We start from the raw sequence: 57,671 nt of genomic DNA on the forward strand, positions 1-57,671 counted from the left end.
CGATGTCAGCGCGTCGAACGGCCAGCAGGTCGACAGCACCAGCTCATGGCGGTCGGTCAGCGGATCGATGCCGGATTGATCGAAGCGGACGATCGAGCTGCCGTCGGCCCGGTAACGGAACGTCTTGCCGTCGCTTCTGGTGACGTCGATCTCGTCGCCGATTGCGACATCCTTCAAGAAGCGAAAGTGGGTGTCGCGATGCGCGGAGTAGACCGCGACGCCGCGCTCGCCGGCATCGACGGTCTGCTCGACATGACCGGGGCCGAATGCCAGCGCCTGGCCGCTGCTGCCGGCGAGCACGATGGTCGACGCATGCAGCCGCTCCACCTCGATCTTCGCCACCGGCCAGGTATCAGCCCAGCTCCACGGCTTGACGGGGTGACCGGTCGCGATGGTGCGGGCAAAGGCGCGCTCCAGCAGCACTTGCGCGAGCAGCGCCTTGGCGTGGATGTAGGTGCCCTGGCCGAACAGGATCAGGCCGAGGAGGGCGAGGACGAGCGGAGTGATCAGGCGGGGCATGTTGTTCGCTTTCGTCATTCCGGGTCGCGAAGCGAACCCGGAAGCTCGAGATTCCCCGATGCGCAATTGCGCATCTGTGGTCTGGTCCTTCGGACCATCCCGGAATGACACTGCGAGAAAAAAGTGGCGCGCGCGGCCCCTGGGGGACGGGTGAGAAAGCCGCGCGCGCTTTTGAAGGAGGAGGTCGGGGGGCACCTTCTCCTTTCATCCGACATCAGTTGGGCATCTGACGTCGGTTGAACACCAGGAGCAGCAGGCTGATCGCGAGCAGGATCATGCCCGCGATCATCTTCAGCTCCGCATCGGTCGCCGTCTTCGGCAGCTGCACCGTGCCGGGCGAAGGCGTCGCCACCGGCACCGGTCGCTTCAGGGCCGCGACCTGCAGCTTGCCGTCGCCGGCCTCGGCGCGGCGCTCGGTCGGCGCAGCCGGCTGCTGCGGACGCTCGCCGAACACTTTCGCAAAGTCCCAGCCGGCGGGCAGGTTGATCGGCAGCTCGGCGAGCTTCAGCGGCTCGCCCGCGGGCCGGCTCGGCGTCTTGTCGACCGCGACGAGGCTGGTCAGCCGCGTCACCAGCTGATGCTCCAGCGCCAGCGCCAGGATGGTCTTGTCGGCATCCTCCGGGCTTGCCTGCCGCGTGGTGCGGGCGACCTCGGCATCGGCGATCTTGCGGCGCGCCCACAGTTTCGACAGGCCCTTGCCTTCGGCGGCGTTCGCCAGCGGCAGCGTCACGCTCCACGGACGGTCGCCGATGCGGCCCTTGATCTCGACCGAGCCGGCGAGCTTGTCGAGCTTGGCGGCCAGCACCAGCGGCTCGTCGCGATAGACGTCGGGCAGCGCCGACGGCGTCAGATCGGCAGTGGCCTCGGAGAATTTCGCCGAGAGGCCGGTCACCGCGGGGTTCTCCAGCTTGGCGAACAGGTCGCGCATCCGCTCGTCGACCTGCTCGACCGAGCCGATATGGGTGAAGGTGCCGCGGCCGAGCTCGGCGGCGCGCGTCATCAGATAGGTGTTCGGCGCCGAGCCGATGCCGACCATGAACACCCGCGAGCGGCCGCGCAGCGCGCTGATGGTCTCGAACAGCTGCTGCTCGTTGCCGATCGCGCCGTCGGTCAGGAACACGACCTGGCGGACGTAGCTCGCATCGTCGCGATTGGTGTCGGAGAGCGCAGCACGCATCGCCGGCACCATCTCGGTGCCGCCGCGGGCTTGCAGCGCGCCGACGAACGAGGTCGCGGTGCCGATATTGCCGCTGTTGGCTGCGACCGGCGCCGGGAACAGCACGTCCATGGTGTCGTCGAAGCGGATCACGTTGAAGCGATCCGCCGGCTGCAGGCGGCCGAGCGCATACATGAGGCTCGCTTTGGCCTGGATGATCGAGGTGCCGCCCATCGAGCCGGAGTTGTCGATCACGAAGATCACTTCGCGCGGCAACGGCTTCTGCTGCGCCTGCTCGACTGAGGGCGGGGTGACGAAGGCAAGCAGATAGTCGGAATTGCCGACATGCTCGCGGAACAGCCCGACCGACGGCGCCTTCTCTGCGGCCGGCTTCCAGCTCAGTTCGAAATCGCTGTCGGCCGGCACCGGGCCTTCGGCCAGCTTGATGACGCGCGTGGCGCTGTCGGGGCTTTCGATCTTGACCTGGTGATGATGGCTCTTCACCTCGCCGAGCGGGAAGCCGGCGTTCAGCCGTACCGTGATGTTGGTCGGATTGATCGGCGCATTCGTGGCAGGATCGAGCACCTCAGGCGTGATGCGGTCGCGATCCGGCACCGGATCGGTATTCGCAGCGCCCCAGCCGTTGCCGTCGGCGCGCAGGTCGACGCTCTGCACCACCGGCTTCGGATTGTAGCGCGGGCCGACCACCATCGGCACCCGCAGCGAGAACTCGTTGCCGTTCTGCTGCACCGGCTCCTGATATTCGATCTGCACCAGCACGGTCTCGCCGGGGCCGATATTGGCCACCGAGTTGGTGAAGATGTTCGGCCGCTCCTGCTCGGTGAGCGCGGCCTTCTGGCCGTTCTGCCTGGCCTGCTCATAGATGGCGCGGGCCTGCTGCTTCTCCTTGATGTCGCCGACCACGACGCGGTTGCCGACCACCATCTTCAGCGTGTCGACCGCGCCGCCGGCGGGCAGCGGGTAGACATAGGTCGCCTCCATCCACTCCTTGGTCGGATTGCGGAAGATCTGGGTGACGCGGGCGCGGACCGTCGGGCCCGACACCGTGAGGTCGACGTCGATGCCGAGCCGCGTCGCATCGGCATAGCCGTCGTCGGTCTTCAGCCGCAGCGAGCCGGAGCGCGCCTCGCTCGGCCGCAACACCGCGTGCTGCGGCTGCTCCGCCGACCACGCCGAATCGAAACTCAGGAACAGCGCGGCAAAGCCGATCACCAGCGCCAGCACGCCTTCCACCAGGAAGAACACCGCGATCCGCATCCGGCGCGACAGGCGGATCCGTGGGCTGCTCTCACATGCATCGTAGATCGTCATCTCATTCACTCCCGAGCGAGGTTTTCGCTGCCTTGCAATCATGGAGAACGGCTCTTTTCGCGCGAGCAGAATGATCGGCAATGATTGGCCGCCGTCAGGCGCGGCCCGCCGGGCCTCGCGGCGGGTTTGTGCGGTTTTGTGATGGATTGTCCGGTCTGCTAGACTGCGCAAATCACAGGGGGAATCGCCCAAGGGAGCCCGATGCCGACGCCGGACAAGCAGCTTTCCGCCGAGCTGAGCCGACAGGTGGCCGAGACCATTCGCGAGGAGATCGCGCGCCGCCGCATCTCGCGGCAGACACTGGCCGAGCAGGCCAAGCTCAGCCTCTCCACGCTGGAGAAGGTGCTCGGTGGCCGCCGCCCGTTCACGCTGGCGACCACCGTGCGGCTGGAGCAGGCGCTTGGCGTCCCCCTGCGCAAGCTGCCTGACACCGTGACGATCGCGCCACCGTCCAATGGCGACGTCGCGCCCGACAGTCTCGGTTCCTATGTGCGTCGCGCGGTGGCGCGGATCGAGGGCACCTACGTCACGGTGCGGCCGTCTTTCGGCGATCGCGACGCGATCTATGCCTATTGCACCGTGATCGCCTGGGACGAGACCGCCTCGGCGCTCGGGTTTCGCGAGAGTGAGCGGCAGGATGCCGATTACACCCAGTTCGGCGAGGTCGCGGTGCCCAACGAATCAGGCTTCGTCTATCTCGTCACCAACCGGCACGGCCAGCACCGCGTCATCACGGTGTCGCGGCCGCGCAATTCCGGCGAGATGTACGGCATCATCACCACCCTGCTGGCCGGACGCGGTGCGGTGTTGACGCCGATCGCGGCTCCGATCGCGTTGCTGCCGATCAGGAACATTTCCAATCCCACCTTCGGGCGGATCACGTCCGACGATACGAACCACAAGGCCTATCGCGAGCACCTGCGGCGCACGATCGACGAGCCGTTTGCGATTTTGCTGCAAGCGTGATCCGGCAGTCGAGCTAGTACGCCGGCCGCGGCTTGGCCGGAGCGGCGATGCCGGCGATCAGCACCGCGAGAATGCCGGTGAGAAACACGCCGTCGAACGTGCCGGCCCCGCCGATCGAGGCGATCGGCGCGCCGAGGCTGCCGATCTTGTCGAGGTTGAGCAGGTCGGCGCCGAGCAGCGTGCCCATCGAGCCGCCGATATAGGCCAGCGGCGCGGCATATTCGCGGGACAGCAGCAGCGCGAGGATGGCTGTCGCCATCACGGGTACGAACACGGGAACGGCGATCCCCATGCCCGCCACCGGCGTCGCGCTGGCATGCACGATGGCGGCGATGACGATGGTCGCGATGGCTGCCCGCAGCCAGAGCTGATAGCGCAGGACGAGGTAGGCGGACATCAGCGCGGGGATCACCGCGCCGCCGATATTCACCGCGAGGATCGTGCTCGGCGAATCCAGGAACGGCACCACATAGCGCATGCCGAAGAAGTCGACGATTTCTCCGGCTTGCGCCGGCGGTCCCTGCAGCACCGTCAGGGGAATGTTGAAATAGCTGCCGATCAGCGAGCCGAACAACAGCAGCATCGCAGCGCCCGGACTGACGCCGAGCCGCAGATACGCATATCTGAAGATGCCCAGCTGGATCAGGATCAGCAGCATCACAGCCGCGAGCACGAGGATCGAGAAGAACCCCGGCGTCAGCGGCAGATAGTGAATGTGGGAATGCATGGGTTTGGCAGTCCGGCTTCGGCTCGGCCCCACCTTGTTAGGTGGGAGTTTCCGGGCAGGACCACAAGCACATTGCCAATTCGTCACCTTCCGAGTCCCGTCATCCTGATGAGGAGCCGCACAGCGGCGTCTCGAAGGATGCACGGCCCGACTGGTGGCCGTCGACCCTTCGAGACGCCGCTGCGCGGCTCCCCAGGGTGACGGGTTGGAGAGCGGCGCAGCACATCCAGTGTCGTCCCGGCGAAAGCCAGGACCCATAACCACCTGATCTGGTTGTGAACGGGACCGCGGCCCCAGCCTCATGCGACGATTGATATCTGGGGTAATGGGTCCTGGCTTTCGCCAGGACGACGCGTGGGAAATGCTCCCGCGCGGTTGCGACTCTGCGATGCCAGTCCCGTCATCCTGAGGAGCGCGGAACGCGCGTCTCGAAGGATGCACGGGCCCCGATGCGTCGACGCGGCAAGAGCCGGGCCGTCGACCCTTCGAGACGCCGCTTCGCGGCTCCTCAGGGTGACGGATTGAACAGCGGTGCAACATATCCGGTGTCGTCCTGGCGAAAGCCAGGACCCATAACCACCGAACGTTATTGTTGTGCAGCGTTGGGCCACAGCTCGCTTCAACAATCTGACCCTGTGGTTATGGGTCCCGGCCTGCGCCGGGACGACACTGGATGTTTGGGCCGCTCGTGAGCCACACTCAAACAACGAAGCCGCCCGAATGGGCGGCTTCGCGGTATCGTGAAGTTCGGCTGCAGCCCTAACCGCCGGTCTCCGCGCTGATGATGTCCCCAAACAGCTCCCACTGGCCGTTCTTGAAGCGCATCATCTTGAGTTGCTCGATCGGGGCGAAGTCGGTTGAGCTGGTGTTGACGCGGATGCCGGGGATCAGCGTGTCGGGCGTGAAGTCCTTCAGGCTGGCGGCCTGCTTCATCACGTTTTCGCGGGTGAGGTTGTCGCCGGACTGCTTCAGCACCTGCACCATGGTCTGCGCCGCGGCGTAGCCATAGACCAGGTTGGCGTCGGAGATATTGGCGCCCGGCATGTACTTGTCGATGAAGGCCATGAACTTCTTCATGCCCGCGTCGTCCTTCCACTGCGGATCGGACGCGTCCTTCAGATAGCCGGCGGACAGCACGCCTTCGCTCGCCTCGAGGCCGGCGGGCTTCATCACGGCACCGATCGAGATCGAGACGTCGGTCATCACCTGCATCGGCTTCCAGCCGAGCTCGGCGATCTTCTTGATCGCCTGCGCCGCGAATTTCGGCGTCGCGATGTTGACGAACACGTCGGCGCCGGTGTCCTTCAGCTTGACGATGTGGGAATCGATCGACGGCTCGGTGGTCTCGTAGCTCTCCTCGGCGACGATCTTGGCGCCGGACTTGTCGAGGACCTCCTTGAGGCCGACCAGGTAGTCCTTGCCGAAATCGTCATTGGCATAGAAGATCGCGACCTTGGCATCCGGCTTGGCTTTCAGGATGTACTTGCCGAAGATCCGCGCCTCGACGCGGTAGCTCGGCTGGAAGCCCATCGTCCACGGGAAATCCTTCGGATCGTTCCACTTGCTGGCGCCGGTGGCGAGGAACAGCTGCGGCACCTTCTTGGCGTTGTGATACTTCTGCACCGCGGTCTGGGTCGGCGTGCCCAGCGCGTTGAACACCAGGAACACCTCGTCGCTCTCGATCAGCTTGCGGATCTGCTCGACGGTCTTCGGCGGCGAGTAGCCGTCGTCATAGGAGATCCAGTTGATCTTGCGGCCGTTGATGCCGCCCTGGTCGTTGATCATCTTGAAATAGGCTTCCTCGGTCTTGCCGATGATGCCGTAGGCGGAGGCGGGGCCGCTATAGGCCTCGACATTGCCGATCTTGATCTCGGTGTCGGAGGCGCCGGTGTCGTATTTCTTTTGCGCAAAGGCCGCCTGGGTGGAGAGCAGGCAGAGTGCCGTGGCGGCGGCCAGCAGCGATATTTTTTTCGTTTTCATAAAGGCAATTTCCTCGATTTGATTTTGGTTGGGGACTTACGCAACGAACCCGCAGCCGGTCCCGGCAGACGGACACGGGGCAGCTCATTTATCCCGGCGAGATCAGGCAAACGCGAGACACGTTTGCGCCATCACGCCGCGGTATCGGTCGGCTTCGGCTGGCTGAATTGCTGCCGCAGGGTCGGCTTATGAATTTTGCCCGTTGCGTTGCGCGGCAGGGCGTCGACAAATTCGATCATGCGCGGGCATTTGAACCGCGCCAGATTGGCCTGGCAGTGGGCGTGGATCTCCGCCGCGGCCAGCGCATGGCCCGGCTTGACCGCGACGATCGCCATGCCGACCTCGCCCCATTGCTCGCTCGGGATGCCGATCACAGCCGCCTCGGCGACCGCCGCCAGCTGATGCAGCACGCTCTCGACCTCGGCCGGATAGACGTTCTCGCCGCCGGAGATGTACATGTCCTTCCAGCGGTCGACGATGTAGTAGAAGCCGTCCTCGTCCATCCGCGTGGCATCGCCGGTGTGCAGCCAGCCGTCGGTGAAGGAGGCGGCGTTGGCATCTGGCCGGTTCCAGTAGCCCGGCGTGATGTTCGGCCCCTTGACCCAGAGTTCGCCAAGCTCGCCGACCGCAGCATCCGTGCCGTCCGGCCGCACGATGCGAACCTCGGTGTGCAGCACCGGCTTGCCGGAGGAGCCGGCCTTGCGCGCGGCATCCTCGCGGTCGAGCACCATCACCGCCGGAGAGGTCTCGGTCATGCCGTAGCCCTGCTGCAGCGCGACGCCGCGCGCCTCCCAGGTTTTGAGCAGCGGCACCGGCATCGGCGCGCCACCGACGCCGCCGACGATCAGGCGGCTGAAATCCGCGGTGGCAAATGCCGGATGCTGCGACAGGAACTGGTAGATCGAGGGCACGCCGAAGAACACGTTGATGCCCTGCGCGGGATTGCTGATCAGCTTCAGCGCCTCGGCGGGTTCGAACACGCGCATGATCAGCACCGTGCCGCCGGCATGCAGCACCGGGTTGGTGTAGCAATTCAGCCCGCCGGTGTGGAACAGCGGCAGCACCGTGAGCAGCACCGACGACGGCGAGATGCAGGCCGGGCCGCCGAGATTGACGCAGTTCCAGAACGTCATCCCATGCGTGATGATCGCGCCCTTGGGCTGGCCCGTGGTGCCCGAGGTGTACATGATGGTCGAGATGTCATCGAGGGTGACCTGCTCGAACCGCTCCAGCGGTGTGGCTGCAGCAATGCCGGCCTCGTAGGTCCCGCCGGGGCCGAACCGCATTGTGGAAGCGACATTGCAGAGCTTGGCCACCGCCAGCGCCGTCTCGGCGAGATCATCGTCATGGATCATCACCTTCGGCGAGGCGTCGCCGACGATGTAGTGCAGTTCGGGCACGGTGAGGCGGGTGTTGAGCGGCAGGAACACCGCGCCGATCCGGAAGCAGGCGAATTGCGCCTCCAGTGTATCCGTGGTGTTCAGCGCCAGCACCGCGACGCGGTCGCCGCCGGCGACCTTGAGTTGGTCGCGCAGATGGGCCGCAAGCCGCGAGACGCGGTCGTCCAGTTGCGCATAGGTGAAGCTGCGCCCGCTGGCGAGATCGACCAGCGCGACCTTGTCGGATGCACGGCGGCGATGATGCGCGATCCAGTCGTAGTAACGAACCGGCAAGTGTCCCTCCTCCGGGAGCGGCAGTCTTGGCGCCGCCTGCTCCTGGTTCGATTGGTGCTATGAACTGGCAGTGGAGGCGCCGCGGCAGGATACTGTCTTGCGTTTAGTGGCTGGCGCATGCGCCGGACCGGGTGGCCGCCCTGAGGGCAGCCACTCGACGCAAGTGAGCGGGGTGAAATCCGGACATCGTCCGGGGCAGGAATCAACGGAGCAAGGCGAATGGCAAACCCGTTCTACACCAGCGAGCACGAGGCGTTTCGCGAGGTGATGCGCCGCTTCGTTGCGAAGGAAATCGAGCCCTTCGCCCACCAGTGGGACGAGGCCGGTGAGTTTCCGCGCGAGCTCTATGCCAAGGCGTCGGAGATCGGGCTGCTGGGGCTGGGTTTCCCGGATGAATATGGCGGGATCGCCGCCGACCAGTTCATGAAGATCGTGGCCTCGCAGGAACTGGCGCGGGCCGGCGCCGGCGGCGTCTCGTCCAGCCTGATGAGCCACACCATCGGCTCGCCGCCGATCGCGCGCGCGGCGCGGCCGGAGGTGAAGGCGCGGGTGCTGCCGGAGGTGCTGGCGGGCCGGAAGATCTCGGCGCTCGCGATCACCGAGCCGAGCGGCGGCTCCGATGTCGCCAATCTGCGCACCAAGGCGCGGCGCGAGGGGGACCATTATATCGTCAGCGGCGAGAAGACGTTCATCACCTCGGGTATGCGCGCCGACTATCTGACGGTCGCGGTGCGCACCGGCGGCGAGGGGCCGAGTGGCGTCAGCCTGCTCCTGATCGAGGGCGACACGCCCGGCCTCTCCCGCACCAAGCTGAAGAAGATGGGCTGGTGGGCCTCCGATACCGCGACCTTGCATTTCGACGAGTGCCGCGTGCCCGTCGAAAACCTGATCGGCGAGGAGGGGCAGGGCTTCAAGATCATCATGCAGAACTTCAACAGCGAGCGGATGGGCATGGCGGCGAGCTGCACCGCCTATGCCCGCGTCTGCCTCGACGAGGCGATCGCCTATGCCAAGGAGCGCAAGACCTTCGGCAAGCCGATCGCGCAACACCAGGTGATCAGGCACAAGATCGTCGACATGGCGCAGAAGGTCGCGGCCTCGCAGGCGATGCTGGAAATGCTGGCGTGGCGGCTCGGGCAGGGTGAGAGCCCGGTTGCCGAGATCTGCATGATGAAGAACCAGGCCACCCAGACCATGGCGCACTGTGCCTCCGAGGCGGTGCAGATCTTCGGCGGCGCCGGCTTCATGCGCGGCGTCAAGGTCGAGCGCATCTACCGCGAGGTCAAGGTCAACGCCATCGGCGGCGGCACCGAGGAGATCATGAAGGATCTGGCGTCACGGCAGATGGGATTGTGACGCCTTACCCTGAGGTGGGCGAGGGGGCTTTCACGATTTCGGAATATTGGAAGAATATTGCTGAGTTGCCCGACGTGTCAAGTGGCCGTGCGGACCGCCGACAGCCCCGCCAGCTACTTTGCATGGGGTTGTTTTCGGTGTTTTGGCAGTATCATGCCGCGCTGCTGCGACGGCGGGGTTCGAAGAAGAGGGAAACGGCCTGATGATCACGCTCTATCACTGCGACGCCGCGCGCTCGTTCCGTCCGCTGTGGATGCTGGAGGAGCTCGGGCTGCCCTATGAGCTGAAGATGCTGCCGTTCCCGCCGCGCGTCTTCGCCAAGGAGTATCTCGGCCTCAATCCGCTCGGCACCATCCCGTTCATGATCGACGGCGAGACGAAGATGACCGAATCGTCCGGCATCTGCCATTACCTCGGTACCAAGTATGGGCCGACGCCGTTGATCGTCGGCCTCGACGAACCGGCCTATGGCGCGTTTCTGAACTGGATGTATTTCTCCGACGCGACGCTGACCTTCCCGCAGACGCTGGTGCTCCGCTACAGCCAGCTCGAGCCGGAGGAGCGGCGCAACCCGCAGGTCGCCGGCGACTACGCAAAATGGTTCCTCGGGCGCCTGCGCGCGGTCGAGGCGGCGATCGCGAATTCGGAATTCCTCTGCGCCGGCCGCTTCACCGCCGCCGATATCGCCAACGGCTATGCGCTGCGCCTCGCCGACAATATCGGGCTCGCCAAGGATTTCGGGCCGAATGCCGCGGCCTATTGGGCCCGCCTGCAGCAGCGCGACGGTTTTCGCCGCGCGGTCGCGGCGGAGCAAAAAGCCGGGGTAGAACAGAACGTTGCGCCGCGGGCGCGGCCGTAGTCGGCCGTCATTCCGGGGAACCGCGAGACGGACGTCTTGCGTCGGTGACAGCCTCCGAATTTGCGCTATGGTAGCCGCCGCAGCGGCCAAAAGAGCCGCGCGAGGAGGATACGCCATGGATGCACAGAGCCAGGATTCCGGGCACCGGATGCTGATCACGCCGGAGCGGGTGTTCTATGCCGGCCTGCTCGGCCGCCCGCGCGAGCGTTGTCCGGGCGCCTTCCACGTCTATGTCGCGATCCGCGACGGGCTGCATCTCTCCACCAGCGACGGCCAGCAGGCGCGTGGCGAGCTCGCCGTCACCATGCCGAACCTGCGCCACACCATCACCAGCGAATATCGCGCGGCGATCTGCGTCGCGATCGAGCCGGAGAGCGTGCCCGACGGCACGCTGGAGGCGGTCGCGCGTCGCCTGCAGGGGCCGGACTGCGGCCTGTTCGCCAACCGCATCCGCGCCGCCTATGCGACGCTCGCCGAGATGCAGTATCGCGACGCGATCTCGAATGCCGAGTTCGACACCATGTGCTTCGGCGATGCGCTGCCACAGCGCGTGCTCGATCCGCGCGTGGTGCGTGCGATTCTCCGCATCGGCCAGTTTTCCGGCGAGCCGGTGACGGCGGCCGGCTGCGCGGCCGAGGCCGGATTGTCGCCATCGCGTTTCCTGCATCTGTTCAAGGAGGAGACCGGGATCTCGTTCCGCTCCTTCCGCGCCTGGAAGCGCGCGCGGCACCTGCTGCACTTCGCCAACCAGGACATCAACCTCGCGCATCTCGCGCAGGACATCGGCTATCCCGATAGCACGCATTTCAGCCACTCGATCCGCCGCTTCTACGGCCTGAAGCCGCGCGCGATCTTCTCGGGCTCGCGCGACCTTGCGATCTATCGGGCCGGGCAGGTGGTGAGCGAGCCGGTGCTGACCTAGCAACCGTCGTCGTCCCGGCGAAGGCCGGACGACGTTAAAGATTCGGGCCCTGGATCACCTCGCCGAAGCGCAGCCAACCGTTGCCCTCGATCCGCTGCAACTGAAGCTGCTGCAGCGGGTGATGGTTGGTCGGACTGGTGTTGACGCGAATGCCGGGCAGCAGCGTAGGGGACTCGACGTCCCTGAGATTGTTCGCCTGCGCCATGATGTTGTCGCGGGTGAAATTGCCCTTGCACTGATCGAGCACGATCTTGAGCACGCCCGCCACCATGTAGGCGTAGACGTTGTACCCTTCCTTCGGATTGCCGTCGGGGAAGTACTTTTCCATGAAGGCAAGATAATCCTTTACGCCGGGGTCATTGGCCCAGGCCGGGTCGGCGACGTCCTTGACATAGGCCGATGAGATTGTGCCTTGCGCCTTGTCGAGGCCGACAGGCACGATGGTCGATGACAGCGAGGCGGCGCCGCTGGCGATGAAATGCATCGGCTTCCAGCCGAGCTCGTAGATCTTGCGGATCGACTGCGCGCAGAATTTTGCCGTCGTGCCCGAGATCAGCACGTCCGGATTGCTGCCGCGCAGGGTGACGATCTGCGAATCGATCGTCGGATCGGTGACTTCGTGCGAGGCCACCACCACTGCGGTTGCGAACTTCTCGCCCAGCACGTCCTTGGCGCCGGCGACGAAATCCTTGCCGAGGTCATCGTTCTGATAGAGCACCGCGAACTTCGCGTTCGGATTCTGGTTTAGTGCATGTTTGACGAACACCTGCGCCTCGGTGCGCGCGCTCGGTGCAAAGCCCATGGTCCAGGGATAGGTCTTGTAGTCGCCCCATTTGTCGCCGTTCACCGACAGGAACAGATGCGGGACCTTCGCGGCGTTGATGTATTTCACCACGGCCGAGTTCGGCGCAGTGCCGAGCATGTTGAACAGGAAGGCGACATTGTCGCTCTCGATCAGGCGGCGCACCTGCTCGACCGTCTTCGCCGGATTGAACGCGTCGTCGTAATAGATGTACTTGATCTGCCGCCCGGCGATGCCGCCCCGCTCGTTGAGCATCTTGAAATAGGCTTCCTGGCAGCGCGCCTGAACGCCGAGCGCCGACACCGGGCCGCTCAGCGAGGTCGTGCTGCCGATCCTGATTTCGGTCGCGGTAACGCCCGGTGTCTCTTCGGCGAGCGAAGGACGGATGCCGGCGAGTGCGGTGAGGCCGGCGCCTGCAGCGCCCGTGAGCCACGTGCGGCGGTTGATCGAGACCATGACGTCCTCCCCCGATGCCGGCTTGTTTGTGCGGCCTTTGCTTGCGGCAGAGGTTACGCGCCGGTGCCGCTCTGCGTCTTGTGTTAACCGGCTGATGCTCCGCGCGGCCTGAGCGCGGGCGGGTAGCCAGTCAACGCAAGATGACGACAAGACAAATTTCCCATCATGGGAAATCGGCAGCGCTTTCGCGCTGCAACCGGGACAAGCGAACATGAACGACAAGGCCGTCATCACCTGCGCGCTGAACGGCGTGCTCACCGATCCGAAGCAGCACAACGTCCCGGTGACGCCGGAACAGATGGCGCGCGAGGCCAAGGCCGCGTTCAACGCCGGCGCCAGCATCATGCATATCCATCTGCGCCAGCAGGAGCCGAACAAGGGCCACCTGCCGTCCTGGGAGGTCGGCGTCAGCAAGGAGATCCAGCAGGCGATCCGCGAGGCCTGCCCCGGCGTGATCATCAATCACACTACCGGCACGTCTGGGCCGAACTATCAGGGCGCGCTCGATTGCGTGCGCGAGACGAAGCCCGAGATCGCGGCCTGCAACGCCGGCTCGCTGAACTATCTCAAGGTGAAGGCCGACAACACCTGGGCGTGGCCGCCGATGATGTTCGACAACGCGGTCGAGAAGGTGCAGGACTATCTCGACGTGATGAAAGAGGCCGGCACGATCCCCGAGTTCGAATGCTTCGACGTCGGTATCGTGCGCTGCGTCGGCATGTACCGGCAGACCGGCATGTATTCCGGTCCGCTCGAGTATAATTTCGTGATGGGCGTCGCGTCGGGCATGCCGGCCGATCCGGAGCTGCTGCCGATCCTCTTGAAGCTGAAAGCGCCGGACGCGCATTGGCAGGTCACCGCAATTGGCCGCGCCGAGATCTGGCCGCTGCACCAGCGTGCCGCCGATCTCGGCGGCCATCTGCGCAGCGGGCTGGAGGACACGTTCTATCTCGGCGACGGCACCAAGGTGACGTCGAACGGGCAACTGGTCGAGGCGCTGGCCGCGTGTGCGCGTAGAGCTGGGCGGGAGATTGCGAGTCCGGCGGAGGCGCGGACGATTTTTGGAGTGAGACACTAGTCGTCGTTCCGGGGCGATGCGAAGCATCGAACCCGGAACCTCGAGATTCCGGGTTCACGCTTCGCGTGCACCGGAATGACGCGGAAAGATCGAATGCCCATCATCGAAAACACCATTGCCACCGGCAGTGCCGCCTACCTCGCCAATCGCGACGGCATGCTGGCCCTGATTGCGCGGATGCGCGCGCTGGAGGAACGCACGCGCGCGGCCTCGGCTGCGGCAAAGGACCGCTTTCACAAACGCGGCCAATTGCTGCCGCGCGAGCGCGTTGCGCTGGTGCTCGATCCCGGTTCGCCGTTCCTCGAACTGTCGACGCTCGCCGGCTACATGTTCGACGTCGCGGATGCCGACAAGAGCGTGCCCGGCGGCGGCCTCGTCGCGGGCATCGGCTTCGTCTCCGGCATCCGCTGCATGGTCAGTGCCAACGACGCCGGCATCGATGCCGGCGCGCTGCAGCCATACGGCCTCGACAAGACGCTGCGGGTGCAGGAGCTTGCGCTGGAGAACAAGCTGCCTTACGTGCAGCTGGTCGAGAGCGCCGGCGCCAATCTGCTGCGCTACCGCGTCGAGGATTTCGTCCGCGGCGGCAACATCTTTCGCAATCTGGCGCGGCTGTCGGCGGCGGGCCTCCCGGTCGTCACCGTGACCCACGGCTCGTCGACCGCGGGCGGCGCCTATCAAACGGGCCTCTCCGATTACATCGTGATGGTGCGCGGCCGCACCCGTGCGTTCCTGGCGGGACCGCCGCTGCTCAAGGCCGCGACCGGCGAGATCGCGACCGAAGAGGAGCTCGGCGGCGCCGAGATGCACACCTCGATCTCCGGCCTCGGCGACTATCTCGCCGAGGACGACCGCGACGCGCTCCGCATCGCGCGCGACATCATGGCCAAGCTGCCCTGGGACCGGCCGGGCCATGCGCAGGATTCATTCAAGCCGCCGCGCTATGACGCGGAGGAGTTGCTCGGCATCATGCCGATGGACCACAAGCGTCCGGTCGACATGCGCCAGGCGATCGCACGTTTCATCGACGATTCCGACTTCACCGAGTTCGGCGCCAATTACGGCCCGGCGACGGTGTGCGGCCATGCCCGCATCGAGGGCCACGCCATCGGCATCATCACCAACAACGGTCCGCTCGATGTGCCCGGCGCCAACAAGGCGACGCATTTCATCCAGGCCTGCTGCCAGTCGCGCACGCCGATCCTCTACATGAACAACACCACCGGCTACATGGTCGGCAAGGCCTATGAAGAGGCCGGCATGATCAAGCACGGCTCAAAGATGATCCAGGCCGTGACCTCGGCGACGGTGCCGCAGATCACGCTGTATTGCGGCGCCTCGTTTGGCGCCGGCAATTACGGCATGTGCGGCCGCGGTTTCCATCCGCGGTTCTGCTTCTCCTGGCCGAATGCCAAGACCGCGGTGATGGGCGGCGAGCAGGCCGCCGAGACTATGGCGATCGTCACCGAGGCGGCGGCCGCGCGGCGCGGCAAGTCGGTCGAGAAGGAGAAACTGGAGGCGATGAAGGCGCAGATCGTCGGCGTGTTCGACGGGCAGATGGACGTTTTCTCGACCAGCGCCCGCGTGCTCGACGACGGCGTGATCGATCCGCGCGATACCCGCACAGTGCTCGCCGAGGTGCTGTCGATCTGCCGTGAGGCGGAGGCACGCAACCCGCAGCGCATGCAGTTCTCGGTGACGCGGCCATGAGCGGGGCGGAAGTGAAGCGGACGCCGTTCTTCAAGATCCTGATCGCCAACCGCGGCGAGATTGCGCTGCGCATCATGCGATCAGCGCGGCGGCTCGGCTATGGTGTGGTCGCGGTGTATTCCGATGCCGACCGCGATGCGCTGCATGTCCGTGAGGCCGATTCTGCGGTGCGGATCGGCGAGGCGCTGCCGGCACAATCCTATTTGAACATCGACACGATCATCGCCGCGGCCAAGACCAGCGGCGCCGGCGCGGTGCATCCCGGCTACGGCTTCCTCGCCGAGAACGAGGATTTCGCGCAAGCCTGCCGCGATGCCGGGCTGGTCTTCATCGGCCCGTCGCCAGAGGCGATCCGCGCGATGGGCAACAAGGCCGGCGCCAAGGATATCATGCAGAAGGTGGGCGTGCCCTGCGTGCCCGGCTATCAGGGCGCCGACCAGAGCGATGCCGCGATGCTGACGGAAGCCAAAGCGATCGGCTTTCCCGTGATGATCAAGGCGGTCGCCGGCGGCGGCGGACGCGGCATGCGGCTGGTGGCGGACGCGGCGGCGTTTCCGGATGCGCTGCGCAGCGCACGTTCAGAGGCGCAGGGTGCGTTCGGCGATCCTACCGTGATCCTCGAGCGCGCCATCGTCGATCCCCGTCACATCGAGATCCAGGTGTTCGGCGATCGCCATGGCAACGCGATCCATCTCGGCGAGCGGGATTGCTCGGTGCAGCGGCGGCACCAGAAGCTGATCGAGGAAGCGCCGTCGCCGGCCGTGACGCCGGAGCTGCGGGCGCGGATGGGCGCGGTCGCGGTGCAGGCCGTCAACGCGATCGGCTACGAGGGCGCCGGCACGCTGGAATTTCTGCTCGATCGCGACGGGCATTTCTACTTCATGGAGATGAACACGCGGCTGCAGGTCGAGCATCCCGTCACCGAGGCGATCACCGGGCTCGATCTCGTTGAACTGCAGCTTCGCGTCGCGCGCGGCGAGCCGCTCGGTTTGACGCAGGAGGACATCAGCTTCTCCGGCCATGCCATAGAGGTGCGGCTGTGCTCCGAAGATGCCTGCCATGACTTCATGCCGCAATCGGGACGGATGGCGCGCTGGCAGATGCCTGATGGCATCCGCGTCGAGCACGCGCTGCAATCCGGCTCGGAGATTCCGCCGTTCTATGATTCGATGATCGCCAAGGTCATCAGCCATGGCGCGACCCGTGACGAGGCGCGCGGCAGACTGATCTGCGCGCTGGAGCAGGTGATGGCCTTCGGCGTTACCACCAATCAGGGGTTCCTGATCGATTGTCTGCGCCATCCGGTGTTCGCCAGGGGTGAGGCGACCACCGCCTTCATCGGTACCAATCGCGATGCGTTGCTGGCACCGAGCGCCGATCGCGGCAGCGACATCGCGCTGGCGGCGCTGCTGCTCTACGTCACCCATCCGGATGCGCCGCTATGGCGGCGCGGCCGGTCACTGTCGGCCACGTTCCCGCTCGGCCTGCGGATCGACCTTGGCCATGGCGTGCAGGAGATCGAGATTTGTCGCGAGCGCGACGGCAGCTATGTCGCGGCCCGTAACGGTGACCGGTTCGGCTTCGAGATCGACGAGCTCGGTGAGGATCACATCCGCTTCCGCCATGACGGCCTGATGGATTCGGCAAAGTTCCTGCGCGACGGTGATCGGCTCTTCGTCCTGCATCGCGGCGTGACGCTGACGGTGCGCGATCTCACCCTCGCCCCGCCGGAGAGCGCCGCGGCCGCCGGCGGTGACGGCAAGGTCCGCGCCGCCATGAACGGCCGCGTCGTCGCGGTGCTGGTCAAGGCCGGCGACCAGGTCGCGGCCGGCCAGCCGGTGATGACGCTGGAGGCGATGAAGATGGAGCACGTCCACACCGCCGGCGTCGCCGGCACGGTGTCGGCGATCGATGTCGCCGAGGGCGAGCAGGTGACGACGGGGAAGATCGTGGTGGAGATTGAGGCCGCGGCATAGCCGCATAACGAGTGTCGTCCCGGCGCAGGCCGGGACCCATACTCCGCAGCGCACGTTGTGAACGGCACTCGCCGTTCCACCGGTATGCAACGATCAACGGTCGTGGTTATGGGTCCCGGCCTTCGCCGGGACGACGGCGGGGTTATTCCGCGCGCCCCGTGCCGTCATTCAGCCAGCACGCGACCTGATGCGCTGTCCCGGCGTCATTCAGCACCGGCCGCTCGGTCTTGCAGCGGTCGAACGCGTAGCGGCAGCGGGTGTGGAAGGCGCAGCCGGAGGGCGGGTTGATCGGGCTCGGCACGTCGCCGTCGATCTGCGGCGCGAGGCGCTTGGCCTTGGGGTCGGCGATCGGCACCGAGGCGAGCAGGGCCTGGGTGTAGGGATGGCGTGGATTGGCGAACAACTCGCTCTTGTCGGCGATCTCGACGATGCGGCCGAGATACATCACGGCGACGCGATGGCTGATATGGGCGACGACGGCGAGGTCGTGTGCGATGAACAGATAGGAGAAGTTCTGCTCGCGCTGCAGGTCGATCAAGAGATTGATCACCTGCGCCTGGATCGAGACGTCGAGCGCGGACACCGGCTCGTCGCAGACGATCAGCCGCGGCCCGAGCGACAGCGCGCGCGCGATGCAGATGCGCTGGCGCTGGCCGCCGGAAAATTGATGCGGAAAGTTCTTCATCTGGTCGGGCCTTAAGCCCACCTGCTGGAACAACTCCGCGACCCGCTCCTGCTTCTTTGTGCCGGTCGCGAGGCCATGCACGCTCAAGGGTTCGCCGACGATGTCGCCCGCGGTCATGCGCGGGTTGAGCGAGGCGAACGGATCCTGGAACACGATCTGCATCGAACGGCGATATGGCCGCAACGCGGACTTGCTGAGCGGCGCGATATCCTCGCCATCGAGCTTGATCGCGCCGCTGGTCGGCTCGACCAGCCGCAGCACGGTGCGGGCAACCGTCGACTTGCCGCAGCCGGATTCGCCGACCAGGCCGAGCGTCTCGCCGGCGCCGAGGGAAAAGCTGACGCCGTCGACCGCATGCACGGTGCCGACCTGGCGACGCAGCACGCCGCCGCGCACCGCGTAGTGCTTGACGAGATCGGTGACCTCGAGGAGCGGCCGCTGCCCGGTCATGACGCCTCCGCCATCTCGCCGGCGCGCCAGCATGCCGCCCAGTGATTGCTCTTGATCTCGGCCAGCGGCGGATATTCCTGCCGGCAGCGGTCGACCGCCAGCTTGCAGCGTGGCGCGAACGCGCAGCCCGGCGGCAGCTTCGTGAGCGACGGCACCATGCCGGGGATTTCGGTCAGCCGCGCATCGGTCTTGGCGCCGAGTGCGATCACCGCCGGCATCGAGGCCATCAATCCGCGCGTGTAGGGGTGCAGCGGCGTTTCGAACAGCGCCTCGACCGTGGCTTCCTCGACCTTCTTGCCGGCATACATCACGATCACGCGCTGCGCGGTCTGCGCGACGACACCGAGGTCGTGGGTGATCAGGATCAGCCCGGTGCCGAGCCGCTTCTGCAGGTCGACGATCAGCGCGAGGATCTGCGCCTGGATGGTGACGTCGAGCGCGGTGGTCGGTTCATCGGCGATCAGCAGCACCGGACGGCAGGCCAGCGCCATCGCGATCATCGCGCGTTGGCGCATGCCGCCGGAGAGCTGGTGCGGATACTCCTGCGCACGCCGCTCCGGCTCCGGGATCCGCACCAGCCGCAGCATGTCGACGGCCTGCTTCCAGGCCTCCTTGCTGCTGACATTCTGATGCAGCCGCACTGCCTCGATGATCTGGTCGCCGATCCGCATCACCGGATTGAGCGAGGTCATCGGCTCCTGGAAGATCATCGAGATGCGGTTGCCTCTGATGTCGCGCATCGCAGCATCGTCGAGCTTGAGCAGGTCGGTGCCCTCGAGCGTCACCGAGCCGCCGACGATGCGGCCGGGCGGATCGGGCACCAAGCGCATGATCGACAGCGCGCTGACGCTCTTGCCGCAGCCGGACTCGCCGACGATCGCCAAGGTCTCGCCGCGGCGGACCGAGAACGAGACGTCGTCGACGGCGCGGAACAGGCCGGAATTGGTGAAGAACACCGTCTGCAGGTTCTTCACGTCGAGAACCGTCTCGGTCGCCTGGGTCTCGCTCATCAGCCGCGCTGCCTCGGGTCGAGGATGTCGCGCAGCGCATCGCCGAACAGATTGGTGCCGAACACCGCGAGGCTGATGGCGATGCCCGGGAAGATCACCAGCCACGGCGCGACGCGGACATATTCGGCGGCGGATTCCGACAGCATGCGGCCCCAGGACGGATACGGCTCGGGAATGCCGAGGCCGAGGAACGACAGCGACGCTTCGGTCAGGATGGTCGAGCCGAGCTGCGCGGTGGCCAGCACGATCAGCGGCGCGATGGTGTTCGGCAGCACATGGCGCAGCGCGATCCGCATCTCGCTCATGCCGATCGACTTGGCGGCTTCCACGAACGGCTGCTCGCGCAGCGCCAGCGTGTTGGCGCGGATGACGCGGGCAACCGTCGGGATCAGCGGAATCGCGATCGCGAGTATCACGTTCTGCAGCGACGGGCCGAGCGCCGCGGTCATCACCAGCGCGAGCACCAGCAGCGGCAGCGATTGCAGGATGTCGGTAACGCGCTGGAACACCAGGTCGACCCAGCCGGAGAGATAGCCGGAGGTGAGCCCGACGATCACGCCGAGGGTGGCGCCGAGTGCCGTCGAACCGATGCCGACCGCGAGCGAGATCCGCGCGCCGTGGATGATGCGGCTCCAGACGTCGCGGCCGAACGAATCAGTGCCGAACCAGTGCAATGCCGAGGGCGGCGCGAGCCGGTGCGCGGAATCGACGCTGAGCGGGTCGTAGCGGCTGATCAGATCGGCGAACAGAGCCGTGCAGACGAACAGCACCATGATCGTCAGGCCGACGGTGCCGAGCACATGGCGCTGCGCCAGGAAGGCAAACCGTCCCCAGCCGGTGGTGGCATTGGCCCCGGCACGTCGCAGTTCGCTATCGAAATTGATCGTGGCCAAGAGGTCAGTCCCCAAACCGGATGCGCGGGTCGATCGCGGCATAGAGCATGTCGACGATGAAGTTCATGACCACCACGACGACCGCGATGAACATCACGAGGTTCTGCACGATCGGGTAGTCGCGCCAGCGCAGCGCCTCGACCAGGAAGCGGGCGATGCCGGGGATGTTGAACACGGTCTCGGTGACGATCAGGCCGCCGATCAGGAACGCGGCCTCGATGCCGATCACGGTGATGACCGGCAGCACCGCGTTCTTCAGCGCGTGGTGATAGTTCACCGAGGCCTCTGAAGCGCCCTTGGCGCGCGCAGTGCGGATGTAGTCCTGGCGCAGGATCTCCAGCATCGAGGAACGCGTGATGCGCATGGTGAGCGCGGCGCTGCGGAAGCCGACTGCCGCGGCCGGCACGGCATAGATGGTGAAGGCTTCGAACCAGGTCTTCGGGTTCGGGTTGAAGATCGGCATGGTGCCGAACATCGAGACCGAGGCCATCAGGATCAGGAGACCGAGCCAGAACGAGGGCAGCGACAGGCCGCTGAGGCTGACGACGCGCAGCGCATAGTCGAGCTTCGTGCCCTGATGCACGGCGCTGATCACGCCGAGCGGAATACCGATCGAGGCGGAGAACAATAACGCCAACCCCGCCAGCCGCGCCGTGATCGGGATCCGCGGCAATATTTCCTGCAGAGCTGGCTTCTCCGAGACGTAGGAATAGCCGAGGTCGCCGTGCAGGAGGCCGCCGATCCAGCTGAGATACTGCATCACGATCGGCTGGTTGAGACCAAGCTCGCGCTCGAGATTGGCCTTGTCGGCGGGATCGACATAGCCGGCGGCAGCGAACAGGATATCGACGATGTTGCCGGGCACCACGCGCAGCAACACGAAGATGATCACCGAGATCCCGAACAGGGTCACGAGCATCAGGAATAGGCGCCGGACGATATAGGCAAACACCCTTGGCTCTCTCCCTTTGCCGCTGCGCCGCGCTTGTTACTTGTCCAGCCAGACGTCTTCGTAACGATAGCCGTTATACGAGCTGTTTGACATCACCGTGATGTTCTTGACGTAGGGCTGCCAGCAGGTGCCGGTCCGGGCGTGGAAGATGATCGGGCGGGCGACATCCTCCTGCAGTTTCTTGTCGATCTCCCAGACCAGCTTCTTGCGCTTCTCGACATCGGTCTCTTCCGACTGCTTGTCGAACAGCTTCTCGATGTCCTTGTTGCAGTAGTTGGTGTAGTTGCGCTCCGAGCCGCAGGCATAGTTCTCGTAGAACGACTGGTCCGGATCGTCGACGGCGTTACCGGTCAAATTGAGCCCGAGCGAATAGTCCTTGCGCGCGACCTTCGGGAACCACTGCGCGGTATCGACGACGTCGAGCTCGGCGTCGATATAGATGCTCTTGAGCTGGTCGATCAGGATGATGGCGGGATCGCGGTAGACCGCGATGTTGCGCGTCGACACCTTGAGCTGCAGATGCTTGTCGGGGCCGTAGCCGGCCTTCTGCATCAGCTTGCGCGCTTCTTCGCGATTCTGCTCGATGTTCGGGCCATAACCGGGGATCGATTCCAGCATCTCCTTGGGCATCGCCCACAATCCTTGCGGCGCCGGCTCCATGGTGCCGCCGATATCGCCCTGGCCCTCGAACATGATCTGGATGAAGGCCTTGCGGTCGAGCGCCAACGCCAGCGCGCGGCGGACGTCGATATTGTCGAACGGCGGCGAGGTCGAATTGATGATGATGTTGGTGGAGACGTTGTTCGGCTCCACCACGCAGACGGCGTTCGGCGCCTGCGACTTGACGTCCTTGAGCAGCGGGATCGAGACCTCAGTCGGGAACGTCATGTCGAACTTGCCAGACACGAAACCCAGGATGGCGGTCGAGCGGTTGGTGATGATGGTGAACTCGATGCCGTCGAGATAAGGCAGGCCCTTCTTGAAGTAATCCGGGTTCTTGACGAGCTTGATCGACTCGTTGGCCTTGAACTCGACGAATTTGAACGGGCCGGTGCCGACAGGCTTGGTGCGCATCTCCGCCGGCGAGACGTGGCACGGATAGATCGGCGTGTAGCCCGAGGCGAGCAGCGACAGCAGCGCCGGCTGCGGCCGCTTCAGCTTGAACGAGGCCTCATAGTCGCCGTTGGTGGTGACCTCCTCGACCTGGTCGTACCAGGACTTGCGCGGGTTCTGCCGGAACTTCTGCTGCGACTTGCCCATCAGCATGTCGAAGGTGCATTTGACGTCGGCCGCGGTGAACGGCTTGCCGTCGTGCCATTTCACGTCCTTGTGCAGCTTGAAGGTCAGCGTCTTGTTGTCCGCGCTCCACGCCCAGCTCTCCGCGAGCTCGGGCCTGATCGTGGAGACGCTGTTCTGGGCGATATGCTGGTCGAAGATGACGAGGTTGTTGAAGATCGGCATGAACGGAACGTTCAGCGAATAGGTCGCGCCCTCGTGGATCGAGGCACTGCCGGGGCTGTCGCGGTGGTAGATTCTTAAAGAACCGCCCGATTTCGGCTCGCCGTTCGCATATGAAACGTCGCTGATCGCCAGCAAAGACAACACCGCGACGGCCAGCGCTTGCACGCTCCGCATAGTCCCCTCCACAAAATTCGGTCTCAATGGCCGATTGGCATCGACGATACCACGGTGAGGCTCTTGGGCAACCGGCCAAGGCCGCATGGGGATTGGCAATTCGGATGACGTGCGAGCATTAAAATTTCCATCGACCGGGAATAATGAGGTGCATGCGCGGAACTCAGGTTTGTTTTGCTATGCAGCGACGGATTTCCGTTCGCATGCGGTGACGAATGATGATGAGCTTCATTGCGACCAGCGACAGTTTGCCGCCGATCATCCGGCATAGCCAACTATTTCCCCGTCATCCTGTGGAGGCCGCGAAGCGGCCGTCTCGAAGGATGAATTGGCCGCCGGCCGGGCCGTGCATCCTTCGAGACGCGCTTCGCGCTCCTCCAGCGACAAAGGCGAAGCCTTTGCGCGGGGATGACGGGGAAGCAGGATCACCAGCATCACTCCGCCGCCTGCGATGACGGCGGGGTGACGCTCCCAACGCCGTCGGCATCGCTCGCCGAGATCGTGGTGCGGATCATCAGGCGGCCCTCATGCGCCGGCCAGGGGCGGCCGCGATGCATGGTGGCGCGGTTGTCCCACATCACGACGTCGCCCTGCTTCCATGGATGCAGATAGCTGACCCCGGGCGCGGTCGCGGCTTCGGTCAACTGCTCGATCAGCGCCTTGCCCGCCGCGGCGTCCATGCCCTCGACACCATAGGCATGGGAGGCGAGATAAAGCGCGCCGCGGCCGTTGACCGGATTGCGCCAGACCATGCGCCAGCATACCGGCGGCAGCGCGTCGACCTCCTCGGTCGTTGCAAGCCCGGTAGCGACCTTGCTGCGCGAATGCGCGTAGGAGTGCCAGGCGAAGGAATTTTCCAGCCGCTTCGCGAGGTCCTTGTCGAGCCGCTCGAAGGCGAGGCGGGTCGAGACGAATTCCGTCTCGCCGCCATGCTCGGGGATGATGCGCGCCGAGAGGATCGAGGTCAGCGCCGGCGTGCGCTTGAACGAGGAATCGGTGTGCCAGAGCTGGTTCGCCTTCGCGCGCAGCTGCTGGCGGTGATCCGACGGCACCACCTTGCCGTCGGAGCCGAAGGTCGAGAGGATCACGAAATGCGACCCGGTGCCCATCGAGCCGACCTTGGTCACCTCGGGCGGGCCGAAGCGTCGGGAGAAGGCGAGCTGGATATCGTCGCTGACCTCCTGGCCGCGGAACACCAGCACCGAGTGCTCCTCGAACGCGGCGCGCACCGCCGCATAGGCGGCATCGCTGGCGGCGACATCGGCGAGGCTGACGCCGCGCAGTTCGGCGCCGAAGCCCGGAGACAGCGGGATCACGTCCATCGGCAAATCCTCCGTTTTCTTTATCGTTGCGCCGAGCCTATGGCAGCGGCCGACCGGCCGCAAACTCGTCAGGCGCGGAGCTGATGCGCGTCTCCATCACACGATGCGCGAGGTCTTGTTGCCCCAGTAGCGGTCACGCAGCAGCCGCTTGTAGAGCTTGCCGGTCGGCAGCCGCGGCAGCTCGGCCTCGAAATCGACCGAGCGCGGCACCTTCTGCCGCGACAGCGACTGCGCGCAGAACGCGATCAGCTCCTCGGCAAGTTCCGGCCCGGGTGCGATGCCGTCGGCCGGCTGCACCACCGCCTTCACCTCTTCGCCGAGATCGACATTGGGCACGCCGAACACCGCGGCGTCCGCGACCTTGGGATGGGTGATCAGCAGGTTCTCGCATTCCTGCGGATAGATGTTCACGCCGCCGGAGATGATCATGAAGGTGGCGCGATCGGTGAGATAGAGGAAGTTGTCGTCGTCGACATAACCGACGTCGCCGACCGTGCTCATGCTGCCGTCCGCCGAGCGCGCCTCGGAGGTCTTGGCCGGATCATTGAAATATTCGAAGGCCGATCCGGTCTTGAACCACACCGTGCCGGGCGTGCCTTTGGGACACGGCTTCATGTTCTCATCGAGGATATGCAGGTCGCCGAGCAGCACCCTGCCGACGGTGCCGCGATGCGCCAGCCACTCCTCGCTGTTGCAGGCGGTGAAGCCGAGACCTTCGGTGGCGCCGTAATATTCGTGGATGATCGGGCCCCACCATTTGATCATGTCGTCCTTGACCAGCGCCGGGCAGGGCGCCGCGGCATGGATCGCGATCTCCAGCGACGACAGGTCGTAGCGGCTGCGGACCTCCTCAGGCAGCTTGAGCATGCGCGAGAACATGGTCGGCACCAGCTGGGAGTGGGTGATACCCCATTGCTGCACCAGCTGCAGATAGCGCTCCGGATCGAAGCTCTCCATGATGACGACGGTGCCGCCCATCCGGATGGTGAGATTGACCGCGGCCTGCGGCGCCGAGTGATAGAGCGGCGCGGGGGACAAATAGACCATGCCCTCGCGGTAGTGCCAGAGCTTGGTCAGGAAATCGAACAGCGGCAGGTTTTCTGACGGCGGCTGCTCCGGCAGCGGCCGCAAAATGCCTTTCGGACGGCCGGTGGTTCCCGACGAATACAGCATCGCAGTGCCGGCGAATTCGTCGGCGATCGGCGTCGACGGCAGGCCGGCGGTCGCCTGCTCGAGCCCGACGATGCGATCGCTCTCGCTGTTGCCGTCGACCACGATGCAGAGCTCGACCTGCGGGCACTCCTTCAGCGCCTCGCGCGCGATGTCGAGCTTCAGCTTCGAGGTGATCAGGATCCGCGACTGGCTGTTGGTGAGGATATAGGCGAGTTCGCTCGGGGTGAGGAAGGAATTGACGCAGGTGAAGTAGAGGCCGGCACGCTCGCCGGCGCCGCAGGCCTCGAGGTAGCGGTTGTTGTTCTCCATGAAGATCGAGTAGTGGTCGAGCCGCTTCATCCCGTGCTTGCGGAACAGATGCGCGAGGCGGTTGTTGCGCGCCTCCAGCTCGCGATAGGTGACGATCTCGCCGGTGCCGGCCATGATGAAGGCGGGCTGCAGTGGACGCAGATAAGCATGCTTGCCGGTGTACATCGAACCTCAGATCCCCCCGTTGCTCCATAATGCGATGCCGCGCAATCACATCATGATCTCATCTCCTGTCGATCGTTCCGGATAGCGGGTCTCGCGGCCCGATTCATGCGTCAGGCCGCTATTTCGAGAATTTCCCGGACTTGGGCCGGATCGTCGATCCGGCGCGGATTGCGCGGCACCCAGGGCGTTCGCATCGCCTGCGCGGCGATGCGGTCGAAATGTTCGGGGCCGACGTGCACCTCGCGCAGGCTGCGCGGCATGCCGAGCTCGCGGATGAAGCGGTCGAGCACGTCGCCGGCGTCTTCGCCAGGATGGCCCATCGCGGCCGACACGAGCGCCTGGCGGCCGGTATCGTCGCGCTTGTTCCAGCGCATCACCGCCGGCAGCATCACGCAGGAGGTGTAGCCGTGCGGCACGTCGAACTCGGCGCCGAGCACGTAGCCGATGCCGTGGCTGGCGCCCATCGGCACGCCCGAGGCCAGCGGCCCGGTCGAGAGCCAGGTGCCGATCTGGCAGTCCATCCGCGCGGAAATGTCGTTCGGGTCGGCCTTCACCCGCGGCAGGCCCTGCGCCAGCATCTCGAGGCCCTTGATCGCCTGGGCGTCGCCGTAAGGATGTGCCTCGCCCGAGCAGATGCCCTCGACGCAATGGTCGACGGCGCGGATGCCGGTCGACAGGAACAGCCAGGCCGGGGTGTGCACCGACAGTTCGGGATCGAGGATGGTGGCGCGCGGCATCACCAGCGGATGGCGCAGCATCTCCTTCTGCCGCTTGGCCTCGTTGGTGACGCCGGCGATCGAGGAGAACTCGCCGCCGGCGATCGTGGTCGGCACGCTGATCTGGCGCACCGTCGGCGGCTTCATCTCGGGCGAAACGCCGCCGCGGGTGCGGATCTCGTCGATGCCGTCGGTCGTTGTGACGTCGTTGGCGAGGCAGAGCTGCACGGCCTTGGCGCCGTCGGTGATCGAGCCACCGCCGATGGTGACGATCAGGTCGGCGCCGGCGGCGCGGGCCTGACCGGTGGCGGCGATGACAGCAGCGCGCGGCGTATGCGCCGGCATTTGATCGAAGATGCCGACGCAGCGCTGCCCAAGCGCCTCGCGGACCTTTTCGATCTCATCAGTCTCGCGATTGAGCGTGCCGGAGACCATCAGGAAGGCGCGCTGCGCGCCGAGCCGGTCCAGTTGCTCGACGATCGCCTCGCGCGCGGGGCGCCCGAACACGACCTCGTCCATGGCGCCGAATACGACACGACCTCGATGCACGCGCCACTCCTCCTTGCCTGCACCGCCTTGCCGGCGGCCTTTGCGGGAGGTTAGCGGAGGAAATCGGGGCCGTCATCAGGGGGCGGCAGGTAGCGTGGTGAGGTCGGGGCCACCGTTTCTGCTGTCGTCCCTGCTTCGCGTGGACGACAGCGAGTGTGTTGCACGATCGCTCGCCACACAACGCGGTGTCATCACCCGGCTTGACCGGGTGATCCAGTATTCCAGAGACAGTCGTTGTTGAGCCGAGAGGCCGCGGCGTACTGGATCGCCCGGTCGAGCCGGGCGATGACAGATGGGGATGGGGACGCCGTCTCGCATTCTCGCGACACTGCCTGGCGGGTCTTTTGCCGAGTTGCCCGCCGGATCATTTTTTGCACCTTGCGGCGGATGGCGTGCTACAGCTTGCCGACACCTCGGGAAGGCACGGCAATGACATCATCGGTGGATCTCGCAAAGCTGCATATCGACGATTTCGCGCCACACCAGGAGGCCGTCTTCGAATTGCAGACCGCGCAAGGCATCCTGCCCTTGAAACTCGCCGAGGTCGGGCCGGCCGGCGAGAGCGGGCGGGAAGGCGGCGCGTTCGCGCTGCTGTTCACGTCGCCGCAGGGGCCGTGGCTGCCGCAAGCGATCTATCCCGTGCGGCATCCCGTGCTTGGCGTGATGGAAATCTTCCTGGTGCCGGTTGGGCCGACGGCTGGCGGCAACGGCTATCACGCGACTTTCGCGTAACGCTGTCGGATAGCGCCGTTCGTCACGCCGGCGCGGCGCTCCAGCGCATCAGGTCGTAGACGCCCTTGTCTTCCTCGGTCACGAAGCCAAGGCGGCGGTAGAGCCGCATCGCTGGATTGAGTTTCTCGACGTGGATCGATACGGCCTTGCCGGATGCGGCGGCTTCGTCGAGAAGGTCGCGCAGCACGGCCTCGCCGAGGCCCTTGCCGCGATTGTCGAGCAGGAACGCGATGTCGATGACGCGAATCTGGCTCGGCCAGCGTTCGACATAGAGGCGGCCGATATTCTCGCCGGCACGAACCACCACCAGCCAGTCGGCCTCGGGATAATATCTCTGGTAATGCGCATGCTGCGCCCGGAATTGCTGGTCCAGAAACGCAGCCTTCTGCGCGTCCGACCAGTCGAGGACGCTGAGTTCTTCCATGCGGGTCGACATGTAGACTCGCGCAAGGAACGGCAGATCGACTTCAGTGATCGGGCGAAAGCTCAAACCTGCATCGGCCGCGCGCGCCCAACCGAACGGCGCGGCCTCTGCAACAACGGTCGAAACGTTGGACATGCTCCGCCTAGCCGCGCGGCGGGAAGATACCCTGCATGGCGATGCAGAAGCTGAGCGTCAGATACGGCATCATGTTGTTGTGTGCCTGGTCGCCGCCGACAGGAGCGATGGCGCTCACATTCATCTGTGTCAGGGCAGGCTGCGGTGAGCCGGGGAGATAGGCAAAGGCACCGGCAGACCGCCCGAGGATTCTGGTGTTGCTCGGGACCGCGACGTCGGCGAGGTCCTGCGTTCCCACATTGAAGCCGTGCGGATGCGACGGCAGTTCGGACAACAGCAATTGCACCGTTGATGAGCCGCCGGTTTGGCCCAGATCGTATATGCTCCCGCCCTGAAGCTGGCCCCAGAACATCGGCACGTTGCCCTGCATGCCCGGCAGGGCAAACGTCGACTTGCCGTCGCCGCCATAGGTCGTCCCGAGCAGAGAGAACAGCGCGGTGTTCTGCGAGATCGGCAGCAATTGATTGTTGCAGAAAGCCCATCCCTTGGGCGCGAAATTGAACGGAAAGATACGGATCTCCGCGACGAACGGGTCGGACATGGTTTCGCGCTCCTAACTTTGGCTCGGAAAGACGCCGAACAGCGAAATGATGAAGCTCACGCAGAGATAAGGCTGCAGATTTTCGTGAGGCTGGCTGCCACCGGATGGCGACACCATCCCGGCATTCATCGCGCCGTCAGGGCTCTGACCGTCGATGTACATGAAAGTCGTACCCGTGGTCTGGTCGAGCAGGTTTCCGCCCGGATTGCTCGACGTGCCGGTGTTGGTCGAAGCGATGAACGGGTGCGTGTGCCCCGGTATCTGTTGCGTCGTGAGGGTGACGGATTCGGTGCCGGCGATCTCGCCGATCTGGAAGCCGCCGCCCATGTGCATCGGCACGCGTCCCTGCAGATTGGGCAGGGCAAACGTATTCTCACCGTCGCCACCATAGGTGGTGCCGATCAACTGGAATAAGGCCGGGTTCTCGGAAATCGCAATCAGCGCCCCGTTGCAGAATGACCAGCCGGCCGGCGCAAAATTGCCGCCGAACATACGAATTTCGCCTATGTAAGGCTGTCCCACGATGCGTCTCCGTCAGTTCTGCGAAGGAAAGATGCCCTGCAAGGCGATGCTGAAATTGATCGTCAAATAAGGCTGCATGTTATTGTGTGCCTGATTGCCACCGACGATGGAAATCGTCTCGGGCCGCAGGCTGGTGGTCGGATTGGCCGGCGGGGTGTAGCCGTTGTTGAAGGCGCCAAGCCAGCCGCCGGCGTTCGTCGGAACGGTGCCGTTCGAGTTGGTGACGTTCACCAGATGGGAATGCTTAGGCATTTCGGCCGTCGTCAAGGTGTGGCCCTGCTCGCCGGAGTGCTGACCGAGCTCAAAGCCGCTCCCGGTGTGAATCGGCACCCTGCCCTGCAGATTGGGCAGCCCGAACGTCGTCTGGCCGTTGCCGCCATAAACATCGCCCAGCAACGAGAACAGCGCCTGGTTCTGATTGACAGGCAAGATCTGGCCGTTGCACATCGCCCAGCCCTTCGGCGGGAAGTTGAACGACATCATCCTGATTTCCGAGAGGAACGGCTCTGACATGTGTGCCCCGCCAGTATGTCTTACGATTTGAGAAAAATACGAGATATCGGTGACGCGTCGATAACGGTGCGCACGATAGCGTGTTTTGCGGTGAGCGCAACCTCAACGATTGTCCGGGCCTTGCAATTTTTTGTTCAATCTCTCGTTGTTTGACGTTGCGGGCGACGGTTGCACGGGCGCGTTGCACGCGGTCGGCGCTTGTCTTGATTCGGATATCCTGACACGCAGCAAGGCGGCGCTCTAACGATCGAAGCGCCTTCGACCGCGCGCGGATTCCATCAACGAAAATGAAAACGCCTGCCGAACGAATTCGGCAGGCGTCGTTCTCGCCGGTGCGGCGCGCGATCAAAGCACCAGATCGTGATGACTCTGGAGAAATTGATTGAACGTCATCGTGCCGAGGTCGGCATGATCAGCTTCGGTGCCCTTTATCCACGTGCCATTGCTATCGGCATGACCGCTGAACAGCTCGGACAATGTGCCGATCGCCTGATTGGCGGCCGCATGGGCAATGGCGGCGCTCGGTCCCGAGAAGTCGAAGCCCTGGTTCACCAGATTGACGATCCAGGTGCTGGTGATCGGCTGAGTCGGATCGGCGTGCGCGAACACGAAATTGGCAAGGTCCGACACATTTGTGGTCCAGGCTGGTGCCGGCGCGCCGGACGCGTGACCGGCATCACCGGCAGCCGGCGTAGCGGTCATAAGGGCAGCCTGGGCGCCCGCCGGGGCCGCCGCGCCTGCGCCGATGGCGGCGAACGAGAAGCTGCCGCCATTGGCGTCGGCGACGTCGGCTGCACTCGGCAGCCGCCGCTCGCCGTCGACGAGACTGATGTGCATCAGGCCGTTGACGTCGGAAGCTGACGTCGTATCGGGGAGGCCGATCACGTGGCCGAGCTCGTGGCTAACAGTGGTGAGCAGATCGAGATGACCGGCCGCGGCATTGCTCGGATCGGTGAGGAAATCGGTGCTGGAGCCGTTCACCGCGTGGGTGAATTCCGAGTTGTCCGCCGGCGTCGGATCGACGAACCAGCCATGGCCTGCGGCGTCGTCGTCGATGGTGATGTGCCCCGCCGTCTGGTCGCCCACAACGGCACCGCCGATGTCGGAGACGCTGAAGGTGGTGGCATGCATGGCCGCGAGTTGGGCCGATGTCGCGCCGGCCTGCGCCCACTGCGCGATCGCCGCCGTGACGATGGTATCGAGCTGGGTCTGGTTGAGATGAGTTTCGCCTGCCGTCGGCGTCAGCGCCGCGACGCCGCCATCGGCGGCCAGCAGCGGTGATCCGAAGAACCCGCTGGTGCCGGCATTTCCGGTCACGACGCTGACGGTCGGCGATCCGTTGTTGTTGGCTTGCACGAAGGACGTGATCGCAGCCGCATCGGTGGGACCGCCGGCATAGTTCGCGCCGCCGCCCGCGTGCAGGCCGACCTTCACGTCGAAGCGATCGCGCAGACGGATATCGGTGCCGCCTCCGAAGCCGGAGCCGGCGAAATTGTTTGCCAGCGCACCGGGGCCGCCGAGCGTGAGCGCGACCGTCGCGGCGTCACCGGCCACCGTACCCGCGGTGAGCAGGAAGCCATTGGTTCCGAACGAGCCGGGATTGCTGACGGTGTTGCCCTGGACGATGGCGGTGAGCAGCGAGTTGCCGCCATCGGTATGGTCGCCGGTCTGAACCAGGATCGCCGCACCGTTACCGTACTGGAACAAATTGTTGTTGGTGATCGTCACGCTGGACGGTGCGCCGCCCAGCGTCACGAAGCCGATATCACTGCCTTGCACCGACCCGCTGTTGGCCACGCCCGCGACACCGATCGTGTTGGAGTCGATCGTTCCATTGAAGGAGCCGGTGCCCGAGCCGGAGCTGATGCCGAGCGCAGTGCCCAGCGCGTCACGCATGGTGTTGTGCGAGACATTGAAGGTCAGCGCTGCGTGGTCGCCGGCGCCGCCCGAGCTGATGGTGACGCCGCCACCGCCGGAGACGATGTTCTGGTTGTTGTTGGTCAGCGTATTGCCGAGAGCCCCGGTCGAACCGCCGAACACGAGGTCCGACGAGACGCCGCCATGCAGATCGAGCTGGAACAGGTCGCCGCGCGCCGACGTGAAAGTCGATCCCTGCACCGTCGCATTGAAGGTGCCGTTGGTGGCCTGGAAGACAAGCGCATCGTTCGACAGGTTTCCGCCGGCGGTATTGGTGGCGAAGGTCGAACCTGTGACCGTGATCCGGTTGAGGGTCTCGCCGTTGTTGTTGAAGACGTGGAATGAATCGTAGGCCGCACCGGTAAAGGACGAGGACGAAACTGTCGCCGAACCGGTCAACCCCGTCAGATAGACGTCACCCTCGCCAAGGCCATTGACACTGGTGCCGTTGGTGCCGTTGACGACGACGTGGTCCAGCGCCAGTCCATTCACGGCGTTGCCGAGCACGCCGTAGTTCTGGAAGTCGTTGAGTTGCATATAGGCGAGCTGCAGGTCTCTGGTGTTGTTCAGATAGACGCCGACACCTGCCGTGCTGCCATCGGCTCCGGTCATGTTCTGGATGTGACCGCCGCTGCCGGCGGTCGAGCCGTCGCCGGTGACATGCAACCCGCCGGACGAGCCGGTCGTGTCGAGGATGATGCCGTTGGCGCCGCCGTTGGCGGAGATATCGCGGAAGGTGACGTTGCTCGCGCCGATCGTGGTGTTGCTGATGTTGAGCGCGGTGCCGGTTGTGGTCGTGAGATGGTTGTTTGCCCCCGTCACGTTCACGGTGCCGCCGCCGGTGGCGACGAAGCCGTTCGACGCGCCGGTGTTCAGCGTCATGCCGCCGGTGAAGTTGACGGTGCCGCCGGTGTTGTTGGTAAGCGAAACGCCGCCGCCGGCGTCGGCGCCGTCGTTGATGGTGCCGGAGAAACCAACCGTGCCGCCGGTGTGGCTGGCGACCGAGACCGACGTTCCGGAGCCATCGCCGATAGCGCCGCCATAGCTGATGTTGCCGGTGCCGCCGTTGACGTCGAACTCCGAGGTGGTGTGGCCGCTCAGCGTGCCGCCGGTCGCGGAGAAGCTGCCGGTCAGGGCGCCGCCGAGCTGGACGCCGAAGGCGCCGCCCGACGAGCTCACCGTGCCGAGCGAGACGTTGAGCGCGCCGCCCTGGTCGATATCGACGGCCGTGCCGGCGCCGCTGATCGACATCTGGTCGACGGTCAGGTTGCCGACCGAGTTGTTGCCGTCATCGAGGCCGCTGGTGCCCGACGCGGTCGTGATGTTGATGCCGTGGATGGTGTTGTTCTGGGCGAGATCGATGCCCTGGTCGCCGGCGGTGGTGACGTTGATGGTCGGCCGCGCGCCGGAGGCGTCCTCGATGACGATGGGCGCGCCGCCGAGCGGATTGGCGAACGACAGCGCCTGGTCGTCGCCGAGCAAGGTCTGACCGTCCTTGAGGTTGATGCCGTCGCCGCTGTAGGTGCCGGCCTTGACATAAATGTAGTCGTTGACGCCGGGGCCGCTCGACGCATTGAACTCGGCGACCGTGCTGAACGGATTGGCCTGCGAGCCGCGGACCGCGGTGGCGTCCACCGCCGATTGGTCCTGGTTGATGAACCAGACCTGCGGGATGACGCCGACATTGATGGTGTCGGTATCGGTGATGGGGCCGCCGGTGCCGGTGTGGCCGTGGTCGTTGGTGGCCATCTGCAGCGTGGCCGTGGTGTTGCCGGCGTTATCGGCTGCCGTGTAAGTGACGCCGTTGGCGGCACCGAGCGTCGTGTTGATCTGCGCGAGCGAGCCGGTCAGCACCACGGTGCCGGTGCCATTGGTCGTGATGGTCGCGCCGCCGGCGATGCCGGCGGTCCCGCCGCTGGTGCCGTTGCCGATAACCACGGTTCCGGCGCTCGCAGTGAACGTGGTGGTGATGTCGGTGAAGGAGCCTGCATCGACGTCCGAGATCGACAGGCCGGTCACGGCATGCCCGAAGCCGGACATCAGGGTGAAGTTCGCCGGCACACCGTTGTTGACGGGCGCGTCGTCGACCGAGGTGACGTTGATGGTGTGATTGGAGCCGGCGCTCAGATGGTTCGCCGCCTGGCCGTCGTCGGCCGTGAAGGTCACGGTGCGCGCCAGAGTCGACGGATTCTCGCTGGTGTCGGTATAGGTCACCGACGCCAGCGCCGCCTGGTATTGTGCGACGGTGGCTGTACCCGTCAGTGTCATCGTGCCGGTTCCGGCGTCAAACGAGCCGGTGATGCCGTTCTGGGTCGTGAAGCTGAGCACGTCCTCGCCACTGACGTAATTGGCGGAGATCTGCACCGAGGCGTGGTCGATGGTGGCGGTGTCGACGTCGGTCACCGTGAGCGCAGGAGCGATCGCGGTAGCGCCCTGGTTCTCGGTATAGGCCAGCGTGCCCGTGGCGTTGATCGAAGGCGCGTCGTTGACCGGCGTGACGTGGATGGTCGAGGTCGAGGTGTTGCTGTTGGCGGTGCCGTCACTGACCGTGAAGCTGACGGTGCGGTCGAGGCCCGACGGGTTGTCGCTGTTGTTGAAGTAGGTGACGGAGTCGAGCGCGGCCTTGTAGTTGGCGACGCTGGAAGAGCCGGTCAAGGTCAGCGTGCCGGTGCCGGCGTTGAACGAGCCGCTGATGCCGTTCTGGTTGGTGAAGCCGAGGATGTCCTGGCCGTTGGCGTAGTTGCCGGTGATCTGCACCGTCGCGCTGCTGAGGTTGGTGTTGTCGACGTCGCTGACGTTGACGGTCGGATCGATCGCGGTGGCAGCCTGGTTCTCGGTGTAGTTCAGCGTGCCGCCGGCGGTCGTGGCCGGCGGGTCATTGACCGGCGTGACGTTGATGGTGCCGGTGGCGAGGCTGGAGTTCGTCGTGCCGTCATTGGCGATGAAGGCGACGGTGCGCGCGAGGCCCGACGGATTATCGCTGGTGTTCTGATAGGTCACCGAGGCCAGCGCCGCCTGGTAGTTGGCGAGCGTGTCGGTGCCGGTCAGTGTCAGCATGCCGGTCGCGGCATTGAACGAGCCGGTGATATTCGCCGTGTTGACGAAGGCGAGGACGTCCTGGCCGTTGGCGTAGTTGCCGGTGATCTGCACCGTCGCCGACGCCAGCGTGGTGTTGTCGACGTCGGTCACGATGATCGCAGGATCGATCGCGGTGGCGGCCTGGTTCTCGGTGTAGTTCAGCGTGTGGCCGGCGGTGACGTGCGGCGGATCGTTGACCGGCGTGACATTGATGGTGCCGGTGACCGGCGAGCTATCGAGCGTGCCGTCATTGGCGATGACCGTGACGGTGCGCGGTGCGCCCGACGGATTGTCGCTGTTGTTGAAATAGGTGACCGAGGCGAGCGCGGCCTGGTAGTTGGCGACCGTATCGGTGCCGGTCAGCGTCAGCGTGCCGGTCGCGGCGTTGAACGAGCCGGTGATGGTGGCGGTGTTGGCGAAGGCGAGGATGTCCTGGCCGTTGACGTAGCCGCCGGTGATCTGCACCGTGGCATGGGTCAGATTGGCGTTGTCGGAATCGGTGACGGTGATCGCCGTATCGAACGCGGTCGCGGCCTGGTTCTCGGTGTAGTTCAGCGTATGGCCGGCGGTCACGACCGGGGCCGCGTCGACCACGACGTCGATCGTGAAGGTCTGCTGGCTGTGCAGCGTGCCGTCGCTGGCGTCGACGACGATGTCATAGTGCGCGTCGGCGAGCAGGATCTTGCTCGTATCGGCCACCGTCACCTTGCCGGTGTTGGCATCGATGGTGAAGCCGCCGCCGGAGGTATCGCCAACCAGCGAATAGGTCACGCCCGGGCCGTTGACGTCGGTCGAGGACGCGGTGACCCCGACCGCGGTGCCGTTCGGCGCACTGATCGCGACCTGGTTGGCGCCGGCGTCGCTGTCGACCGGGGTCGACGGCGCGACGTCGGTGACGGCGATGGTGAAGGTCTGCGAGCTTGTCTGCGAGCCGTCGCTGGCCGTCGCAGTAACGGTGTAGCTGCCGCCCGAGGTCTCGAAGTCGAGCTTGGTGCTGTCGGCGACGGTGATGACGCCGGTGGTCGCATTGATGGTGAAGCCGCCGCCGGAGGTGTCGCCGGTCAGCGAATACGTGACGGCCGGGCCGTTGACGTCGGTCGCGGACGCGGTGACGCCGACGGTGGAGCCGTTGGCTGCGCCCTCCGCTATCGTGTTGGTGCCGGCGTCGCTGTCGACCGGGGCCGACGGTGGGACGTCGGTGACGCCGATGGTGAAGGTCTGCGAGCTGGTCTGGGTGCCGTCGCTGGCCTGCGCGGTGACGGTGTAGGTGTGTGCCGGCCCGGTGCTTTCGTAGTCGATCTTCGTGGGATCGGCGACGGTGATCACACCGGTTGCGGCATTGATGGTGAAACCGCCGCCCGAGGTGTCGCTGATCAGCGACCAGGTCACGGGCGGACCGTTGACGTCGGACGACGACGCGGTGACGCCGACGGTCGAGCCGGCAGCGGCGCCTTCCGCGATCGTGTTGGCCGCGGCGTCACCGTCGACCGGGGTCGACGGTGCGGCGTCGCCGACGGCGATGGTGAAGGTCTGCGAGCTCGAGAGGGTGCCGTCGCTGGCGGTCGCGGTGACGGCGTAGCTGTGGCCAGCCCCGGAGGTCTCGAAATCGATCTTGGTGGGATCGGCGATGGTGATGACGCCGGTGGTGGCATTGATGGTGAAGCCGCCGCCTGAGGTGTCGCTGGTCAGCGAATAGGTGACGGGCGGACCGTTGACGTCGATCGCGGACGCGGTGATGCCGACTGTGGTCCCGGCAGCCGCGCCTTCGAGAACCGAGTTGGCGGTGGCATCGGTGTCGATCGGAGTCGACGGCGCGACGTCGCCGACGCCAATGGTGAAGGTCTGCGAGCTCGCGAGCAGGCCGTCGCTGGCTTGCACGGTGACGGTGTAGGCGTGTCCAGCCCCGGACGTCTCGTAGTCGATCTTGGTCGGATCGGCGACGGTGACGACACCGGTCGCGGCATTGATGGTGAAGCCGCCGCCGGAGGTATCGCCGATCAGCGCATAGGTGACGGCCGGGCCGTTGACGTCGAGCGAGGACGCGGTGACGCCGACGGTCGAGCCGGCGGCGGCGCCCTCCACCACTGTGTTGGTGTTGGCGTCGCTGTCGACCGGCGCCGACGGCGCGGCGTCGTTGACGGCGATGGTGAAGGTCTGCGTGCTCGTGAGCGTGCCGTCGCTGGCCTGGGCGGTGACGGTGTAGCTGTGGCCTGCGCCGGAGGTCTCGTAGTCGATCTTTGTGGGATCGGCGACAGTGATGACGCCGGTGGTGGCATTGATGGTGAAGCCGCCGCCCGAAGTGTCACTGGTCAGCGAATAGGTGACGGCGGGGCCGTTGATATCGGTGGACGACGCGGTGATGCCGACGGTGGTGCCGGCCGCGGCGCCTTCGGTCACCGCATTGGCGGTGGCATTGCTGTCGACCGGGATCGACGGTGCGATGTCGTCGACGTGGATGGTGAAGTTCTGCGAGCTCGACAGCGTGCCGTCGCTGGCCGTCGCGGTGACGATGTAGCTGTGGCCGGCGCCGGCGCTCTCGTAGTCGATCTTTGTGGGATCGGCGACGGTGATGACACCGGTGGCGGCATTGATGGTGAAGCCGCCGCCGGAGGTGTCGCTGGTCAGCGACCAGGTGACGGCCGGGCCATTGACGTCGGTCGCCGCCGCGGTGATGCCGACCGTGGTGCCGGCAGCGGAGCCTTCGAGCAGCGAATTGGCGGTAGCGTCGGTATCGACCGGGGTCGACGGCGCGACGTCGGTCAGCGCGATCGTGAAGTTTTGCGTGGTGACGTCGGCGCCGCTGGTGGCCTGTACGGTGATGGTGTGGGCGTGGCCGATCGCGGTTTCATAGTCGAGCTTGGTGGGATCGGCGACCGTGACGACGCCGGTGCTGGCATTGATGGTGAAGCCGCCGAGCGACGAGTCGCCGATCAGGGCATAGGTGGTCGCCGGTCCGTTCGGATCGAGCGCGGACGCGGTGATGCCGACCGTGCTGCCGGCAGCGGCGCCCTCGGCGACGGTGTTGGCCGCGGCATTGGTGTCGACCGGCGTCGTGATCGATACGTTGGTGACGCCGATGGTGAAGCTCTGCGAGCTGGTCAGCGTGCCGTCAGAGGCCTGCGCGGTCACCGTGTAGGCGTGGCCGGGCGAGGTTTCGTAGTCGATCTTGGTCGAATCGGCGACCGTGATGACGCCGGTGGTGGAATTGATGGTGAAGCCGCCGCCGGAGCTATCGCTGGTCAGCGACCAGGTCACGGCCGGGCCGTTGATGTCGGTCGCGGACGCCGTGATGCCGACGGTGGTGCCCACGGCGGCGCCTTCCGCCACTGAATTGGCGGTGGCATTGCTGTCGACGGGCGTCGTCGGCGCGACGTCGGTGACCGCGATGGTGAAGTTCTGCGAGCTGGTCAGGGTGCCGTCGGAGGCCTGCGCGGTCACGGTATAGGCGTGGCCGGGCGCGGTCTCGAAATTGATCTTGGTCGGATCGGCGACGGTGATGACGCCGGTCGTCGAATTGATCGCGAACGCGCCGCCGGCGCTGTTGGTTAGCGACCAGGTCACCGCGCCGCCATTGACGTCGGTCGCGGCCGCGGTGATGCCGACGACGGTGCCGGCCGCGGCGCCTTCGACCACGGTGTTGGCGGCGCCGTTGCTGTCGGTGGGGGTCGACGGCGCGGCGTCGGAGACCGCGATGGTGAAGTTCTGCGAGCTGGTCAGCGTGCCGTCGGAGGCCTGCACCGTGACGGTATAGGCGTGGCCGGGCGCGGACTCATAGTCGATCTTGGTGGGATCGGCGACCGTGATGACACCGGTGTTGGCGTCGATCTTGAACGCGCCGCCCGCGCTGTTGGTCAGGGCATAATGCACCGTGCCGCCATTGATGTCGGGCGCGATCGCGGTGACGCCGACGGCGGTGCCGGCGGCGGCGCCTTCGGTCACGCTGTTGGCGGCGGCGTTGCCGTCGGTCGGTGTCGCCGGCGCGATGTCGTAGACGCTGATCGTGAAGTTCTGCGAGCTGGTGCCGCCATGGCCGTCGCTGGCCTGGACAGTCACGACATAAGCGTGGCCCGGCGCGGATTCGAAATCGATCTTGGTCGGATCGTTGATGGTGACGATGCCGCTGTTCGGATCGATCTTGAAGCCGCCGTTGGACGAATCCGCGCTGAGCGAATAGGTGACGGCCGGACCGTTGACGTCGGTCGAGAATGCGCTGATGCCGACCACGGTGCCGGCAGCCGCACCTTCATTCACCGCGACGGTATCGCCGGTGAAGCTGTCGATCGGTGTCGACGGCGGAGCATTGGTGACCGCGATGGTGAAGCTTTGCGACGATACGAAGATACCGTCGGTCGCCCGCACCGTGACGGTGTAGGCACCGCCGGAGCTCTCGAAATCGACCTTGCTGGAATCGGCGATCGTCACGACGCCGGTGTGCGAATCGATCTTGAAGCCGCCGCTGGAGGAATCCGACGTCAGCGAATAGCTGACCGGCAGGCCGATCAGGCTGGTCGAATGTGCGGTGAGATTGACCGACGTGTCGGCCGCGGCGCCTTCGACGACGGTATTGCCGGTGCCATCGGTGTCCGTCGGGGCCGACAGGAAGCCAGGAATCGGCGGAAACGGCGTGCCGGGAGGGCAGCCGATGTAGAGATATTGCAGACCATACGTGTCCACGAACGCCTGCGCGACCGGGTCCAGGATGATGTGCCCGCTCGGATCGAGATAAAGCTCGGGACGGGTGAAACCACCGATTGTAAAGGCAGGTATGGTCGTCATGTGCACTCCCGCGACCGGCTTGAGAACCGGTCAAGAATTACATTTGCTGGGAAAACGGAGATGTGAACTCGTTCACATCTGCAGGTTGATCAGCCGCGACCGGAGATCGCATGGGGCCATCCGTATCGGAAGCAGTCCGCGCTGAGGGCGCAGCCATCGCATCAGCAAGATAAAAATGGCTTGCCATTACCGTAGTCGCCTCACTCACTCACGCCGCGACTGAACCCTATGAATGTTCGAGAAAAAAGCGGCGGCCGAAAAAATTTACCCTTCGGCAACCATCACCGTATGGGCGATGTTTATGAGTGTCAATGCGTGTGCGTGTGACAAGCAGTTCATTAACCATCGTGACGCGATGCAGCGGGAAGTAGAGCCAGGCAATTTCCCGCGGATTTCCCCTTTACAACCGGACGTTTTTTGACGCCGCGGTGCGCGATCGGCGCGTCATGACAAAATTGTGTCTTCGACTCACCCTCTAATTGCCTAGAGCCGAAACGAGCGGACGCCGGATCCCGCGATAGGCCAATCATCTTGACCTTTCGAACGCGACATCTCCTGCGACATTGTCGTAAGGCTTTCAGAATGCGTCACTATTTGCTTGATCCCGGGGCCATCTTGAACAGACTGGGGCGCGGTTACATCTGTGACGTCCGCCGCGGGATGTTCTTGTGGCGACCCGCCTTTTGCCGAATCACTGCAATTTCAATTGCAACATTCGAAGTCCTTGGGGAGACGGAAGTGAGTGCGACTGACAGAACGGAGTATCCGGCTCCGGCGGCCGGGCTGGATCGCAATTCGTTTCGCCGCCTTGCAGGGCGTGGCGCTGCCTCGATCGGCGTGCTGCTCGCGCTGGCGCTTGGCGGCTGTGACAACAAGGCCGCGCAATCGCAGGCGGCCGCGCCTCCACCGCCGCCGGTGACTGTCGCACAGCCGGTGAAGCGCACGGTCACCGACTGGGACGAGTTCACCGGCCGCTTCGAGGCGATCGAGGAGGTTCAGGTCCGCGCCCGTGTCGGCGGCTTCGTCAACAGCGTCGAGTTCAAGGACGGCGCGATCGTCAAGGCCGGCGACTTGCTCTACATCATCGACCCTCGCCCGTTCGAGGCGGTCAAGCTGCAGGCGGAAGGCCAGCTAGCTGACGCCCGCGCCAAGGGCGAACTCGCCAAGCGCGATCTCGAGCGCGGCCTGAACCTCGTGCAGACCAGCGCAGTCTCCGAGCAGGTCGTCGACCAGCGCCGCCAGGCCTTGCAGGCGGCGCGTGCCGCCGAGACCCAGGCCGAAGGCGCGCTGAAGGCGGCCCAGCTCAACGTCGAATTCACCCATGTGCTGGCGCCGATCACCGGCCGCGTCAGCCGGCATCTGGTGACCCCGGGCAATCTCGTGCAGGGCAGCGAGGGCGGCTCGACGCTGTTGACCTCGATCGTGTCGCTGGACCCGATCTACATCTATTTCGACGTCGACGAGGCGACCTATCAGCGCAACAGCCGGCTGTGGTTCGAAGGCAAGCGGCCGAGCTCGCGCGATACGCCGAACCCGGTGCAAGTGACGCTGACCGGCGAGACCAAGCCCTCGCATGAGGGCAAGATGGACTTCCTCGACAACCGCCTCGACGTCTCGACCGCGACGCTGCGCAGCCGCGCCGTCATCCCCAACAAGGATCTCCAGGTTTTGCCCGGGCAGTTCGGCCGGGTCCGCATCATCGGCTCCTCGCCCTACGAGGCGCTGCTGATCCCGGATACTGCCATCGCCACCGACCAGTCGCGCAAGATCGTGTTCGTGGTCAAGGACGACAACACGGTTGAGGCGAGGGCGGTCGTGCTCGGGCCGCTCGATGACGGCCTGCGCGTGATCCGCGAGGGCCTCAAGGCGGAAGACCACGTGATCGTCGACGGGCTGCAGCGCGCCCGCGTCGGCGCCAAGGTGACGCCGAAGATGGCGCAAGCTCCCGCAGGGGATAAGGCTCCCGCAGCAGATAAGGCTCCGGCAGGGGATAAAGCTCCCGCAGGGGACAAAGCCCCGGCCGACAAGCCAGCGGCAGGTGCGAAGCCATGAATCTGGGAAGGCTCTCCATCAACCAGCCCATCCTGGCGATGGTGCTGTCGATCGTGCTGTTGATCGTCGGCGCGATCGCCTACCAGACGCTGCCGGTCTCGGAATATCCGCAGGTGGTGCCGCCGACCGTCACCGTCACCACGCAATATCCGGGTGCCTCGGCGCAGACCGTGTCCGACACCGTCGCCGCGCCGATCGAGCAGGAGATCAACGGCGTCGAGGACATGCTGTATCTCTACAGCCAGGCGACCTCGAACGGCCAGCTCACCATCACCGTCACCTTCAAGCTCGGCACCGATCTCGACAAGGCCCAGGTGCTGGTGCAGAACCGCGTCGCGATCGCGCAGCCGCGGCTGCCTGAAGAGGTGCAGCGCAACGGCGTCGTCACCCGCAAGAACTCGCCCGACATCCTGATGGTCGTGTTCATGCTGTCACCCGACGACAGCTTCGACCAGCTCTATATCTCCAACTATGCGCTGCTGCAGGTCCGCGACCAGTTGCTGCGAATCGACGGCGTCGGCGACATCCAGATGTTCGGCGCGCGCGACTACTCGATGCGGCTGTGGCTCGACCCCGACCGGATCGCGACTCTCGGACTGACTTCGACCGAGGTACTGGCTGCGATCCGGGCGCAGAATTTGCAGATCGCAGGCGGCCAGATCGCGGAGCCGCCGATCGCCGATCGCGCGTTCCAACCCAACCTCGTCTTCACCGGCCGCCTCAAGGACATCAAGCAGTTCGAGGACATCGTGGTGAAGGCCGGCTCCGACGGCCGTACCGTGCGGCTGCGCGACGTCGCCCGCGTCGAGCTCGGCGCGTTGTCCTATGCGACCAACAGTTTCCTGCTGCGCAAATCGGCGGTCGCGCTGTTGGTGACGCAGCGGCCGGGATCGAACGCGCTGGCCACCGCCAAGCACATCTCCGACACGATGGTGCAGCTCAAGAACAGTTTCCCGAAGGGGCTCGACTACAACATCGGTTACAACCCGACCGAATTCATCGCCCAATCGGTCCATGAGCTGATCAAGACGATCTACGAGGCAATGGCGCTCGTCGTCATCGTGGTGCTGGTGTTCCTGCAAGGCTGGCGGCCTGCGATCATTCCGATCATCGCGATCCCGGTGTCGCTGGTCGGCACCTTCGCGGTGATGGCCGCGCTCGGCTTCTCGATCAACAATCTGACGCTGTTCGGCCTCGTGCTCGCGGTCGGCATCGTGGTCGACGATGCCATCGTGGTGGTCGAGAATGTCGAGCGGCATCTCGAGCACGGCATGAGCCGGCGCGAGGCCGCGCTCAAGACCATGGAGGAGGTCGGCGGCGCGCTGGTCTCGATCGCACTGGTGCTCTGCGCGGTGTTCGTGCCGACCGCCTTCCTCGGCGGCATCTCCGGCCAGTTCTTCCAGCAATTCGCCGTGACGATTGCGGTCGCGACCGCGATCTCCTGTTTCTGCTCGCTGACGCTGTCGCCGGCGCTGGCCTCGCAGATCCTGGTGCCGCACGAGGAGAAGCGTCCGCCGGCGCGCTGGAACATTCTGGCGCGCGGCTGGGGCGCGTTCACCGCGCTGTTCAACCGCGTGTTCGACCGCCTCGCGCATGGCTACGCGGCGGTGGCCGACTTCGTGATCCGGCATACGGTGGTAATGATCGCGATCTATCTCGTGCTGATCGGCAGCGCCGGTTGGCTGCTCGCCACCACCTCGCAGGGCTTCATCCCGGCGCAGGACCGCGGCTACGTGATCATCTCGGCGCAGCTGCCGGGCGCCGCGTCGCTGGCGCGGACGACGGCTGTCGTGCGCGAGATCGAGCGGATTGCGCTCGATACGCCCGGCATCGTTCGCGTCGCGGCCTTCGCCGGCTTCTCCGGCGCGACGCGCACGCAGGCGGGCAATGCGGCGGCGTTGTTTCCGGTGTTCGATGATCCGGAAGCGCGGCTGAAGAAGGGACTGACCGCCAACTCGATCACGGCCGAATTGCGCAAGCGCCTGTCGGTGATCCAGGGCGCGTTCATCATCGTCATCCCGCCGCCTGCGGTGCCGGGCATCGGCACCGGCGGCGGCTTCACCATCCGTATCCAGGACCGGCAGGGCCGCGGCCCCGAATTGCTGGCGGCCGCGACCGACGAACTGGTCGGAGCCGCGCGCAAGTCACCGAGCCTGACCTCGGTGTTCTCGCCGTATTCCGCCAACACGCCGCAGCTGTTCGTCGATATCGATCGCGTCAAGGCCCAGAAGCTCGGGGTGCCGATCGCCAACATCAACGACACGATCCAGACCTATTTCGGATCGACCTACGTCAACGACTTCAACCTGTTCGGCCGCACCTATCACGTCACCGCGCAGGCCGATCTTCCGTTCCGCAAGGACAGCCCCGATCTCTCGCGGCTGCGCACCCGCAACGTCGCAGGCGACATGGTGATGCTCGGCAGCATCGTGGACTTCAAGGACATCTCGGGACCCGACCGTGTCGCGCGCTACAATCTCTACTCAGCTTCCGAACTGCAGGGTGAGCCGGCACCGGGCGTCAGCTCGACGACGGCGCTGAACACCATCAAGCAACTCGCCGACCAGACCTTGCCGAGCGGCTTCTCGTTCGAATGGACCGACCTGTCCTACCAACAGGTGACCGGCGGCAATGCCGGGCTCTACGTGTTCCCGATCTGCGTGCTGTTCGTCTATCTGGTGCTGGCCGCGCAGTACGGCAGCTGGACATTGCCGTTCGCGGTGATCCTGATCGTGCCGATGTGCCTGTTCGCGGCGACGATCGGCGTGCGCATCATGGGGCAGGACGTCAACATCCTGACCCAGATCGGCTTCGTGGTGCTGGTGGGGCTCGCCGCGAAGAACGCGATCCTGATCGTCGAGTTCGCGCGCGACATCGAGCTCGAGGGCAAATCGCGGCTCGAGGCTGTCATCGAGGCCTGCCGGCTGCGCTTGCGGCCGATCCTGATGACCTCGTTCGCGTTCATCCTCGGCGTGCTGCCGCTGGTGGTGTCGAGCGGTTCGGGCTCGGAGATGCGTCAGGCGGTCGGCGTAGCGGTGTTCTTCGGCATGCTCGGCGTCACGCTGTTCGGCCTCGTGTTCACGCCGATCTTCTACATGGTGGTGCGCAACCTCGCGGAAGGCAGGAACGAGGGCAAGCCGCGCGAGACGACGACGGCTGCGGCGGGCTGAGCGCGGATCTTTCCAGAATCATTCCGGGGGGCCTGCGCCCCCCGGAATTCGTTTCACACTCTTTCCCGACCCGGATCTTAGAACCGGTCGGCGACGCCCATGCCGGGATCGCTCACCGACGCGCTGCCGGTTTCGACGTGGCCGGCGACGCGCCGGTAGAACGCGCTGTCCGAGTCGCTGGTGATGACGAAGTCATACCACTGGCCGGTGGTGCGCAGATTCCAGTACAGCTCTCTCGGGTGACCCGACGCAGGCACTTTGACTTCCCACGACGTGCGGGGGCCGCCGCCGAAATCCGGTCCGGGGAAGAACACCGGGGGATTGAAGCCAAAGCCGAGCGCCGAGAGGTCGGGGGCCTTCCGGAAACCGGGCACCGGGCCGAACCCCACCGGCTGGACGCCGGGATGCGGACCGAAGCCGGGAGCCTCCGGCTGCATCGCGGCGGAAACCGAGGCGGTCACGGCACGCAACGGACCGTAGATCTTGTTGGAGTTCACCGTGAAGGTGAGGTGGCCGTTGCCGTCGTTGCGCAGCTGCAGGTGCAGGCCGCCATCGTGGATATTGTAGCCGACGAAGATTTCCGGGTTGGGCTCGTTCTTGTGCAGCATCGTGCTGATGTTGCCCTTGAAGTGACGGTGGAAGCCGTTGGGGGCGAGCACCCAGAGATCGTAAAGGCCGTTGGCGCCGACAGTCCATTCATCGTCCAGCATCTGGCCGGCTTCGACGGTGTACCGCTTCGGAATGCGATCGAGCTGCGTCTTGTCGTAGACGTGGAACACGGCGCCTTCGAAGCCGGTGTTGGTGAACAGCAGCCTGACCTTGCCCTTGTCGGCGTCGACATAGGCGTTGGCGTGCAGGATGTAGGGCAGCGCGCGGGAGAAGCGCACGCCGGTTTCCTGGAACAACGGCTGCGGTGTCGCCGGAGCCGTGGGCGCCGGCAGCGTCTTCTGGTGCGCATCCGAGGCTTGCCAGTTGCTCTGGTCGGGCAAATCCGGGAAGCGGGGATCGTTCGGGCGCGCGAAGTCGAACGCCGTGGTGAGGTCGCCCGAGATGGCGCGGTGCCAGGGGCTGATCGAGTCGACCTTGATGCCGAACCGCTTCTCGAGGAAACGGCCGACCGAGGTGTGGTCGAAAACCTGCGAGTTGACCCAGCCGCCCTTGCTCCACGGCGACACGACGTACATCGGCACGCGTGCGCTGAGGCCCCAGGGGCGGACGTTGCCGCTGATCGTGTCGGTGCCGGTCAACACGTTGCCGACGGTGTTGGAGAAATACTCACCGGCGAGCGGCATGGTCGCCTTGCCCATCAGATTGCCGTCGAGGTCGTAAGACGGCACCGCCGGTGCCGGCAAATGATCGAAGAAGCCGTCATTCTCGTCGAACGTCAGCAGGAAGACGGTCTGGCTCCAGACTTCGGGATTGGAGGTCAGTGCGTCCAGCACCTGGTCGGTGAAATTGCCGGCGCGGGTGGGGCTGCCGCCGCCGGGGTGCTCGGAATTGGCCTGCGTTGGCAGGATCCACGACACCTGAGGCAGGTTGCCGCTCATCACGTCGGCTTTGAATTTGGTGATGTAGTCCGGGCCGCCGGTCAGGCCATGCACATAGTTGGGATCGCCGGGCTGGGCGTGGCGGAAGCTGGAGAACGCCAGGCAGCCGTTCATCGCGCCGGTCCAGTTGTCGTTCATGTCCTGATAGATGTGCCAGCTGACGCCGGCCTGCTGCAGCAGGTCGGGGAGCGTCGGCCAGTTGAAGTCGCTGCCGACATACTTGTAGGTCGGCTGGGGCTGCGCCAGGCCGGCCACCCATTTGGAAGGGCTGGGCCAGCAGCGGTTGTTGTTGGGCTCGGAATCGTTCGTCGTGCAGTTGATGCCCTGCGCACGCAGCGCCGGATTGAAGTTGGAGCCCGACCAGAACACGATCCGGTTCGGGTCGGTGCCGGTGGTGATGGAGCAGTGATAGGAGTCGCAGATCGTGAAGGCTTCGGCCAGTGCGAACTGGAACGGAATGTCCTCGCGCTGGAAGTGGCCCATCGCGTACTGGGTCTTGTACTTCGGCCAGAAGCCCATCTTGCCCTGGTTCCAGGCGGCCTGGCTGTCGCCGTATGAGTGCGGCGTGCCGTATCCGACCAGCGCGTTGGAGGTGGTGGAGTCGCGACGGTAGGGCGGAATTTCACGCGTCCCATCGGACTGGAACCAGACGTCCTTGCCGCTCGCGAGCGGAATCGGGAAGCGATCGCCGAAGCCGCGCACGCCGCGCATCGTCCCGAAATAATGGTCGAACGATCGGTTCTCCTGCATCAGGATCACGATGTGCTTGACGTCCATGATGGTGCCGGTCCGGCGCATGGCCGGAATCGCGAGCGCCCGGTTGATGCTGGTGAAGGCAGCCGCCGCTGCGGCGCCCGCCAGAAAATCGCGACGAGTTGTCATCCTGTGTCGACCTTTTCTTGAGATGAAGGAGTGATCGCGCGGCACTGGCTTGGCGCCCCGCGCAGGCGGGACGAGGCGTAGCAAGGCGATTTGACGCAGGTGTGAATAATTTATTTTTTGCCTGTCTATTTATGAGATTTTTTCAGTGTATACGATGACGGGTAACACGGGCGATCTACCCGTGCCCTTTTCCGGCGATCAGGATCGGATACAGATTGAGTCAAAGGCGGAACCAGGCGGGATTGACCGAGGCAATGCGGCTTTATGCTCTCGGTCGTCCGCCGCATGGGCTGAGGCATCGTATGCGAGGACGTAGGTGAAGCGCTTGAACGTCGATACAGGTCAATCCGTGAACGCCGTCCTGTCCCGCATTCGCGAACTGCAATCCGATCTTCCTCCGAAAGCAGGGCAGATCGCCGCGCGGATCATCGGGCAGCCCGAGTCCTTCATTCACATGTCGATCACCGAGGTTGCCGAGGCGTGTGACGTCAGCGAAGGCACGATCGTTTCCTTCTGCCGGCGGGTCGGCGTCCGCGGCTTTCAGGAACTGAAGATCCTGCTGGCGCGAGACCTCATCGAGCCGGTGCAGATGATCCAGGAGAATCTGCATCAGGGCGATGATCCGGCGACCGTGACGGACCACATCTTCGCCGCGCACGCGGCCTCGCTGCACGAGACGCGTCGCCTGCTGTCGATGGATTCGCTGGCGAAGGCGACGAGCTTGCTCTGCGAAGCGCAACGAATCGAGATTTACGGCATCGGAAGTTCGGCGCCGATTGCGCAGGACCTTTCCTACCGGTTGCTGCAGCTGGGGCTCTCGGCGAGCGCGGTCGTCGATTCCCATGTCCAGGCCGTCAGCGCCGGCATGACCGGCCCGACGGTCACGACCGTCACGGTGTCGCACTCCGGAAGCACGGTCGAGACCGTGCTCGCCACCCAATTGGCGCGGGAGGCCGGTGCCCGGACGATCGGCATCACGCGGCTCGGCAAATCGCCGCTCGCGGCTCATTGCGACGTTCTGCTCTATACCGTCGCAAACGAAACGCGATACCGGCCCGAGGCGATGAGCAGCCGCGTCGCTCAGCTCGCCATCATCGACACCCTGGTCAGCTGTTGTGCCCTGACCCACACCGAGCGCTCGGTCGAGAGGCTTCAACACGTCGCGCGGATTCTTTCCGAGAAGCGGTTCTAACCTGCCGGAAGGTGCTTCAGCGCGCCGCGCCCACGCCCCGAAAAAGATCGAAAAGGGCTTCAAGCCCATACTATTGGCGGATCGGAAATAGGTGGGCAGGCGCAGGGTTATAAAATAATGTCGCGCCGATTTTTCCTGATAGAAACTGCTTGGGAGCGTTCAAAAATGAAATCGGGATTTCTGGCCGCGGTCGCGGCGTGCAGCCTGTTGCTTGCGGCTCCGGCCTCGGCCCAGGGCGTCAAGATCGGCATCCTGAACGATCAGTCCGGCGTCTACGCCGACTACGGCGGGAAGTACTCGGTCGAAGCCGCCAAGATGGCGATCGAGGATTTCGGTGGCGAGGTGCTCGGCCAGAAGGTCGAGCTGGTCACCGCCGATCACCAGAACAAGCCCGATCTCGCCGCCTCGATCGCGCGCCGCTGGTATGACGCTGACGGCGTCGACATGATCACCGAGCTGACCACGTCCTCGGTCGCGCTGGCGGTGCAGGAGCTCTCCAACGAGAAGAAGAAGATCGATATCGTCGTCGGCGCCGCGACCTCGCGCATCACCGGCGATGCCTGCACGCCCTACGGCTTCCACTGGGCGTTCGACACCCGCGCGCTCGCGGTCGGCACCGGCGGCGCGCTGGTGAAGGCGGGCGGCGACAGCTGGTTCTTCCTGACCGCCGACTACGCGTTCGGCTACGCGCTGGAAAAGGACACCAGCGAGATCGTCACCCATGCCGGCGGCAAGGTGATCGGCTCGGTCCGCGTTCCCCTGAACTCGTCGGACTTCTCGTCCTTCCTGCTGCAGGCGCAGAGCTCGAAGGCGAAGGTCATCGGCCTCGCCAATGCCGGCCAGGACACCACCAACTCGATCAAGCAGGCGGCCGAATTCGGCATCGTGCGCGGCGGCCAGAAGCTCGCCGGCCTGCTGATGACGCTCGCCGAAGTGCACGGCCTCGGGCTCGACGCGGCGCAGGGCCTGGTGCTGACCGAAGGCTTCTACTGGGACCATGATGACCAGAGCCGCGCCTTCTCCGAGCGCTTCTTCAAGCGCACCGGACGGATGCCGAGCATGATCCATGCCGGCACCTATTCGTCGACGCTGAGCTATCTGAAGGCCGTGAAGGCCGCCGGCACCAAGGACTCCGATGCCGTCGCCAAGAAGCTGAAGGAGCTGCCGGTCGACGACGCGTTCGCCAAGGGCAAGGTGCTGGCGAACGGCCGCATGGTGCACGACATGTACCTGTTCGAGGTCAAGAAGCCCTCGGAATCGAAGAAGCCCTGGGACTACTACAAGCAGCTCGCCGTGGTGCCCGGCGACCAGGCGTTCTTCACGGCGAAGGAAAGCGGCTGCCCGCTGACGAAGTGACGCGGGGCTGCTGATGGTGTCGTCCTGGCGAAAGCCAGGACGACGGCGGAGTGTGTGGTGTCAGCCGTGCACCAGCCGCCACGCCGCGCCGCCGAGCGCGCCGATCCACAGCACGGTGCACGCCAGCGCCTGGATCGCGAAGCCCGGCGTGCGCTTCGGAACCGCCTCGCGATAGCCGAGGAAGTAGACGATGCGGCCGATCACACCAACTGCACCGATGAGGGCGGCCACGGCGTCGCCGAGATAGATCGCACACAGCCACAGCGACGGCAGGAAGATCGGCGCCCATTCCACCGCGTTGACCTGGATCCGGTAGATGCGCTCGAAATCCGCATTCCCGGTGATCGCCGGCAGCTTGACGCCGTAGCGCGCGCGGGCGCGGGCGACCTGGAGCGCAAAGAAGAAGTAAAGCGCGACGGCAAGGCAGGTGACGATCGTCGTGTAGGGGTACATGGCGGGCGTTTCCTCTTGTTCTGTTGGTCCCATACCATGACGGAGCGGCAGCTGCCGGTGTGACATGCGGGACGATTTTTTCGCTTCGCTGGAAAACGCCCTAGTACCCGATCATCTCCAGATAGCCGATCCCGGCGTGGCTGCCCGCGAAGCGGATCGGGCCTTCCCAATAGGGAAAGCCGGTTCCCATCCAGCTCTTCGGGTTCAGCGGCGTGGTCTCGATGGCAAGGCCGCGTGCGGGAAGGCTGACGCGCCATGAAGTCGGCAGCTTGCGGTCGTCGATCTCGGTGGTCGCCAAGGGCGTGATGCTGTTGCCGCTGGCCGCAATCTCGGCTGAGCGGCCGTCCGGCGTGATCCAGTTCCCGAACAGGTTCTCGCGGCCGTCCTTTTGCCTCAGCCGGTACAGCATCAGCTTCTCGTCGCCGGGCAGATGCAGCGAGAACCAGTCCCAGCCGGTCTGGTCTGAGGCCAGCGGCTGGCTGCTCCATTCGCGGTCCATCCAGGCATGGCCGGTGACCTCGATAGGCTTGCCGTCGATGACGAGGCGCCCGGACGCCGTGAAGAACGGCTGGCTGTAGTAGTAGGAGGCCTGTCCGCGATCCGACTTGCGGCTGTAGCCGTGGTCGCCCTGCAGCATCAGCGGACGGCCGGCCTCGAGCCGCAGCGCGTAGCTGAAATCGGCCGCCGCGGCCTTCAGCTCCAGCGGCGCGACGGTCTGCGCGTCGAAGCCGTCGAGCCCGCGCATTTCCCAGGCGTCGATCCAGGCGTGAAACGGCGCCGCCTCGACATTGGCCTGACCGATGCCGCCGCGCGCCAGCGTCTCACCGACGCGATGCACCGTCGCGCTGGTCACCGCCGCGTGGCCCATCCAGACCTGCTGGCTGGCCCAGCCTTCGCCTTGCGGGCCGGCCTTCATCGCCTGGCGGAACAGCGTCCACTGCGCGCCATACATCGCGCCGCCAGCGTCGGAGAGGTTCGCGGTGACGTACCACCATTCGATCCGGAACTCCGGATGCGGGCCGTGATCGGCGGGGAAGGCGAACGTCCGGCCCGGCGTCACCGCCGCGAATCCATCCGCGGTCTCGCCGAGCCCGGCAAAGCCCTGCGCGAACGTCTTGCCGCCCAGCGCAAGCGCCATCGCGCCGCCGGCGAAAGCGCGGCGCGTGAGTCTAGCGTTCATTGACAAAGATCCGGATCAGGCTGGCCGGCTGCATGCGCGCCAGTCTAGCGACCGGGAGGGCCGCCGCACAGAGCGCTGCGAGCAGCGCAACCGCCAGCAGCTCGATCAGCTGCAGCGGGAAGACGTGGAACGGCAGCCGCCAGCCGAATGCTTTCACGTTGACGATCGCAAGCAGGCACCACGCCACCAGCAGGCCGAGCGGCAGCGCGAACAGCGCGGTGATCAGTGCGACGGCCATGGTCTTCAGCAGTTCGAGCGCGGCGAGCCGCCGCCGCGTCAGGCCGATCGCCCACAGCGGCGCCAGCTGCGGCAGCCGCGAATTGGCGAGCGTCAGCAGGCTGGTCAATAGCGCAATGCCGGCAACGCCAAGCGTGAAGGTGTTGAGCGCCGCGGTCACCGAGAAGGTGCGGTTGAAGATCCGCTTCGATTCCGTCTTCATCGTCGCCTGATCGGCGACGTTTCGGTCGTCGAGCGCGAATGTCTGCTGCAGCGCTGCGATCAGCGGCGCGGTCTTGTCCGGCGCGACGCGCAGCCCCATCCGGTTCAACGGCGCCTGCGGGAAGCGCCGCGTCAGCGCCGCGAAGTTGACCGCGATCTGGCCCTTGGGGTTGCCGTAATCCGCGTAGACGCCGACGATCTCGAGCGGCCAGCTGCCGCCGGGCGCGGGCACCTCGATCCGATCGCCGACCGCAAGCTTCATGCGGCGCGACAGCTGCTCGCTGACGAAGCAGGTGTCGCCGGGGCGCAGCCGCACCCACGCATTCGCCGCGCTGTCGAGCAGCGGCCAGTTGTCGCGATAGGTGGCATGGTCGGGCAGGCCGAGCACCTCGATCGGCGCGCCGCCGAGCTGGCTGTCGGCGCGGCCGCCAGGCAGGACCGCCTGAACCTCCGGGCGATCGCGCAGCCAATCCCTGATCTCTTTGGCCTGCGTATCGCTGGCGGCGCTGAGATAGACATCGGCGGCGAGCCGTCCGTCGAGCCAGACCAGGAAGGTGCGGCTGAAGCTCTCCACCATGGTGCCGACGCCGACATTGACGGCCAGCGCGAGCAGCAGCGCCATCAGCGCCAGCGACAGGCCGGACAGTTGCTGCCGGCTGTCGGCCCAGAACCAGAGGCCGACCGGCTTGCGCGCACTGCGCTGGCCGAGCGCGAGTGCGATCTGCAGCACCATCGGCAGGATCAGCGCCGCGCCGAGCATCAGCGCGGCGAGCACGGCAAAGCCTGCGATCAGGGAATCGCCGAATTGCACGAGACCGGCAGCGACCGCGAACACCGCCAGCGCCGCCGCGGTCTGCAGCATCAGCCAGCGCCGCTGCTCCTGCTGCCAGGCCTGCGGCTGTGCCGTCGCCAGGATCGGCATCCGGATCGCCTTTGCGAGACTCGCGGCCGCGGCGGCGAGCGCGCCCAAAATGCTGATGGCGATGCCGGCGAGCCACCAGATCGGCTTGAGCGAAAGCTCCCCTGGAATTTGCGCGCCATAGAGCCCGCGCAAGGATGCCGCGACATCGGGCAATAGCGCCGCAGCGATGAAGTAGCCGCAGACGAGACCGATCAGGCCGGCGACCAGCGCCAGCGACACCAGCTCGATGACGAGCACCGTATTGAGCATCCGCGCCGAGACGCCGCACGCGCGCAGCGTGCGAAGCATCGGCAAGCGCTGCTCGAAGGCGAGCCCGATCGCGGAGTTGACGATGAACAGCCCGACGAAGAACGACAGCAGGCCGAACGCGGTGAGGTTGAGATGGAAACTGTCAGTGAGGCGTTCGAGATCGGTTTCCGCGCTCGGCTCGACCAGGCGTAGCCTGTCACCCGCCACGCTTTCGAGCGCGGCACGCGGCGCCTTCGATTTGCCGATCAGCAGCCGCGAGACCTGATCGGGCTGCTTCAGGATTTGCTGTGCGATGCCGATATCGACAACCAGCACGCCGGGCGTCAGTTCGCGCTGCGCGCGCAGCGGCGGCAGCGTGATGCCGTTCGCCTGCGGCCTTGCACCTTCCTTGAGATCGAGATCGCGCAGCGTCTCCGGCGCCACCAGCATCTCGCCGGGCGGGGTGACGAAGGCCAGCAAGTTGCCGCGCGCAACCGCCGGCGCGTTGCCGACCTCGGACGGCAGCGTCACCGGCTCGACACCGAGCAGGCGAACACTGCGCCCGTCGATCTGGATGCGGCCCTCCAGCATCGGCGACACTGGCCAGCCGGCGCGGCGCAAATCGACGAACAGCTTTTGCGGAAAGGCCGCGCTGTCCTTGCCCACCAGCATGGCGGTGCGCGAGCCGCCGAAGGTCGCGGCGGCGCGGTCATAGGCGTTGCGAGCCTGCTGGTTCAGCGCCTGCACGCCGCTCCACAGCGCAGTCGCCGAGATCAATCCGATCAGCAGCGTCGCGAGCTGCATCGGATGCCGCCGCCAATGGCTGAGCAGCACGGCGAGGATCCACAACACGCGTCTCACGCCACCACCCCGGCATGCAGGTTGACCTGCCGGTCAAGCGTCGCAGCCAGCCGCGCGCTATGGGTGACCATCAGGAAGCCGCAGCCGGTGCGCGTCACGAGATCACGCGCCAGCCGCAGCACCTCGTCGGCGGTGTCCTCGTCGAGATTGCCGGTCGGCTCGTCCGCCAGCAGCAGCAGCGGTTTTGGCGCCAGCGCGCGGCCGATCGCAACGCGCTGCTGCTGGCCGCCGGATAATTGCTCGGGATAGCGCTTGAGGAGATTCTTCAGCCCGAGCCGCTCGACCAGCTCCTCATGCCAGCCCGCATCGTGGCGGCCGGCGATGCGCGACTGGAAGACGAGATTGTCGGCGACCGACAGACTCGGGATCAGGTTGAACTGCTGGAATACGAGGCCGAGCCGGTCGCGGCGCAACTCGGCGCGGCCGGCATCGCTGAGCTTGGATACCAACGTGTCGGCGAGCCTGATCTCGCCGCTATCGGCCGCATCCAGCCCTGCGATCAGATGCAGCAGCGTGCTCTTGCCGCTCCCGGACTCCCCGGTCAGCGCGACACTCTCGCTGGCGCCGACGGTAAGGTCGACGCCGCGCAGCACGGCCACGGTCTCGCTCGCCGAGCGATAGCTCTTGGTCAGTCCGGTGACGCTGAGTACGGTGGTCGGGTCGGGCGAAGCGATGGCCGTGCCTCACTGCGGCTTCTGGTATTTCAGGACAAATTCGTTGATCGGCACCGGTGCCTTGAACACCGGCATGTCCCTCGGGTCTTCCGGATGGTGCAGGAAATCGGCCTCCGCCACAAGCTTGAAGCCGGCGGCCTCGATCTCCTGCTTCAGGGTGCTCTCCTCGATCCGGTGCAGGGTCTTGGCGACGCTGACGCCGTCGCCGGCCTTGGCCGAATGGTCGGCGATGATCAGGAAGCCGCCGGGCTTCAGCGCGGCGAACATCTTCTTGTTCATCGCGGCGCGATCGACCTCCATGTAGGTGATGTCGTGATAGAAAAAGAAGAAGGTGATCATGTCGAGGTTGGCGACCTCGGGCGGGATCGGATCGTCGTAGTTGCGCACCACATGGGTGACGTTCTTCATCGCCGGCTTCTGGGCGCGGGTGTCGAAGCGGTCCTTCACGAAGCGCTCGATCACCGCGGCCGAGTCCTGTGCATAGATCTTGCCCGAGGGGCCGACGCTGCGCGCCAGGAGCTCGGTGCTGTAGCCGGCGCTCGCCGCCATGTCGAGGATGGTCATGCCTGGCTTGACGCCGGCAAAGGCCAGCATCTTGGCCGGCTGGCGGCGCTGGTCGACCTGGCGATCCGCATCGCTGCGGTCGGGTGCGGCGACGATCGCCGCGTGGTCGGGACTTGCTGCGTCCTCTGCGCGGACGCCTTGTGCGATGAGCAGCGCGGCAGCCGCGAATGCGGTGCTGACAGCCGCGCGAAGGATCGATCTCGTCATGAATAACCCCGGGCTTTGATGGCCTCCGAGCATAGCAGCGCGGCCATGACAGATCATCGCTCGGATCGCGTGACGACGCGATCGTGATCGGCCGCGGACGCCCGCGACAGGCGGCCTGCCCTGTGTCGCCCGGCCGACACAGCGGCGGAAATGCGCAGTTGCGCTGCCCGGCAAGCCGTGGCTAGCATCGCCGCAGGGCCGATTTTACGAAGCCGAATAAAGATATGACGGGGAGCGAGACCATGACGACGCAACCGACGCCCAAGGATACGCCGAGGGGCGCCTGGACCATCACCTTCCTGCTGTTCCTGTTCATGGTGGTGAATTTTGCGGACAAGATCGTGGTCGGGCTCGCCGGCGTGCCGATCAAGAAGGACATGGGCCTCAGCCAAGAGCAGTTCGGCGACCTCGGCTCGTCGTTCTTCCTGTTGTTCTCGATTTCGGCGATCGTGGTCGGCTTCATCGTCAACCGCGTCGCGACGCGCTGGGTGCTGCTGGTGCTGGCGGTGATCTGGTCGCTGGCGCAGTTTCCGATGATCGGCAGCGTCAGCTTCGCGACGCTGGTGGTGTGCCGCATCATCCTCGGCGCCGGCGAGGGGCCGGCATTCTCGGTGGCGGCGCACGCCATCTACAAATGGTTTCCTGACGAGAAGCGCACGCTGCCGACCGCGATCCTGTCGCAAGGCTCGGCGTTCGGCGTGATCCTCGCGGTGCCGGCGCTGAACTGGATCATCGTCAATCACAGCTGGCATCATGCCTTCGGCGCGCTCGGCATCGTCGGCCTGCTCTGGGCGGTCGCCTGGTTCGCGCTGGGCAAGGAGGGCCCACTGGTCTCGACCGCAGCGGTTGCCGCCGACGAGCCGCGGATTCCGTATTGGAAGCTGCTGACGTCGCGCACGTTCATCGGTTGCGTGGTCGCGACCTTCGGCGCCTATTGGGCGTTGTCGCTCGGCCTCACCTGGTTCACCTCCTTCATCATCGAAGGGCTCGGCTTTACCCAGCAGCGAGCCGGCTTCATCTCGATCCTGCCGTGGGTCTTCGGCGCGACCATCGTGCTGCTGACGGGCTGGATCTCGCAGCTGATGCTGGCGCGCGGCTTCACCACGCGCGGTGCGCGCGGCGTGCTCGGCGCGGCGCCGCTGATCGTCGGCGGCTGCATCCTCGCGATGCTGCCGTACGTTCCGCCTGGCGGGCTGATGATCGCGCTGCTGGTGATCGGCTCGGGCCTGTGCGGCTCGATCTACGTGGTCTGTCCGCCGATGCTCGGCGAGTTCACGCCGGTGTCGCAGCGCGGCGCCGTGATCGCGATCTACGGCGCGCTGTACACCATCTCCGGCATCCTGGCGCCGATGGTGATGGGCAACGTGATCCAGAAGGCGGCCACGCCGATGGAGGGCTATTTGTCAGGCTTCACCATCAACGCCGCGATCATGGTCGTATCCGGCATCCTCGGCCTGCTGCTGCTGTGGCCGAACACCGAACGCGCCCGGCTGACCGGACAGGCGGTAACGCAGCCGAAATACGCGTAGCGTCGTCGGGGCCGAAAAGCAGAGAGGGCGGCCCTATGAGCCGCCCTCCGGCGTGTCGCCGTAGGATTGGCGTCGCTACTGACAGAGATACATTTGGCCGTCATCGAGCTTCGTCATCGTGCCCGGCACGCACTTGAGGCCGTTGCGGGTCTGATAGTCGCTCCATCCGTTGTAGCCATAGTAAGGACCGTTGGCGTAGTAAGCCCTGAGCGGATAGTGCGGCTGACCGAATTGGGGATCGTTCTGGGCCGCGTATGAGTCGGTCCACGTGTTGTTTCCCCAACCATAGGCGGGACTTGCGGCGGCAGCGACTGCGCCGGCGGTGACCGCCGCGGCCGTGCCGACGACACCCGCGCCGTAACCGTAACCGTACGCAGCACGGCGGCTCTGCCGCCGCGCCACTCCCG

At 65.4% G+C, this 57,671-nt stretch carries 40 protein-coding genes (2 of these 40 only partly in view); 14 read left to right on the forward strand and 26 right to left on the reverse strand.

Features of this window, described 5'->3' with window-relative positions; all coding sequences use genetic code 11:
* Positions 1-519, reverse strand: the 5' portion of a protein-coding gene (locus JQ633_RS04880) for a class GN sortase (protein ID WP_211984102.1). The gene continues 51 nt to the left of window position 1, outside the view; only the first 519 of its 570 coding nucleotides appear in the window; its start codon is at positions 517-519; its stop codon lies off the left edge, out of view.
* A 214-nt stretch (positions 520-733) separates the two neighbouring features.
* Positions 734-2,953 (reverse strand): marine proteobacterial sortase target protein, encoded by a 2,220-nt coding sequence (locus JQ633_RS04885; RefSeq protein ID WP_433995627.1) that lies wholly within the window; start codon positions 2,951-2,953, stop codon positions 734-736.
* A gap of 255 nt (positions 2,954-3,208) precedes the next feature.
* Between JQ633_RS04885 and JQ633_RS04890 the strand changes: the two genes are divergently transcribed.
* Positions 3,209-3,973, forward strand: a complete 765-nt coding sequence (locus JQ633_RS04890; RefSeq protein ID WP_211983024.1) for a helix-turn-helix domain-containing protein — start codon at positions 3,209-3,211, stop codon at positions 3,971-3,973.
* 13 nt (positions 3,974-3,986) lie between these two features.
* Here the strand turns inward: JQ633_RS04890 and JQ633_RS04895 are convergent, their stop codons facing one another.
* The 3 genes from JQ633_RS04895 to JQ633_RS04905 all read right to left on the reverse strand — a co-directional run bounded on the left by JQ633_RS04895 (position 3,987) and on the right by JQ633_RS04905 (position 8,353).
* Positions 3,987-4,700 carry a DUF1614 domain-containing protein gene (locus tag JQ633_RS04895; protein ID WP_211983026.1) on the reverse strand — a complete coding sequence of 238 codons (714 nt, stop codon included), beginning with the start codon at positions 4,698-4,700 and terminating at the stop codon, positions 3,987-3,989.
* Positions 4,701-5,459: 759 nt separating this feature from the next.
* Positions 5,460-6,680 carry an ABC transporter substrate-binding protein gene (locus tag JQ633_RS04900; protein ID WP_211983028.1) on the reverse strand — a complete coding sequence of 407 codons (1,221 nt, stop codon included), beginning with the start codon at positions 6,678-6,680 and terminating at the stop codon, positions 5,460-5,462.
* A 131-nt stretch (positions 6,681-6,811) separates the two neighbouring features.
* Positions 6,812-8,353, reverse strand: a complete 1,542-nt coding sequence (locus JQ633_RS04905; RefSeq protein WP_211983030.1) for an acyl-CoA synthetase — start codon at positions 8,351-8,353, stop codon at positions 6,812-6,814.
* A gap of 219 nt (positions 8,354-8,572) precedes the next feature.
* On the opposite strand from JQ633_RS04905, the gene JQ633_RS04910 reads away from it, so the two are divergent.
* From JQ633_RS04910 to JQ633_RS04920, 3 genes are all read left to right on the forward strand, one after another.
* Entirely contained in the window at positions 8,573-9,709 is a 1,137-nt protein-coding gene (locus tag JQ633_RS04910) for an acyl-CoA dehydrogenase family protein (protein ID WP_211983031.1), read from the forward strand.
* Positions 9,710-9,911: 202 nt separating this feature from the next.
* A complete protein-coding gene (locus JQ633_RS04915) occupies positions 9,912-10,568 on the forward strand; it encodes a glutathione S-transferase family protein (RefSeq protein ID WP_211983033.1) in 657 nt (218 codons plus the stop codon).
* A gap of 115 nt (positions 10,569-10,683) precedes the next feature.
* On the forward strand, positions 10,684-11,490 hold the full coding sequence (locus tag JQ633_RS04920; RefSeq protein ID WP_211983035.1) for a helix-turn-helix domain-containing protein: 807 nt from the start codon (positions 10,684-10,686) through the stop codon (positions 11,488-11,490).
* A 34-nt stretch (positions 11,491-11,524) separates the two neighbouring features.
* On the opposite strand, the gene JQ633_RS04925 is transcribed toward JQ633_RS04920, so the two are convergent.
* Complete coding sequence (locus JQ633_RS04925) at positions 11,525-12,748, reverse strand: ABC transporter substrate-binding protein (RefSeq protein WP_211983037.1); 1,224 nt, start codon at positions 12,746-12,748, stop codon at positions 11,525-11,527.
* Between the two features lie 211 nt (positions 12,749-12,959).
* Here JQ633_RS04925 and JQ633_RS04930 point away from each other — a divergent pair, with 211 nt between their 5' ends.
* From JQ633_RS04930 to JQ633_RS04940, 3 genes are all read left to right on the forward strand, one after another.
* The gene (locus JQ633_RS04930) at positions 12,960-13,826 is read left to right on the forward strand and encodes a 3-keto-5-aminohexanoate cleavage protein (protein ID WP_211983038.1); all 867 of its coding nucleotides are present in this window, start codon (positions 12,960-12,962) and stop codon (positions 13,824-13,826) included.
* A 93-nt stretch (positions 13,827-13,919) separates the two neighbouring features.
* Entirely contained in the window at positions 13,920-15,536 is a 1,617-nt protein-coding gene (locus tag JQ633_RS04935; protein ID WP_211983041.1) for an acyl-CoA carboxylase subunit beta, read from the forward strand.
* On the forward strand, positions 15,533-17,512 hold the full coding sequence (locus JQ633_RS04940; protein WP_211983042.1) for an acetyl/propionyl/methylcrotonyl-CoA carboxylase subunit alpha: 1,980 nt from the start codon (positions 15,533-15,535) through the stop codon (positions 17,510-17,512). Before JQ633_RS04935 ends, JQ633_RS04940 begins: the two co-directional genes overlap by 4 nt.
* 142 nt (positions 17,513-17,654) lie before the next feature.
* Here JQ633_RS04940 and JQ633_RS04945 read toward each other — a convergent pair whose 3' ends face one another.
* The 8 genes from JQ633_RS04945 to JQ633_RS04980 form a co-directional block, all read right to left on the reverse strand.
* Complete coding sequence (locus JQ633_RS04945) at positions 17,655-18,647, reverse strand: ABC transporter ATP-binding protein (protein WP_211983044.1); 993 nt, start codon at positions 18,645-18,647, stop codon at positions 17,655-17,657.
* Positions 18,644-19,657: an ABC transporter ATP-binding protein gene (locus JQ633_RS04950; protein WP_211983046.1), complete on the reverse strand. Its 1,014-nt coding sequence runs from the start codon at positions 19,655-19,657 to the stop codon at positions 18,644-18,646. Before JQ633_RS04950 ends, JQ633_RS04945 begins: the two co-directional genes overlap by 4 nt.
* A complete protein-coding gene (locus JQ633_RS04955) occupies positions 19,657-20,550 on the reverse strand; it encodes an ABC transporter permease (protein WP_211983048.1) in 894 nt (297 codons plus the stop codon). Before JQ633_RS04955 ends, JQ633_RS04950 begins: the two co-directional genes overlap by 1 nt.
* A 4-nt stretch (positions 20,551-20,554) precedes the next feature.
* Positions 20,555-21,502: an ABC transporter permease gene (locus JQ633_RS04960; protein ID WP_211983050.1), complete on the reverse strand. Its 948-nt coding sequence runs from the start codon at positions 21,500-21,502 to the stop codon at positions 20,555-20,557.
* 36 nt (positions 21,503-21,538) lie between these two features.
* Positions 21,539-23,137, reverse strand: a complete 1,599-nt coding sequence (locus JQ633_RS04965) for an ABC transporter substrate-binding protein (protein WP_211983052.1) — start codon at positions 23,135-23,137, stop codon at positions 21,539-21,541.
* 434 nt (positions 23,138-23,571) lie between these two features.
* Positions 23,572-24,459, reverse strand: a complete 888-nt coding sequence (locus tag JQ633_RS04970) for a TauD/TfdA dioxygenase family protein (protein WP_211983054.1) — start codon at positions 24,457-24,459, stop codon at positions 23,572-23,574.
* A 96-nt stretch (positions 24,460-24,555) separates the two neighbouring features.
* Positions 24,556-26,106, reverse strand: coding sequence for an AMP-binding protein (locus JQ633_RS04975; protein WP_211983056.1), 1,551 nt, complete (start codon positions 26,104-26,106; stop codon positions 24,556-24,558).
* A gap of 110 nt (positions 26,107-26,216) precedes the next feature.
* Positions 26,217-27,371, reverse strand: coding sequence for an iron-containing alcohol dehydrogenase (locus JQ633_RS04980; protein WP_211983058.1), 1,155 nt, complete (start codon positions 27,369-27,371; stop codon positions 26,217-26,219).
* Between the two features lie 429 nt (positions 27,372-27,800).
* On the opposite strand from JQ633_RS04980, the gene JQ633_RS04985 reads away from it, so the two are divergent.
* Positions 27,801-28,103, forward strand: coding sequence for a DUF6916 family protein (locus JQ633_RS04985; RefSeq protein WP_211983059.1), 303 nt, complete (start codon positions 27,801-27,803; stop codon positions 28,101-28,103).
* A 22-nt stretch (positions 28,104-28,125) separates the two neighbouring features.
* Here the strand turns inward: JQ633_RS04985 and JQ633_RS04990 are convergent, their stop codons facing one another.
* The 5 genes from JQ633_RS04990 to JQ633_RS05010 all read right to left on the reverse strand — a co-directional run bounded on the left by JQ633_RS04990 (position 28,126) and on the right by JQ633_RS05010 (position 40,009).
* Complete coding sequence (locus JQ633_RS04990) at positions 28,126-28,662, reverse strand: GNAT family N-acetyltransferase (protein ID WP_211983061.1); 537 nt, start codon at positions 28,660-28,662, stop codon at positions 28,126-28,128.
* A 7-nt stretch (positions 28,663-28,669) separates the two neighbouring features.
* Positions 28,670-29,203, reverse strand: a complete 534-nt coding sequence (locus tag JQ633_RS04995; protein WP_211983063.1) for a phage tail protein — start codon at positions 29,201-29,203, stop codon at positions 28,670-28,672.
* Positions 29,204-29,215: 12 nt separating this feature from the next.
* Positions 29,216-29,725 (reverse strand): phage tail protein, encoded by a 510-nt coding sequence (locus JQ633_RS05000; RefSeq protein ID WP_211983065.1) that lies wholly within the window; start codon positions 29,723-29,725, stop codon positions 29,216-29,218.
* 12 nt (positions 29,726-29,737) lie between these two features.
* Positions 29,738-30,205, reverse strand: a complete 468-nt coding sequence (locus JQ633_RS05005; RefSeq protein ID WP_433995628.1) for a phage tail protein — start codon at positions 30,203-30,205, stop codon at positions 29,738-29,740.
* Positions 30,206-30,583: 378 nt separating this feature from the next.
* Positions 30,584-40,009 carry a cadherin repeat domain-containing protein gene (locus tag JQ633_RS05010; protein WP_211983069.1) on the reverse strand — a complete coding sequence of 3,142 codons (9,426 nt, stop codon included), beginning with the start codon at positions 40,007-40,009 and terminating at the stop codon, positions 30,584-30,586.
* A gap of 232 nt (positions 40,010-40,241) precedes the next feature.
* Here JQ633_RS05010 and JQ633_RS05015 point away from each other — a divergent pair, with 232 nt between their 5' ends.
* The 3 genes from JQ633_RS05015 to JQ633_RS05025 all read left to right on the forward strand — a co-directional run bounded on the left by JQ633_RS05015 (position 40,242) and on the right by JQ633_RS05025 (position 45,231).
* Complete coding sequence (locus JQ633_RS05015; RefSeq protein ID WP_211983071.1) at positions 40,242-40,430, forward strand: hypothetical protein; 189 nt, start codon at positions 40,242-40,244, stop codon at positions 40,428-40,430.
* Positions 40,431-40,840: 410 nt separating this feature from the next.
* Positions 40,841-42,061 carry an efflux RND transporter periplasmic adaptor subunit gene (locus JQ633_RS05020; RefSeq protein WP_349631533.1) on the forward strand — a complete coding sequence of 407 codons (1,221 nt, stop codon included), beginning with the start codon at positions 40,841-40,843 and terminating at the stop codon, positions 42,059-42,061.
* Positions 42,058-45,231: an efflux RND transporter permease subunit gene (locus JQ633_RS05025; protein WP_211983072.1), complete on the forward strand. Its 3,174-nt coding sequence runs from the start codon at positions 42,058-42,060 to the stop codon at positions 45,229-45,231. The genes JQ633_RS05020 and JQ633_RS05025 overlap by 4 nt, the downstream gene beginning before the upstream one ends.
* Before the next feature lie 77 nt (positions 45,232-45,308).
* On the opposite strand, the gene JQ633_RS05030 is transcribed toward JQ633_RS05025, so the two are convergent.
* Positions 45,309-47,660, reverse strand: coding sequence for a phosphocholine-specific phospholipase C (locus JQ633_RS05030; RefSeq protein WP_211983074.1), 2,352 nt, complete (start codon positions 47,658-47,660; stop codon positions 45,309-45,311).
* Positions 47,661-47,976: 316 nt separating this feature from the next.
* Between JQ633_RS05030 and JQ633_RS05035 the strand changes: the two genes are divergently transcribed.
* Together JQ633_RS05035 and JQ633_RS05040 are read left to right on the forward strand one after the other, a co-directional pair.
* Positions 47,977-48,852, forward strand: coding sequence for a MurR/RpiR family transcriptional regulator (locus JQ633_RS05035; RefSeq protein WP_349631521.1), 876 nt, complete (start codon positions 47,977-47,979; stop codon positions 48,850-48,852).
* A 165-nt stretch (positions 48,853-49,017) separates the two neighbouring features.
* A complete protein-coding gene (locus JQ633_RS05040) occupies positions 49,018-50,208 on the forward strand; it encodes an ABC transporter substrate-binding protein (protein WP_211983076.1) in 1,191 nt (396 codons plus the stop codon).
* A gap of 60 nt (positions 50,209-50,268) precedes the next feature.
* On the opposite strand, the gene JQ633_RS05045 is transcribed toward JQ633_RS05040, so the two are convergent.
* The 5 genes from JQ633_RS05045 to JQ633_RS05065 all read right to left on the reverse strand — a co-directional run bounded on the left by JQ633_RS05045 (position 50,269) and on the right by JQ633_RS05065 (position 55,735).
* The gene (locus JQ633_RS05045; protein WP_211983078.1) at positions 50,269-50,661 is read right to left on the reverse strand and encodes an MAPEG family protein; all 393 of its coding nucleotides are present in this window, start codon (positions 50,659-50,661) and stop codon (positions 50,269-50,271) included.
* A 100-nt stretch (positions 50,662-50,761) separates the two neighbouring features.
* Positions 50,762-51,841: a lipocalin-like domain-containing protein gene (locus JQ633_RS05050; RefSeq protein ID WP_211983080.1), complete on the reverse strand. Its 1,080-nt coding sequence runs from the start codon at positions 51,839-51,841 to the stop codon at positions 50,762-50,764.
* Positions 51,831-54,290: an ABC transporter permease gene (locus JQ633_RS05055; protein ID WP_211983082.1), complete on the reverse strand. Its 2,460-nt coding sequence runs from the start codon at positions 54,288-54,290 to the stop codon at positions 51,831-51,833. The genes JQ633_RS05050 and JQ633_RS05055 overlap by 11 nt, the downstream gene beginning before the upstream one ends.
* On the reverse strand, positions 54,287-54,889 hold the full coding sequence (locus JQ633_RS05060; RefSeq protein WP_433995626.1) for an ABC transporter ATP-binding protein: 603 nt from the start codon (positions 54,887-54,889) through the stop codon (positions 54,287-54,289). The genes JQ633_RS05055 and JQ633_RS05060 overlap by 4 nt, the downstream gene beginning before the upstream one ends.
* Before the next feature lie 84 nt (positions 54,890-54,973).
* Positions 54,974-55,735, reverse strand: coding sequence for a class I SAM-dependent methyltransferase (locus JQ633_RS05065; protein ID WP_211983084.1), 762 nt, complete (start codon positions 55,733-55,735; stop codon positions 54,974-54,976).
* A gap of 242 nt (positions 55,736-55,977) precedes the next feature.
* On the opposite strand from JQ633_RS05065, the gene JQ633_RS05070 reads away from it, so the two are divergent.
* Positions 55,978-57,264 carry an MFS transporter gene (locus JQ633_RS05070; protein ID WP_211983086.1) on the forward strand — a complete coding sequence of 429 codons (1,287 nt, stop codon included), beginning with the start codon at positions 55,978-55,980 and terminating at the stop codon, positions 57,262-57,264.
* Between the two features lie 75 nt (positions 57,265-57,339).
* On the opposite strand, the gene JQ633_RS35140 is transcribed toward JQ633_RS05070, so the two are convergent.
* A protein-coding gene (locus tag JQ633_RS35140) for a hypothetical protein (protein ID WP_249158835.1) crosses the window boundary here: on the reverse strand, positions 57,340-57,671 show its 3' portion. It continues 157 nt past the right edge of the window; the window shows 332 of its 489 coding nt (coding positions 158-489); its start codon lies off the right edge, out of view; it ends in the stop codon at positions 57,340-57,342.

This window comes from Bradyrhizobium tropiciagri (assembly GCF_018130505.1).
GTDB lineage: Bacteria > Pseudomonadota > Alphaproteobacteria > Rhizobiales > Xanthobacteraceae > Bradyrhizobium > Bradyrhizobium tropiciagri_B.

What these genes read in the sequence shown, in the direction of transcription:
- JQ633_RS05045 (WP_211983078.1), bottom strand. Translation starts at nt 50,661, where the DNA reads ATGTACCCCTACACGACGATCGTCACCTGCCTTGCCGTCGCGCTTTAC.
- JQ633_RS05030 (WP_211983074.1), bottom strand. Translation starts at nt 47,660, where the DNA reads ATGACAACTCGTCGCGATTTTCTGGCGGGCGCCGCAGCGGCGGCTGCC.
- JQ633_RS04950 (WP_211983046.1), bottom strand. Translation starts at nt 19,657, where the DNA reads ATGAGCGAGACCCAGGCGACCGAGACGGTTCTCGACGTGAAGAACCTG.
- JQ633_RS04910 (WP_211983031.1), top strand. Translation starts at nt 8,573, where the DNA reads ATGGCAAACCCGTTCTACACCAGCGAGCACGAGGCGTTTCGCGAGGTG.
- JQ633_RS04975 (WP_211983056.1), bottom strand. Translation starts at nt 26,106, where the DNA reads ATGTACACCGGCAAGCATGCTTATCTGCGTCCACTGCAGCCCGCCTTC.
- JQ633_RS04920 (WP_211983035.1), top strand. Translation starts at nt 10,684, where the DNA reads ATGGATGCACAGAGCCAGGATTCCGGGCACCGGATGCTGATCACGCCG.
- JQ633_RS05005 (WP_433995628.1), bottom strand. Translation starts at nt 30,205, where the DNA reads ATGTCGTTCAACTTCCCGCCGAAGGGCTGGGCGATGTGCAACGGCCAG.
- JQ633_RS04930 (WP_211983038.1), top strand. Translation starts at nt 12,960, where the DNA reads ATGAACGACAAGGCCGTCATCACCTGCGCGCTGAACGGCGTGCTCACC.
- JQ633_RS04995 (WP_211983063.1), bottom strand. Translation starts at nt 29,203, where the DNA reads ATGTCCGACCCGTTCGTCGCGGAGATCCGTATCTTTCCGTTCAATTTC.
- JQ633_RS05040 (WP_211983076.1), top strand. Translation starts at nt 49,018, where the DNA reads ATGAAATCGGGATTTCTGGCCGCGGTCGCGGCGTGCAGCCTGTTGCTT.
- JQ633_RS04935 (WP_211983041.1), top strand. Translation starts at nt 13,920, where the DNA reads ATGCCCATCATCGAAAACACCATTGCCACCGGCAGTGCCGCCTACCTC.
- JQ633_RS05070 (WP_211983086.1), top strand. Translation starts at nt 55,978, where the DNA reads ATGACGACGCAACCGACGCCCAAGGATACGCCGAGGGGCGCCTGGACC.
- JQ633_RS04965 (WP_211983052.1), bottom strand. Translation starts at nt 23,137, where the DNA reads ATGCGGAGCGTGCAAGCGCTGGCCGTCGCGGTGTTGTCTTTGCTGGCG.
- JQ633_RS05010 (WP_211983069.1), bottom strand. Translation starts at nt 40,009, where the DNA reads ATGACGACCATACCTGCCTTTACAATCGGTGGTTTCACCCGTCCCGAG.
- JQ633_RS04885 (WP_433995627.1), bottom strand. Translation starts at nt 2,953, where the DNA reads ATGCGGATCGCGGTGTTCTTCCTGGTGGAAGGCGTGCTGGCGCTGGTG.
- JQ633_RS04970 (WP_211983054.1), bottom strand. Translation starts at nt 24,459, where the DNA reads ATGGACGTGATCCCGCTGTCTCCGGGCTTCGGCGCCGAACTGCGCGGC.
- JQ633_RS05015 (WP_211983071.1), top strand. Translation starts at nt 40,242, where the DNA reads ATGTTCGAGAAAAAAGCGGCGGCCGAAAAAATTTACCCTTCGGCAACC.
- JQ633_RS05025 (WP_211983072.1), top strand. Translation starts at nt 42,058, where the DNA reads ATGAATCTGGGAAGGCTCTCCATCAACCAGCCCATCCTGGCGATGGTG.
- JQ633_RS05065 (WP_211983084.1), bottom strand. Translation starts at nt 55,735, where the DNA reads ATGACGAGATCGATCCTTCGCGCGGCTGTCAGCACCGCATTCGCGGCT.
- JQ633_RS04925 (WP_211983037.1), bottom strand. Translation starts at nt 12,748, where the DNA reads ATGGTCTCGATCAACCGCCGCACGTGGCTCACGGGCGCTGCAGGCGCC.
- JQ633_RS04890 (WP_211983024.1), top strand. Translation starts at nt 3,209, where the DNA reads ATGCCGACGCCGGACAAGCAGCTTTCCGCCGAGCTGAGCCGACAGGTG.
- JQ633_RS04915 (WP_211983033.1), top strand. Translation starts at nt 9,912, where the DNA reads ATGATCACGCTCTATCACTGCGACGCCGCGCGCTCGTTCCGTCCGCTG.
- JQ633_RS05050 (WP_211983080.1), bottom strand. Translation starts at nt 51,841, where the DNA reads ATGAACGCTAGACTCACGCGCCGCGCTTTCGCCGGCGGCGCGATGGCG.
- JQ633_RS04940 (WP_211983042.1), top strand. Translation starts at nt 15,533, where the DNA reads ATGAGCGGGGCGGAAGTGAAGCGGACGCCGTTCTTCAAGATCCTGATC.
- JQ633_RS04945 (WP_211983044.1), bottom strand. Translation starts at nt 18,647, where the DNA reads ATGACCGGGCAGCGGCCGCTCCTCGAGGTCACCGATCTCGTCAAGCAC.
- JQ633_RS04900 (WP_211983028.1), bottom strand. Translation starts at nt 6,680, where the DNA reads ATGAAAACGAAAAAAATATCGCTGCTGGCCGCCGCCACGGCACTCTGC.
- JQ633_RS04985 (WP_211983059.1), top strand. Translation starts at nt 27,801, where the DNA reads ATGACATCATCGGTGGATCTCGCAAAGCTGCATATCGACGATTTCGCG.
- JQ633_RS04990 (WP_211983061.1), bottom strand. Translation starts at nt 28,662, where the DNA reads ATGTCCAACGTTTCGACCGTTGTTGCAGAGGCCGCGCCGTTCGGTTGG.
- JQ633_RS04895 (WP_211983026.1), bottom strand. Translation starts at nt 4,700, where the DNA reads ATGCATTCCCACATTCACTATCTGCCGCTGACGCCGGGGTTCTTCTCG.